Source organism: Streptomyces sp. OR43 (assembly GCF_008042275.1).
Lineage (GTDB): Bacteria > Actinomycetota > Actinomycetes > Streptomycetales > Streptomycetaceae > Streptomyces.
The window spans coordinates 2,934,018-2,990,400 of the sequence record NZ_RDBK01000043.1; the positions used below are offsets into that span (position 1 = coordinate 2,934,018).

Consider the following 56,383-nt stretch of genomic DNA (forward strand, 5'->3'; position numbering starts at 1 on the left):
CCCGCAGCCCGCCGCCCGCCGGGGCACCCGCTTCCACGCCTGGGTCGAGTCCCGCTTCGAGGAGCTGCCGCTGCCCATGCTCGGCCCCGACGAGCTGCCCGGCGGTGACGAGAGCGACGCCGACATCGCCGACGAGCGCGATCTCGCCGAGCTCAAGGAGGCCTTCGAGCGCACCCCGTACGCCCGCCGGACCCCCTACCGCGTCGAGACACCGTTCCAGATCACCCTGGCCGGCCGGGTGATCCGGGGCCGCATCGACGCGGTGTACCGCACGGGGAACACGTACGAGATCGTCGACTGGAAGACCAGCCGCACCAACACCGCCGACCCCCTCCAGCTCGCCGTCTACCGCCTCGCCTGGGCCGAACTGCACGGGCTGCCGCTCACCGACGTCACGGCCACCTTCCTCTTCGTACGCACCGGCGAGAGCGTCCGCCCCACCCGCCTCCCGGGGCGTCCGGAACTGGAGCGGATCCTGCTGGACGAGCCATCTCCTACGGACGGATAAGCTGAAGGTCATGAGCGACACCCCGGACAGCGCCGTCCGTACGTACACCGAGCAGCACCGCGCAGCCTTCCTCGACGACCTCGCCGAGTGGCTGCGCATCCCGTCCGTATCCGCACAGCCGGAGCACGACGGGGATGTACGGCTCAGCGCCGCCTGGCTGTCCGCCAAGCTGAAGGAGACCGGCTTTCCGGTCACCGAGATCTGGGAGACCGACGGCGCACCCGCCGTCTTCGCCGAGTGGCCCTCCGACGACCCGGACGCACCCACGGTCCTCGTCTACGGGCACCACGACGTGCAGCCCGCCGCCCGCGAGGACGGCTGGGACACCGACCCGTTCGAACCGGTGATCCGCGACGGCCGGATGTACGGGCGCGGCGCCGCCGACGACAAGGGGCAGGTGTTCTTCCACACCCTCGGCGTCCGGGCGCACCTCGCCACCACCGGCCGCACGACCCCCGCCGTCCACCTCAAGCTCCTCGTCGAGGGCGAGGAGGAGTCCGGCTCGCCGCACTTCCGCGCCCTCGTGGAACAGCGCGCCGACCGCCTCACCGCGGACGCCGTGATCGTCTCCGACACCGGCATGTGGGACGAGACGACCCCGACCGTCTGCACCGGCATGCGCGGCCTCGCCGAGTGCGAGATCGAGCTGTACGGGCCGGAGCAGGACATCCACTCCGGCTCGTTCGGCGGCGCCGTCCCCAACCCCGCGACGGAGATCGCCCGCCTTGTCGCGGCGCTCCACGACACCGACGGCCGGGTCGCCGTACCCGGCTTCTACGACGGTGTGGCCGAACTCACCGACACCGAACGCGCGCTCTTCGCCGCACTGCCCTTCGACGAGGCCACCTGGCTGCGTACCGCCAAGTCGCAGGCGGCCTCCGGCGAGGCCGGCTACTCCACGCTGGAACGCATCTGGGCCCGCCCCACCGCCGAGGTCAACGGCATCGGCGGCGGCTACCAGGGCGCCGGAAGCAAGACCATCATCCCGTCCGCCGCCCGGGTCAAGATCAGCTTCCGCCTGGTCGCCGGCCAGGACCCCGACCACGTCCGCGAAGCCGTCCACGCCTGGGCCGAGGACCGCATTCCGGCCGGCATCCGCCACCGGATCACCTTCCTCCCGGCCACCCGCCCCTGCCTCACGCCCCTGGACCACCCCGCGCTGCAGGCCGTGGCCCGCGCGATGGGACGGGCCTTCGGCCAGAAGATCCTCTTCACCCGCGAAGGAGGTTCGGGACCCGCCGCCGACCTGCAGGACGTGCTCGGCGCACCCGTCCTCTTCCTGGGCATCTCCGTACCGTCCGACGGCTGGCACGCCCCCAACGAGAAGGTCGAACTCGACCTGCTGTTCAAGGGTGTGGAGACCACTGCCCACCTCTGGGGCGAACTGGCAGCCGCACTCCGCTGAATCCTCTGAACACCCGATCCATCCCGGGGGAGTAGGAAGCACCTGTGAGCACCTTCGACAACGCCACCACGGACCGGCCCATCGGTCTGACCGCGCCGAGCGGCATCGACCGCGCGGCGCACCACCGCCTCGACGAGGCCTGGCTGGCCGCCGCGTGGAGCCACCCGACGACCCGGGTCTTCGTCGTCTCCGGCGGGCAGGTGCTGATCGACGACACCGCCGACGGCACCGAACTCGTGATGACCCCCGCCTTCGAGGCCCCGGTCACCGAGACCCACCGCTACTTCCTCGGCACCGATGACGACGGGGTCAGCTACTTCGCCCTCCAGAAGGACACGCTGCCGGGCCGCATGGACCAGTCGGCGCGCCCGGCGGGCCTGCGCGAGGCAGGCCTGCTCCTCGGCGCCCGCGACGCCGGCCTGATGGTGCACGCGGTCGCGCTGGAGAACTGGCAGCGGCTGCACCGCTTCTGCTCGCGCTGCGGCGAACGCACGGTCATCGCGGCGGCCGGCCACATCCGCCGCTGCCAGGCCTGCGGCGCCGAGCACTACCCGCGTACCGACCCCGCGGTCATCATGCTCGTCACCGACGACCAGGACCGCGCACTGCTGGGCCGCCAGGTCCACTGGCCCGAGGGCCGGTTCTCCACCCTGGCCGGATTCGTCGAGCCGGGCGAGTCCATCGAGCAGTCCGTGGCCCGTGAGGTGTTCGAGGAAGCGGGCATCACGGTCGGCGAGGTCGAGTACATCGCCAGCCAGCCCTGGCCCTTCCCCTCCAGCCTGATGCTCGGCTTCATGGCCCGGGCCACGACGTTCGACATCAACGTCGACGGCGAGGAGATCGAGGAGGCCCGCTGGTTCTCCCGCGAGGAGCTGACGGCCGCCTTCGAGTCGGGCGAGATCCTGCCGCCGTTCGGCATCTCGATCGCCGCCCGCCTGATCGAGATCTGGTATGGCAAGCCGCTCCCGAAGCCGGTCCGCGCGAGCTGACCCGGCGGGGCCGTGGGGTCAGCCGGGCAGCGCTCGCCGTGAACGTCTCGCGGTGGGCGGCACGGCACGGCGGGCCGTGGCGGAAGACGACGTTCTCCGGGCACATCGTTGCGGCACGCCACCGTTCCGCCCTCCGGGGCGGCAGGATCCCGGGGCCACACGACGTCAGGGCCGACCGCGATGCCCGTCGCGGCCTCGTGCAGGCGGCGCAGCGGCCCCGACCGACCCGGTCGAGACCGTCGTCATCGCGGGGCGGGAACGGCGGCGGAGCAGCCACGTCACCGGGGGCGAACGCCGGCCGCTCGCGTCGGCCCGCCCCGTGCGTGCGGGCGGACATGCGAAGACCCCCGAACCGGCGGCAGGCCGGTCGGGGGTCGTGCACATCAGGTGCGTCTGTGCGCGTCAGTGTGCGTGAGTGGCTCAGGCGCCCAGCGCCTGCTTCACCTGGGCGAGGCTCGGGTTCGTCAGGGTCGAGCCGTCGGGGAAGAGCACGGTCGGAACCGTCTGATTTCCGCCATTCGCCTTCTCGACGAAGGCCGCCGACTCCGGGTCCTGCTCGATGTTGATCTCGGTGTACGCGATGCCCTCGCGGTCCATCTGGCCCTTGAGCCGACGGCAGTAGCCGCACCACGTGGTGCTGTACATCGTCACAGTGCCCGGCATGTCTTCGCGCTCCTCTGTCTCATCGGTCGCGGCCATCCCGCCACATCCCGCCCCCTCGCGTGCGCGTCTCGTCCGTCACACGTGAATCGGGGGACATGCGTTGCCGCACGGAAGGGGAACGCACGTGACCTGGCCACCATTCCCGGCCCCGCCCCCGATTAGTACGACGGACGGGGCGGCCCTGTGGACAACTTCCGCGGCCGCCCCTTCCGACCTGGCAGCATGGCGGGGTGACATCAGCAACGCATTCCACCCTCTTCCCCCAGGTCCCCGACACCGCCGACGCCGTCCTCGACGGGCTCGACCCCGAGCAGCGCGAGGTCGCCGAGGCCCTGCAGGGCCCGGTGTGCGTGCTGGCCGGAGCCGGTACGGGCAAGACGCGCGCCATCACGCACCGCATCGCGTACGGGGTGCGCGCGGGGATACTCCAGCCGACGAGTGTGCTTGCCGTCACGTTCACCAACCGTGCCGCCGGTGAGATGCGCGGGCGCCTGCGCCAGCTCGGCGCGGGCGGGGTGCAGGCACGGACCTTCCACTCCGCGGCGCTGCGTCAGCTCCAGTACTTCTGGCCGAAAGCAGTCGGTGGTGATCTGCCCCGGCTGGTGGAGCGCAAGGTCCAGCTGGTCGCCGAGGCGGCGGCCCGCTGCCGCATCCGGCTCGACCGCAACGAACTGCGCGATGTCACGAGCGAGATCGAGTGGGCCAAGGTCACCCAGACCGTGCCCGCCGACTACCCGGCGGTGGTCGCCAAGTCCCAGCGGGACGCCCCGCGCGATCCCGCCGAGATCTCCCAGGTCTACGCGATGTACGAACAGCTGAAGCGCGACCGCACGGTGATCGACTTCGAGGACGTGCTGCTCCTGACCGTCGGCATCCTCCAGGACCGGCACGACATCGCCGACCACGTGCGCCGTCAGTACCAGCACTTCGTCGTCGACGAGTACCAGGACGTGAGCCCGCTCCAGCAACGGCTCCTCGACCTCTGGCTCGGCGACCGGGACAACCTCTGCGTCGTCGGCGACGCCAGCCAGACGATCTACTCCTTCACCGGAGCCACCCCGGACCATCTGCTCAACTTCCGCACGCGCCACCCCCGGGCCACCGTGGTCAAACTCGTCCGGGACTACCGCTCCRCGCCCCAGGTCGTCCATCTGGCCAACGGGCTGCTCTCCCAGGCCCGCGKCCGCGCCGCCGAGCACCGGCTCGAACTGGTCTCGCAGCGCGAGTCCGGCCCCGAACCCGCCTACCTGGAGTATGCGGACGAGCCCGCCGAGGCCGAGGGCACCGCCCGCCGTATCCGGGATCTGATCGCCGCCGGTGTCCCGGCCGGTGAGATCGCCGTGCTCTACCGGGTCAACTCCCAGTCCGAGGTCTACGAGCAGGCCCTCGCGGACGCGGGCGTCCCCTACCAGCTCAGGGGCGCGGAGCGGTTCTTCGACCGCCCGGAGGTCCGGGAGGCGGGCGTCGCCCTGCGCGGAGCGGCCCGGGCGGGGGGCAACGACTCCCTGCTGGACGATGCGGAGGGGCTGCCCTCCGAGGTGCGGGCGGTGCTCTCCACCAAGGGGTGGAGCAGCGAACCGCCCACCGGCTCGGGAGCGGTGCGCGACCGCTGGGAGTCGCTGGCCGCCCTCGTCAGGCTGGCCGAGGACTTCGAACAGGCCAGGCCGGGCGCGACACTGTCCGACCTGGTCGCCGAACTGGACGAGCGGGCGGCCGCCCAGCACGCCCCCACGGTCCAGGGGGTCACGCTGGCCTCCCTGCACTCGGCGAAGGGACTTGAGTGGGACGCCGTGTTCCTGGTCGGGCTGACCGAGGGCATGATGCCGATCACCTACGCGAAGACGGACGAGCAGATCGAGGAGGAGCGCCGGCTGCTCTACGTCGGTGTCACCCGCGCCCGTTTCCATCTCTCGCTGTCGTGGTCGCTGGCCCGTTCGCCCGGTGGCCGGGCCGGCCGCAGGCCGAGCCGGTTCCTGAACGGGCTGCGCCCCGGCTCGGCGGCGCTCGGCGGCAGGGCGACGGCGGGCGGCAGCGGCGGGATCGAGCGCCCGGCCGTGGCCCGGCGCAAGCGCCGCGGGCCCGCATTGTGCAGAGTCTGCGGCAAGACACTGACGGATGCCGGCGAGATGAAGCTGATGCGCTGCGACGACTGCCCGTCCGACATGGACGAGGCGCTCTACGAGCGGTTGCGCGACTGGCGTGCGGCTCGTGCACAGGACATCGGCCAGCCCGCGTACTGCGTGTTCACCGACAAGACGCTGATGGCCATCGCCGAGGCCGTGCCGGGCACCGAGGGCGAACTGGCCGGGATCTCCGGGGTCGGCGCGCGGAAGCTGGGCCGGTTCGGCGCCGCTGTCCTGGACATCTGCGCAGGTGGGGGCGGGGTTGAGGAGCCCGGGGCGGCCGACGAGGAGATGTGAGAAAAACTCGTCGAAAAAATAGTTTGCGCCCGCCCCAGTCATCACCATAGGTTCTTAACCACGGGAACAGCGACTTCTCTGAAGCCCTGACCCTGTGCTGTACTTATCCAAATACGTAGGACCGGTTCGTCCGGTCCCCAGAGACGCCGAGAGGAGGCGATTGAAGTGATCAGCATCATCGAGACCAACAAAATGACCGATCTCTCGGTCGTCTCCGCCTGCTCGCTCGGCCTCGCCTGCTCTTCGGATTCCTCGCTTCGTGGCACCGGTATGTCCGGCATTTCCGCCGTCAGCCCGCTGCCTCTGGCCGGCCTTCCTGTGCGGGAGCGCAATGAGCGACCGGCTCTGGCACCGGCAGCAGCAGTAGCGAAGGGACAGGCCCAGGCCTATGCCTTTGCGGCCGTCGGTGCGGGAGCGGAAGCCGGAGCCAAGAAGACGACGCACCACCACACGATGTGGGCCTTCCGTGGGCCTGAACCCTGGAGTGATCCAGTCTGATCGACGATCGGACCGGCGCCTTCAGGGCCGCGGAACCCCACTCGGGATCCGCGGCCCTTTTGTTTTGTCCGAACGGACGAGACAGCGCGAAGGAGCCTCGGGACAAGCAAGACCTGGTACCAGCCGCCCCCCGGCCAACAGGCCGGAAACGACCAGACGAGGACACCACCACCGTGCAACTCGAAGCGCACGCCCCGTCCGTACCGCCTTCCGACACGATCCCCCCGCCCGGCCTCACGGAGGACTCCACCTTGATCCCCCTTACCGCGCTCACCGCGCTCGACGACGCCATCGAGAACCTCGGCGTGCCCGTCCCCTGCCGTTCCTACGACCCCGAGGTCTTCTTCGCCGAGTCGCCGGCCGACGTCGAGTACGCCAAGTCCCTCTGCCGCACCTGTCCGCTCGTCGAGGCCTGCCTCGCCGGCGCCAAGGAGCGCCGCGAGCCGTGGGGTGTCTGGGGTGGCGAGCTCTTCATCCAGGGCGTCGTCGTCGCTCGCAAGCGGCCGCGTGGCCGTCCCCGCAAGAACCCGGTCGCGGCGTGACCGCCGACCTGGGGGCCATGGCCCCCAAGCCCATGAAACGCATCGGAACCATCGACCGTCCCCTGACCCACGATCCCCGAAACCAGGCACCAATGACCATCCCCACGAGGGAGCCCGTCGGCTCCGCGACCCCGGACGTCACCATCATCGGCGCGAACGACTCGCGTCAGAACAGGACCCGCGAGATGCAACTCATCCCAGAAGCCCTGGCTCGTGCGCATATGCACGACCGCCTGCGGGAATCCGCCGCGGAGCGTCAGGCCGTGCGCCTGATCACCGCGCGGCGGATGCAGCGCCGGGCCGAGCGCGCCTCGATGCGCGCCCGCCGTGCGCTGGCCATGGCGGTCATGCACTGAACCCAGCAGTACCGCACGACGGCAGTATCCGCCGGGGGCAGCCGCTCTCTGCTCCCGGCAAGCAGGACCCATATCCGTACCCCTGTCGTGGGGCCGGTCCACTCGGACCGGCCCCGCGGCCGTGTTCCCGCCCGGCCCGCGTCAGCCGTAACGGTGCCTGATGGCACCGGCGCCGCGCCGGATCCGCGCGGGGGAGTTATCGTCACGAGGTGGACGAGGAGACGCACCGCCCCGGAACCGGCGGCACCGCGCCAGTCGTGTGCGCCCTGTGCGGCGCCCGCGCCGGGAGCGAGAACGCACCGCCGACCTGGCTCTGTTCCGTGGAGAACGGCAGCCGTCGCTACTTCTGCGACGACTGCGCCCGCACTCACATCCGGGCCATCGAGGGCCGCCTCGACTCCGCCTGGTGGTGACGCCGATAGTGGCTCTCCGGCCCCGGCCGACCGGGCGGGACCTTCCCTGCACGCCCTACGTGATGTCCGCGGGAGCCGCGGCGCCGTCCATCGCCTCGTCTTCCGCCGTCACTTCACACTCCGTCGCCCCGTCTCCGGGCGTTGCCTCCCCGGACGGAGACAGCTGCTCCTCTTCCTCCAGCGGGAGGAACCCAGGGAGCCAGGACTCCAGTTCCTCCCGCAGCCGGACCGTGGCGCCGAGCTGGCACAGCACCCCGATCGTGCTCAGCGTCACCCGGTGTATCAGCAGGTAGGAGGGCGGTAGGTTCAGCTGCTTGCCCAGCTGATGAGCGGGAGAACGCGGGTCCGCTATACGGGCGGCCTGGTTGCGCATCCAGGACCGGCTGAAGGTGAACTCGTCCACCTCGGCCGGTTCGATGATCGGAAGGAGGTAGTCGAGGACGGCGTCCGGCGCGAGGTCGATCGAGTCCTTGACGAAACCTTCCTCGCGGAGCAGTTCGTATACGGAGTCCGCATCTCCCTGGAGCGTCAGTCGCAAGGAGTCCCCGATGGTCTGCGGCAGCCCTCCGGGCAGCCGGTCCACCGTGCCGAAGTCCAGTACCCCCAGGCGCCACCGATCCGCGCCGGCCTCCACGGCACCGTCGTCCTGACCGGCCTCGCCGTCCGTCGCGAAGGCGGGGTCCGGGGGGAGCAGCCGGAAATTGCCAGGGTGCGGGTCCGCGTGGAGCAGTCCGGTGCGTGCGGGACCGGAGAACAGGAACCTGGCCAGCAACTGTCCGGCGCGGTCCCGTTGCTCCGGGGTCCCGTCGGAGATCACATCGGCCAGCGGCACACCGCCGATCCATTCGGTGACCAGCACCTGATCGGCCTGGTGGACCACCCCGGGGACCACGACATCGGGGTCGTTGGCGAACTCCTCGGCGTGTTCCCGCTGAGACCGCGCCTCCTGTTCGTAGTCCAGTTCCTCCGACACCCGGTCCCGCAGCTCCGTGATGAGCGGCTTGATGTCCATGCCGGGAACCAGCGGGCCGAGCAGCCGGGCGAACCGGCTGAGTTGGGTGAGGTCCGAGAGCAGCGCCTCACCCGCGCCCGGATACTGCACCTTCACGGCGACGTCCCGGCCGTCGTGCCACACCGCCCGATGCACCTGCCCGATCGAGGCGGCCGCCGACGGCTTGTCCTCGAACTCCAGGAACAGCTCACGCCAGTCCTCGCCGAGCCGCTCCGCCAGCACCGCGTGGACCGTGGCGATCGGCAGGGGAGGGGCGGCCTCCTGGAGTTTCGTCAGTGCCGCACGGTAGGGACCCGCGACCTCTTCCGGGAGAGCGGACTCGAAGACGGACAGGGCCTGCCCGAGCTTCATGGCCCCGCCCTTCAGCTCACCCAGTACTTTGAAGAGCTGATCGGCGGTGCGCTGCTGTACTTCGCGGGCCACCAGTTCCGCGGACTTTCCGCCGATGCGCTTTCCCAGCCCCCATGTGGCACGGCCGGCGAACCCCAAAGGCAGCGCGGCCAGCTTGGCGGTTCGGGTGACCGCCTTCCGGGGAAGATCAGACATATGCCCCTCCAAATCCCAGACTGCCGCGCTGCGTGCGGCGGTTACCCGGCCATTGTGTCGTGCGCCGTGCCGGCCCCGGAGGTGCGCACCCCCTCAGTGTGCCCACCGGCTCCGCAGGAACAGCCGACGTGTGCCCCGATCTGCTCCGTCCGCCAGTCCAACAGCGGCAGTGCCGCCTCCCAGCGGGCCCCGGTACTGGCCGGCAGTTCGCCGTCGAGGAAGGCCAGCGCATGGGACGCCGCAAGTCCCGCCACCGCTGTCGCCAGACCCAGATCGCAGGCCTGCACGGCGGTCCGCCGCCCGGACTGCCACTGAGCGAGCATCCGCGGCCACTGGTGATCCCGGTCGCGCCGGTTCAGATCGAGGCAACCCGCACAGGCCGTGCCTCCCGGCAGCACCAGCGGTCCGACGAAGCCGGTGGCCTCGATGACACCGGCATAGAGATGGGGTGTTCCCGAGGCGATCCATGGCTCGGCGGTGCGCGGATCGGGTACGTAGCCGGTCAGGCCGTCGCGTGGCGCGACGATGATCAGGGACAGACCCGGTCCCCCGCCGGCGCGTCCGGCCGTCGGCCCCACGATCCGGGGCGCAGGACCGGGGGAGGAGCGGCGGACCAACTGTCGCGCCGCCGAGTCCCGGCGCTCGCCGACCGCCGCGGCCGGCAGGCCTCCGGGCGACACATCGCACGGGTCGGCGCATCCGCCGTCCAGTACCTCCACATGCCCCACCCCCGACCCGGAGAGCACCGCCGCGATCGCCGCTCCGACCCGGCCGGCTCCTCGCACCTGGACACGCATGGAACGGCGGGCCGCCAGCCGCCGCAGCCCTCCACCCGGTTCGGGATGGACCACGGAGAGTGATGCCAGGTCCGGCCGGTGACGTTCCAGCACGTCCGTCCGGTTGCGTAGCGCGTCGGCTTCAGGGCCGCCCGCCCGGACGTCGTCGACGAGTCCCGCGTCCATCAACCGCGCCACGAGTGTGTCCACTTGATGGTCGTTCAGGTCCAGCGTCCTGGCCTCCGCCCGTAGCAGGGACATCCCGCGCGTCCCGTCGAGCAGTTCCAGGAAACAGCCGGTCGCGATATCCATCGGGCCGACCTTGACCGCATGTGCGGGCGTCACTCCGAATTGCACGGTGCCGCTGCCGCGCCATGCGCGGCGCAGTGCGGGCTTCAACATCGGATGCACGGCTTCCCCCCGGTCTGTGTGGCTGCGTGAGATCCATTGCCAGAATGAGGCGCGCCGCGGAACCGCGCGAAAAGTTATCCACAGGCGGGGGGTATTAGTCGTTCAAATGGTGCAAGCCATGGGGCGGATCATGTGTGAACCGTCCCGGAGGCGGGACTTCCCCCACTGACAGCGGGTAACGTCGTGGCGTGCCCGCCGACCCGTCACCCGGCTTCGCCGGGGAGACTTCCGCGCGCGGCGCCGGAACCCACCGGCGCAGTGCGGCCGACCATCCGCCCCGTGCCTCGGCGACGAGCGCGGTCGAGGTTCGCAGGAGCAACCGTCGTAGCAGAACGGTCTCCGCGTACCGGGAGGGCGACCGGACCATCGTGCTGATTCCCGCCCGGATGTCCGAGGCCGAGGAGCAGCGCTGGGTGAGCGTGATGCTCGACAAGCTCGCCGCCCAGGAGAACAAACGGATCTTCGGCGACAGCGAGCTCGCGGAGCGGGCGGAGCGGCTGTCCGCACAGTATTTCGAGGGCAGGGCGCGGCCGGTGTCGGTCCGGTGGGTGACGAACCAGAACACCCGTTGGGGATCGTGCACCCCGGCCGAGGGCAGTATCCGGCTCTCGCACCGTCTGCAGGGCATGCCGGAGTACGTCGTCGACTACGTGCTCGTCCACGAGCTGGCCCATCTCCTGGTGCCCGGACACGGACCGCGCTTCTGGCGGCTTCTCGACGCCTACCCCCGTACCGAGCGGGCCCGGGGCTATCTCGAAGGGGTGGTGGCTGCCGACCGGCTGCCCCATCTGCCTGCCGCACGTGGTGAGTGACGCCTGATGTACGTGGTGAGGGACGTGCCTGCCGGATGCGGTGGGTGACGCCCCGCGGCATGCGGTGAGTGACGTTCGCGCTTTGTACCGGGTCTGTACCGGCTTGGTCCAATGCCGGAGTTTGCGGTTAGCCTGACGCGACGCATTCACCTTCCGGATGGGGGACGGTCGTTACGCATGGCCAGGGAATTCCAACGCGGCCACAAGGCCAAGATCAGCGATCTCACGCCGGGGACGGACCTGTACGTAGGTGTGCAGATCGCCGGCCCGGGACTGACCTTTGACATCAGTTGCTTCGGCCTCGATGCCAATGAGCAGCTCTCCGACGACCGTTATTTCATCTTCTTCAATCAGCCGAAATCGCCCGAGGAGTCCATTCAGCTCCTCGGCGCGCAGGCCGGTGACACGGAGTCGTTCCGCGTCACTCTGGACCGCATTCCGGCGAACATCCACAAGCTGTCCTTCACCGCGACGCTGGACGGTGCCGGACAGATGTCGCAGGTCGGTCCTGGGTACATCCGGATCGTCGCGGGTGGCGAGGAAGTCGTCAGGTACGCCTTCACGGGCTCGGAGTTCACCACCGAGCGCGCGGTGATGCTGGGTGACTTCTACCTCAAGGACGTCTGGCGGTTCGCCGCCGTCGGCCAGGGCTTCGACGGCGGGCTCGACGCGCTGCTGAAGAACTTCGGCGGCGAGGTTGCCGAGGAGGCTCCCGCCGCTCCTCAGCCGCAGTCCGCAGCCCCGTCGTTCGCCCCGCCCGCACAGGCGTCGGCCCCCGCGCCGTCCTTCGGCGCCCCGGCCGCCCCGCAGGCCCCGCAGCCCGCGCCGTCTTTCGGCGCCCCGGCGGCTCAGGCGCCTGCTCCCACGCCGCAGCAGCAGATGCACGCCGCGCCGACCATAGCGGCGCCGCTGGCGCCGCAGGGTGGCAGTGTGCCGCCGCCCGCACCCGCTCCTTACGGGCAGCCGGGGCAGCCGCCCCAGCCGCCGCAGTTCGGGCAGGTTCCGGCGCAGGCGCCCGCGCCGTTCGGACAGCAGGCCCCCGCGCCCTACGGACAGCCCGCTCCGGCTCCGTACGGACAGCAGCCACCCGGCATGCCGCCGGGCGTCCCCCAGGGTGTGCCCCAAGGAGTGCCGCAGGCCGGGGCCGGCCTGCTGGCCGCGCTCCAGCCGTACAAGGAGACGGCCACCGGGCAGCGTTGGACCCCGCAGAACCAGCAGCTGATGCGCGTCGACCTCACCATGGGCGGAGCGGGAGTGCTGGCCCGGCAGGGCAGCATGGTGATGTACCAGGGCAAGGTCGACTTCGGCTACAAGGGCGCAGGTTTCGCGGGCCGGATGGTCGGCAACGCCACCGGTCAGGAAATGCAGCTGATGCGCTGTACCGGCCGGGGGCAGGTCTTCCTCGCCGAGGACGGTTCCCATCTGCACGCGATCGAGCTCCAGGGTGATGGCATCTGCGTCTCGGCGGAGAACGTCCTCGCCTTCGACGAGTCGCTGCAGTACGAGGTCCGCAGGATCGAAGGCCATGGCATTCCCGGCGGCGCCCTGTTCACCATGCAGTTCCAGGGCACCGGCACCATCGTCGTCAAGACGCACGGTGTCCCCGTCGTCCTGCCGGTCACCCCGACCACCTTCGCCGACTGCAATGCCGTCGTGGCGTGGTCGGCCGCGTCCCAGGTGATCATCTCCAGTCAGGTCCGGCTGCGCCGCAACGCCTATCCCGGACACAGCGGGGAGACCGTGAACCTCCAGTTCCGGGGCGCTCCCGGCAACTTCATCGTCGTCCAGCCCTACGAGGTCTGAGGGAGCCCGTCATGAACCAGCAACTCGCGGGCTACGCCCCGACCCCCGTCACGGCCCGGATGGAGAACCACGGCCATTCGATGCTGAAGGTCGCCATGGCGACCGGCCAGGACCTGTACGCCCGCACCGGCTCGATGGTGGCGTACGAGGGCTTCATCCAGTACGAGCCCAACCCGCCGGCCGTCCGCCAGATCGCCTCGCAGTGGATCACCGGCGAGGGCGCGCCCCTGATGAAGTGCGCCGGCGACGGGCTCCTCTACCTCGCCGACTACGGCGCCGATGTGGTCGTCATCAATCTCAACAACGACTCCCTCTCGGTCAACGGCACCAACGTCCTCGCCTTCGACGGCCACCTCACCTGGGGCGTCGAAAGGGTCAAGGGGCTGGCCAAGTTCGCCGGCCAGGGCCTGTGGAACGTCTGCATCTCCGGCACCGGCTGGGTCGCGATCACCTCGCGCGGCACGCCGATCGTCGTCGACTGCGGACGCGGCGAGGACGAGACGTACGTCGACCCGGACGCCCTCGTGGCGTGGTCCCCGAACCTCAAGGTGAAGGGCAAGCGCAGCTTCAAGGCCTCCTCGCTCATCGGGCGGGGCAGCGGCGAGGCGTTCCAGATGGCCTTCTCCGGCCAGGGGATCGTCGTCGTCCAGCCGAGCGAGGACAGTACCGACCGCCTGCGGGTCCGGAACTGACGGGGAGGAGAACACACCATGCAGAGTCCGCTTTTCAGCTATACGGAACAGCAGTCCCAGGAGCGGTACACGATCCAGAACCCGCAGCTCCTGCGGGTCTCGCTGACCGGCCACGACGACGTCCTCGCCCGCAAGGGGGCCATGGTCGCGTACCAGGGTCTGATGGAGTTCGACGGCGAGTACCAGTCGCAGGGACAGCGCCGCGCCCGCGCCGGCACGGGTGAGGGCCTCGACCTGATGCGCTGCTCCGGGCAGGGCACGGTCTACCTGGCCAACCTCGCGCAGTACGTCCACGTGGTGGACGTCGACCGCGACGGTCTGACGGTGGACAGTTCCTACGTCCTGGCGCTCGACTCGTCCCTCCACACCGAGGTCATCGCGGTGGACAGCCAGTACGGCATCTCGGGCACCGGTAAGTACCAGCTCAACATCTCCGGCACCGGCAAGGTCGCGCTGATGACCTCCGGTCAGCCACTGATGATGCGGGTCACGCCCGACAAGTACGTCAACGCGGATGCCGACGCGATCGTCGCCTGGTCCAGCTCCCTGCGGGTGCAGATGCAGGCGCAGACGCACTCCTCGGGTGTCTTCCGCCGGCGCGGCAACACCGGTGAGGGCTGGGAGCTCAGCTTCCTCGGCCAGGGCTTCGCCCTGGTGCAGCCCAGCGAGGTGCTGCCGCCGCAGAGCGCGCAGATCGGCCAGGGCCTGGGTGCCCAGTACGGCATGGGTCAGCACGGGTCCCACGCCCAGAACCAGAACAACGCCTGGAACTGAGCCGCTCCGCCGCCCCTGTGCACGAGAGGTGAGACGGGCGCGATGCCATGGACGGGTGAAGGGGCGGCCTCTCAGGAGGCCGCCCCTTCACCCGTACCGGTCCGCTCCCGGTTACCGTCCGGCGTCCAGGGCGGCCCGCGTGCGTTCCATCAGGCGGACGACCGAGGAGTCGGCGACCTCGGCGACCTCGTCGTAGCGGAACCAGCGCAGGTCCAGTGACTCCTCGCTGATCCGTTCCGCCGCGCCCGACGGCGCCAGCGCCGCGTACTGGACGTCCAGGTGCCAGTGACACGGTGCGGGGATCGGATGACGGTCCAGGACCACCGGACCGCCCGCCAGCAGGGCCAGCCCGGCGATGCCGGACTCCTCCGTCGCCTCACGCAGCGCGGCGGCGGCCACGGTGGTGTCGCCGGGCTCGCAGTGGCCACCCATCTGCAACCACATGCGCAGCTTCCGGTGCAGCGTGAGCAGCACCCTGCCGCGCTCCGGATCGACGACCAGGGCGCTGGCCGTCAGATGCCCGCTGCCGCAGGCCTTCCACATGCCGTCGGGATGGAGCGCCAGGTGGTCCAGATATGCCTGGCGCAGCTCCTCCTGGACGGCGTCAGCGCCGGTGCCGTACTCCTTCAGTACGCGGACGGCGTCGTCGTGCAGGCTCACTTCTCGCTGTCGCCCTTGCTGTCGTCGCCCTCGGACCCGGCGCCATCGGATCCGTCGCCCTCGGACCCGGTGGCTTCTGTCCCGCTGCCGCCGTCGGCGACGGCGGTGCCGGGGGCGGGCTTCTGCGGCCCGTTCGCCGCCTCTCCGAGCATCTTGTCCAGCTCGGAGAAGTCCAGCTGCTCGTGGTGGACGAATCCGTCCGGATCGTCCAGGTCGTGGGCGGTGGGCAGCATGTCGGGGTGCTCCCACAGCGCGTCGCGGCCGTCGAGCCCTCGCGCGTCCGTGAGCGAGGCCCAGAGCCGCGAGGCGTCACGCAGCCGGCGCGGGCGCAACTGGAGACCGATGAGTGTGGCGAAGGTCTGCTCGGCGGGACCGCCGGAGGCGCGGCGCCTGCGCATCGTCTCGCGCAGCGCGTCGGCGGAGGTCAGCCGGGACTTCGCGGCCTCGTGGACCACGGCGTCCACCCAGCCCTCGACGAGCGCGAGCGCCGTTTCCAGGCGGGCCAGGGCGGCCTTCTGCTCCGGGGTGTCCTCCGGCTGGAACATGCCCTGCTGAAGGGCGTCCTGCAACTGCTCCGGGTTCGACGGGTCGAACTGGCCGACCACATCCTCCAGCTTGCTGGTGTCGACCTTGATACCGCGCGCATAGCCCTCGACCGCACCGAAGAGATGCGAGCGCAGCCACGGCACATGGGCGAAGAGCCGCTGGTGAGCGGACTCGCGCAGGGCCAGATACAGCCGTACCTCGTCCTGCGGCACGCTCAGGTCCTTGCCGAACCGCTCCACGTTGAGCGGGAGCAGCGCGGCCTTGCCGGCCGGCCCGAGCGGCAGCCCGATGTCGGTGGAACCGACCACCTCGCCGGCGAGCACCCCGACGGCCTGTCCGATCTGCTGGCCGAACATCGCACCGCCCATCGACCGCATCATGCCGATCAGCGGGCCCGCCATCGCCTGCATCTCCTCGGGCAGCACATCACCCATGGCGAGGCCGACACGCTCGGCCACCGGGTCGACCAGCTTCTGCCAGGCGGGGAGGGAGGCCTCCACCCATTCGGCACGGCTCCACGCCACCGTCGAGACGGAACCGGAGGGCAGCGACGTCACGCCGTCCAGCCAGAGATCCGCCAGGCGCAGCGCCTCGTCGACCGCGGCCCGCTCGGACGGGCCGACGCTCGCGTCCTTGGTGCCGTCGGGAGTGCCCTGCGAGACCGTCTGGCGGGCGATCTGCTTGGCCATGTCCCAGTTCACGGGACCGCCCTCGTAGCTCAGCATCTGGCCGAGCTGCTGGAAGGCGGCGCCGAGGTCGTTCGGGTTCATGGAGCCGAACATGGCGGCGAAGGGGTTGTCGCCGCCCGCGCCGGGGCCGAAGCCGAACGGGTTCGCCGGACCGCCCGAGCCCTGCCCACCTCCGATGGGGTCGTTCTTCTTGCCCTTGTCGCCGTCGTCCGGCTCCTCCGGCGGAACGCCGAATCCGAATGGGGTGTCACTCACGGGTTTCCTCGGCTCGTAGGGCCGCCGGCTCGAACCGACGGCGACTGCCCGACATCACCATCCAGCGTAGACACCAAGTCCACTCAGGGCCTCAGTGCTCCGCCTGCTCCCGGCCTGCGGCAGGATGGACGCCACCTGGTACGTACGCGTCATTCGGGTACGTACTGAAGACAACCGCTGGAGACGCCCGGTGAGTTCCCCAGATCCGCAGGTTCGCGCAGCGCGAAACCTGGCCGACCCTTCGCCTGAGAACAAACCTGAGAACAAGTCCGAGAGCGAGCCTGAGAACAAGGCCGAGAGCAAGTTCGAGAGCGATTCCGAGAACGAGCCTCGGAACAGGCCTGCGGACCCGGCCGAGGACAAGACGCGGAGCAAGCCCGTCCGCAGCCGCTCCAGGAGCCGCGGCCCGGTCGTGGCCGTCACCGGGGCCGCGACGGGTGTCGGTGAGCTGCTCACCGCACGCCTGGCGGCCTCCGAGGAGATCAAGCAGGTCATCGCCGTCGACGAGCGCCGCGGTGAGGTGTCCGAGGCGATGTGGCACGTTCTCGACGTGCGCGACCCGGCGATCGCGGAGAAGCTGCGCGGCGCCGACGTGGTGGTGCACCTGGCGCTCGATCTCGACCTGGAGACCGATCCCGCCGCCCGTACCGCCTACAACGTGCGCGGCACCCAGACCGTGCTGACCGCGGCCGCGGCCGTCGGCGTCCACCGGGTCGTGCTGTGCACCTCGGCGATGGTCTACGGCGCGCTGCCCGACAACGACGTCCCGCTCGCCGAGGACGCCGAGCTGCGCGCTACGGCCGAGGCGACCGGCGTCGGTGACCTGCTGGAGATCGAACGGCTCGGCCGCCGCGCGCCCCGCGCCCACCCAGGGCTCCAGGTCACGGTGGTCCGGCCCACCGTGCTCGTCGGCGGTACGGACACGGCCCTGACCCGCTACTTCGAGTCGCCGCGCCTCCTGGTCGTCGCCGGGTCGCGCCCCACCTGGCAGTTCTGCCATGTCGACGACCTGGTCACGGCGCTGGAGTACGCCGCGCTGGAGAAGATCGACGGAGAGTTCGCGGTCGGCTGCGACGGCTGGCTCGAACAGGCGGAAGTCGAGGAGCTCAGCGGAGTCCGCCGGATGGAGCTTCCCTCGGCCGTCGCGCTCGGGGCCGCCGCCCGGCTCCACCGGATCGGTCTGACCCCGTCCCCGGCGGGCGACCTGGCGTACACGATGCACCCCTGGGTGGTGAGTGTGAGCAGGCTCCACGATGCGGGCTGGCGTCCGAGCTGGACGAACGAGGAGGTGCTCGCCGCACTCCTCGAAGAGGTCGAGGGGCGCCACACCGTGGCCGGCCGCCGCCTCGGCCGCAAGGACGCGACCGCGGCCGGAGCCGCCGGTGCGACCGTGGCGCTGCTCGGCACCGCGGCCCTGGTACGCCGTGCCCGCAAGGCCCGCCGCCGCTTCTAGCGCCCCTGACCGGCACCGCTCGCCGGGGAGGCACCGAAAGCGCGCCCAAGAGCAGCGTGAGGGCGCCGAAAGGCAGACTGAAGTTCAGCGGAAGGGCGCCGAGAGGCCGCCTGAAGATCAGCGCAAGGGCGGTGCGGGAAGGGCACCGGGCCGTGTCCCGCGGCACCCGACGGCGGCGGGAGCCCGGCGCCTGTAGAAGGCTCCAAGGCCGCTGGCGCCCCGCCGGGTGAAAGCCGCATTCCGCGATGCCCCCGCGGTACGGCACGATGGCTGTCATGGCACCCACGTACGACCACCCCGGCGAGCACGCGGCACAGGACCCCATCCGGTTGCTGGAGATCCGCGACACACCACTGTCCGTGGACGAGGTCTTCCGCGCCGTCGGTGACGACGCGGCGGGCGGCACCGCGCTCTTCGTCGGCACCGTGCGCAACCACGACAGCGGCCAGGACGTCGGGGCGCTGGGCTATTCGTGTCATCCCTCGGCCCAGGACGAGATGCGCCGGGTCGCGGAGAAGGTCGTCGCCGGGTTCCCGGTCCGGGCGCTGGCCGCCGTCCACCGGGTGGGTGAACTGGCGGTGGGCGATCTCGCGGTGGTGGTGGCCGTCTCCTGCCCGCACCGCGCAGAGGCCTTCGAGGCCTGTCGCAAGCTCATCGACGACCTCAAGCACGAGGTTCCGATCTGGAAGCACCAGCAGTTCTCCGACGGCACGGAGGAGTGGGTCGGCGCCTGCTGAGACGGCTGCGGAGCTCAAACCGTCCGGGCCGGCTTCCACCCCGATTTGCGTAACCCCACCCCTGCCATGAGCGTTGGTCCTGCAGATGGTTAATCTGCTGATCGTTCCGTTGCGGTCGCATGGGGCAGGGAGGTCGTCATGGCAGCACTCGCCTGGTTGTTGATTCCGCTTTTTGCTGCGCTCGGTGCTGCGATATGGGGAAGCTGGGCTGCCCGCAATCGCACGACCGGCGATGTCACCGAACTCGCCGGCTATGCCCGGTTCCGCGAGGCGATGGAGCGCTCGCACTCCGCTTCGGAGCCGGTCGAGCAGATATCGAACGTCTGACGCCACACCGGTCGTACGCAGTCGCCAATCCACTGACCGGCAGCCTCCGGCTCCGCCGCCCGGCGTCCTCGCCACGCCCGGCCGCGGCCCCCGTACGGACCGGCCCCGACGGTGCACTGACAGGCCCTTCCCGTACTGTCGTTCCATGCCACGCCGCACCGCGACGATGCTCGCCTCCACCCTGATCCTGATCGCGCTGCTCTGCGCAGGCGTGCTGATCAAAGTGCCGTACTCGGAGATGTCTCCCGGGCCGACCGTGAACACGCTCGGCAAGGTCGACGGGGAGCCCGTCCTGCAGATCACCGGACACAAGACGTACGAGACGTCCGGCAATCTCAACATGACGACGGTCAGGGTCACCGGCGCCGACTACAACATGAACCTCATCGAGGCCGTCTACGGATGGCTGGGCCACGACAGTGTGGTCGTCCCGCACGACACGCTCTACCCGGACGGAAAGACCGAGGAGCAGTCGACGCAGGAGAACGCCGAGGAGTTCAGCCAGTCCCAGGAGAGCGCCAAGGTCGCGGCCCTCACCGAACTGGGCATCCCGGTGTCCTCGCGGGTCGTCGTCTCCACGGTCCTCAAGGACAGTCCCTCGCAGGGCGAGCTGCACGCGGGCGACGTGATCAAGGCGGTCGACGGCACGGCGGTCGAGCAGCCCGAGGACGTGGCGAAGCTCGTCACCAAGCACAAGCCCGGCCAGGACGTCACCTTCACCGTCATCCCCGCCAAGACCGCGGCGGCGGCCGAGAAGGCCGGCAAGGAACCCCAGGGCACCGAGAAGATCACCATCACCACGGAGAAGGCCCCCAAGGAGAACCGGGCGATCGTCGGCATCCAGGCGGGGACGGACCACACCTTCCCGTTCGAGATCGACATCAAGCTCGCCGACGTGGGCGGTCCGAGCGCCGGTCTGATGTTCTCCCTCGGCATCGTCGACAAGCTGACCCCGGGGCAGCTGACGGGCGGCAAGTTCATCGCCGGCACCGGGACGATCGACGACAAGGGCAAGGTCGGACCGATCGGCGGGATCAACATGAAGCTCGTCGGCGCACGCGACGCGGGCGCACGCTACTTCCTGACCCCCGACGACAACTGCGAGGCGGCCGCCTCCGACACCCCGGACGGGCTCACGCTGGTCAGGGTGAAGACCATCGACGACGCCAAGAAGTCGCTGGAGAAGATCCGCACCGGGGACGCGGCCGGACTGCCGAGCTGCTCGACAGGCTGACCGCCTCCCACCGGTGCGGAACAGCCGGAGTCAGGACTCGAAGGTCGCGGCGAGCGCCTCGGCCAGCCCCGGCACCAGGCCGGCGCCGGTCAGCACGTCGTTCGGCGAGTCCTTCTCCCGCAGGCGTACGGCCGACTCACGGGCGCCGTCCCGCAGGACCGCCACGGTCATCCGCACCTCCTGCCGGTCGGGGTGCTTGGCGACCCACTTGGTCAGCTGGGCATCGTTGAGACCTTCCGGTACGGAGGTCTCGGCGGACGGCGGCAGCATCAGCCGCTCGACCGTCATCGCGCACCCGACGACCGCGTCGGGCCAGGCGATCGTGGCGAGGAACTCGTCCAGTGCGGTACCTGCGGGAAGCTCCTCCTGCTCGATAGGGGTGAGTGCGGCGGCCTTCGAGCCGTCGTCGAGGCCGAGCTGAGCGGCGAGTCCGGGCTCCTGGACCCGCAGCCGTGCGGTGTCGACGAGGGCGAAGAGCCGGGCGGGCTGGTCCCAGCCGAGACCGGAGACGTACTCGTCGATTTCGAGCACGGCGACGGTGAGCGGGCTCGCGGCCATCGGAGGGCCTGAGGGGGAAACGTTGGGCATGGACAACATCCTGCCTCCTTCCGCCCCCGGAACGGGAACTAGGTAAAGCCTCAGTAAGTTGCATAGGTGGGCTCTACGATCGCTGGGCCCGCTCCACACGACCGCGAACTTCGAGGTGCGCACGTTGGCTTTCCAGATGCCGGACCGCGGCGGAGGCCCGACCGGGCCACGGATCAGAGTCGGCCGCCCGTCCCGGCGCGCCCGAACCCTGCTCATGACACTGGGCGTCCTGGCGGTCCTCGCCATGGCGTTCGTCATGTTCGCGGGGTTCTGGACGGACTGGCTCTGGTACAGGTCGGTCGCGTATTCATCCGTCTTCACCACCACCCTGTGGACCAAGATCGGGCTGTTCCTCGTCTTCGGACTGCTGATGGCCGTCGCCATCGGTGTGAACATCTGGCTCGCGCACCGGCTCCGGCCGCCGCTGAGCGCGATGTCGCTGGAACAGCAGAGCCTGGACCGCTACCGGATGGGTCTCGCCCCGTACAAGAAGTGGGTGCTGCTCGCGATCACCGCGCTCGTCGGTCTGATCGCCGGAGCATCAGCCTCCGGCCAGTGGCGTACCTGGCTGATGTATGTGAACGGGGTGTCGTTCGGTCAGAAGGACCCCCAGTTCCACCTGGACGTGTCCTTCTACGCCTTCGACCTGCCGTGGTACCGCTTCCTGCTGGGCTTCGGCTTCGCGGCCACGGTGCTCTCGCTGATCGCCGCCGCGCTGACCCACTACCTGTACGGCGGGCTGCGCATCACCAGCCCCGGCGCACGGGCGACGGGGGCGGCCACCGGCCATCTCTCGGTGCTGCTCGGCATCTTCGTCGCGCTGAAGGCCGTGGCGTACTGGCTCGACCGCTACGGCCTGGCCGTGAAGTCGAGCGACTTCAAGGCCACGGACAACTGGACGGGCCTGCGGTACGTCGACGCGAACGCCTATCTGCCGGCGAAGACCATCCTGTTCTGCATCGCCGCGATCTGTGCCGTGCTCTTCTTCGCGACGCTCTGGCGCCGCACCTGGCAGCTTCCGGTGATCGGGTTCGGCCTGATGGTCCTCTCCGCGATCCTGATCGGCGGGCTCTACCCCGCGATCGTGCAGAAGTTCCAGGTCCAGCCGAACGAGCAGGCCAAGGAAGCCCCGTTCATCCAGAAGAACATCAAGGCCACGCGTGACGCCTACGACATCGATGACGCGCAGGTCACCGACTACGCGGGCAAGTCCACGACGGACGACGACGCGAAGCTCCGCGCGAGCGCGGACGCCGCGGCCAGCTACCGGGTGATGGACCCCAACGTCGTCTCCCCGGCCTTCCAGCAGCTCCAGCAGAAGAGGAACTACTACCAGTTCCCCAAGACGCTGGACGTCGACCGCTACAAGGACGAGGCCGGCAAGGAGCAGGACACGGTCATCGGTCTGCGCGAGCTCAATCTCCAGGGCATTCCCAAGCGCAACTGGATCAACGACCACTTCACCTACACCCACGGCTACGGCGCGATCGCCGCCCGGGGCACCACCACCGGTACCAACCCGAAGGGATCTCCCGACTTCACGGAGTCCGGCCTGCCGACCACCGGCGAGCTGGGCACGTACCAGCAGGAGATCTACTACGGCGAGAAGACCGAGCAGTACTCCATCGTCGGCGGGCCCCAGAAGGAGCTCGACTACGAGGACGACGGAGAGAAGACCACCAGCTACAAGGGCAAGAGCGGCGTCAGTCTCTCCAACGCCTTCAACCGCGCCGCGTACGCGGTGGCCTTCAGCGAGCCGCAGATCCTGTATTCGGGAGCCATCGGCGAGGGTTCGCGGATCCTCTACAACCGCACGCCGAAGGAGCGCGTCGAGGCGGTCGCCCCGTGGCTGACCATCGACGGCGACGCCTACCCGGCCGTGGTCGGCGGAAAGATCCAGTGGGTCGTCGACGCGTACACCACGACCAACGGCTACCCGTACGCCTCGCGCACGACGCTCGGTGACACCACGGCCGACTCGCTGACCACCAACCAGCGCGCGGTCGTCGCCCAGCAGAACCAGGTCAACTACATCCGCAACTCGGTGAAGGCCACCGTCGACGCGTACGACGGCAAGGTCACGCTGTACGAGTGGGACACCGAGGACCCGGTCCTCAAGACCTGGCGCAAGGCGTTTCCCGGAACGGTGAAGTCCAAGGCGGACATTCCGCAGGACCTCATGGACCACCTGCGCTACCCGCAGGACCTGTTCAAGGTGCAGCGCGAACTGCTGACCCGCTACCACGTCACGAGCCCCGCGCAGTTCTACAGCGGCAGTGACGCCTGGCAGGTCCCGGATGATCCGACCAACAAGGAGTCCGGTGCCGTTCCGCCGTACTACCTGAGCATAAAGATGCCGGATCAGGCGGCTCAGAAGTTCTCGCTGACGACGACGTTCACCCCCAAGGGACGCCCCGACCTCGGGGCGTTCATGGCGGTGGACGCGGATGCGGCCAGCAAGGACTACGGCACGATAAGACTGCTGAGAGTCACCACCACGGTGAAGGGCCCGGGCCAGGTACAGAGTGAGCTCAACGGCAACGACGACGTCGCCGAGTTCGTGAGAAACCTCAAGGGCACCGACTCCGACATCGAGTACGGCAATCTGCTGACGGTGCCGCTCGAAGGGGGCTTCCTCTACATCGAGCCGGTGTACACGCGCGGTGGCACGCAGAACTATCCACTGCTGCGGAAGGTAGCCGCTTCGTACGGTTCGAAGATCGTCTTCGAGAACAGTCTCGGTGAGGCGCTCAACGCGGTCTTCGGGGTGGACGGCTCCGATACGACCGAGCCACCGGGCGATACGACCGAGCCACCGCGTGACACCACGGAGCCGCCGGCCACCGGTGACGCCGCGCTGAAGAAGGCGATCGCCGATGCGCAGAAGGCCTACACGGCAGGCGAGACGGCCCTGAAGGAGCAGGACTGGACCGCCTACGGCAAGGCCCAGAAGGATCTGCAGGACGCACTGGAGCGGGCGGCTGCCGCCCAGCCCAAGTCCGGCGGTGCGAGTTCGACGGATGAGCCGAAGAAGCCTGCGGCGTCGGCGAGTGCCGACAGCGGAGGCTGAGTAACTCGGTAAAGCTTCATCCCCGCGTCGTGGTACGGTTTGAACACAACGACGCGGGGTGGAGCAGCTCGGTAGCTCGCTGGGCTCATAACCCAGAGGTCGCAGGTTCAAATCCTGTCCCCGCTACTGAATGACGAAGGCCCGGATCCTCCAGGGGATCCGGGCTTTCGTCATGTCGTGGTGACTTTATTGTGCAGTCTGCGTGAAGTGCGGTTCGTGGGGCGTTAGTTGGGCACGAGCGTGTTTGACTTGTCTCCCTGTGGGCATGTCGACAAAACGCTGTAGTGACCTCACGGGCCGCGATATACCAGGTATACGCGGGTTGCAGGTGGTGCGACGATGGTATTTATGGGGGACAGGGCAACTCTGTTGGAGACAGGGCGGTTTGCGCAACAGCGCGTCCATCCGGCGGAAAAAGTGGCGGATGTGGCATTCGCCGGTGCCGCCGCGCAGTACAACGACCACATCGAGACCGCCGAGACTGCGGAGTGTGCCGCGACCGTCGACAGTGCAGAGACCGCAGAGACCGCCGACGGCGTGGAGAACGCCGAGAGTGCGGAGACCGCGGCGAGCGCGGACAACGCCGAGAGCGAGGCACGCCACCGCCGTGCCGCCGATGCCGGGGACACCGTGTCGATGAGCGTTCTCGGCGCGCTGCTGCTGCGCCGGGGCGACCTGAGCGGAGCCGAGGCGTACCTGCGCGGAGCCACCGCGGACGGCGACCGCGCGGCGGCCAACAACCTGGGTGTCCTCCTGCACCAGCGTGGCTACGCGGACGAGGCGGCCGGCTGGTGGCGCATCGCCGCCGTCGCCGGTTCCGCCGCGGCGGCACACGCCCTCGGGCGCCACTACCGCGAGCGCGGTGACGAGCCCGGGGCCGAGTACTGGCTGCGCCAGTCCGCCGAGCAGGGCCACGCGCTGGGGGCGTACGCCCTGGCCGACCTGCTGGAACACCGCAGCGACGTCGGCGCGGAGCGCTGGCTGCGCGCCGCGGCCGAGCAGGGGCACCGCGAGGCGGCGTACCGGCTTGCACGCATGCTGGAGCGCAACGCGACCGAGGACGCGCACGACGCGTTCGGCCGCCCCGGTCTGGGTCCCCGTACCGGTCCCGAGTCCGAGGCGCGTGCCGGCGTGCGCCGGTCCGTCGTGCGCAAGGACGACAGCCCGGTCGCCGGCCCCGACGCCGGACGCATGGGCGAGGCCGAGCAGTGGTACCGGCAGTCCGCCGCACGCGGACACCGCCGGGCGGCCCTTCACCTCGGCGCCATCCTCGAACAGCGCGGCGAGCTCAAGGAGGCCGGCCGTTGGTACCTCATCTCCGCCAAGGCCGGAGAGGCTCGGGCCGCCTGCGCGCTCGGCTTCCTGCTGCGCGACGCGGGCGACTCGGAGAGCGCCGCCGTGTGGTGGCTGCGGGCCGCCCAGGACGGTGACGGCAACGCCGCCAACGCGCTCGGCGCGGCGCACGCCGCCCGGGGCGAACAGCAGACCGCCGAGCGCTGGTACCGCGCGGCGATGGACGCGGGCGACGTCAATGGCGCGTACAACCTCGGGCTGCTCTGCGCGGCCCAGGACCGTACGCCGCAGGCCGAGCAGTGGTACCGGCGCGCCGCCTACGCGGGCCACCGTGAAGCGGCCAACGCCCTGGCCGTCCTGCTGCTCCAGGCGGGTGACGCCACCGGTGCGGAGCCCTGGTTCTCCAAGGCGGCCGAGGCCGGCAGCGTCGACGCCGCCTTCAACCTCGGCATCCTGCACGCGGGGCGCGACGAGGACCGTACGGCCCTGATCTGGTACGAGCGCGCCGCGGCGGCCGGCCACACCGAGGCCGCCCTCCAGGTCGGCATGGCGCTGCTGCACCACGGCCAGGAACGCGAGGCCGAACGGCACCTGCGCTGTGCGGCGGGCGGTGGCAGCGCGGAGGCGGCCTTCCGGCTGGCCGGGCTGCTGGACGCGCGCCAGCCGCCGCCCGGGCCTCCCGCGCTCGGCGAGCCCATGCCGGACAAGACCGAGTGCGAGGAGTGGTACGAGCGCGCCGCCGAGCAGGGACACCGCCGCGCCCAGGTCCGCGTCGGCATGCTGGCCGCGGCCCGGGGGGACGTGGAGAGCGCCGGCCGCTGGTACCGGGAGGCGGCCGAGGCGGGCAGCCGCAACGGTGCCTTCAACCTCGGACTGCTGCTGGCCCGCGAGGGCAGCGAGCGCGAGGCCGCGCTGTGGTGGAGCCGTGCCGCGGGCGACGGACACGGGCGGGCCGCGCTGCGCCTCGCCCTGCTGGCCGCGCGGCGCGGTGAGCTCACCGAAGGACAGCGGTGGTGCGCCCGCGCCGTCGAGCTGGGGCCCGCGGAGGTCGCGGAACGCGCGGGGCGGCTGCGCGAGGCGCTGCACCAGGAGCTGACCGCGTAGCGGCGCGCCCGGGCCCCCTGGGGCCTCTCGTCTGGATCAGGCCGGATCAGGAAGCGGGGTCCGGCCTGATCCAAACGGAAGACCCTGGATGTCTCCGGGGAGGGCCCGGGAAAGGGATTTGCGCTGGTCCGGAGCGTGACGTAAAGTTGCAATCACAACGACGCGGGGTGGAGCAGCTCGGTAGCTCGCTGGGCTCATAACCCAGAGGTCGCAGGTTCAAATCCTGTCCCCGCTACTGAAGACAGAGGGCCGGATCCTTTCGAGGATCCGGCCCTCTGTGCGTGCGTCGCACACGGTCGGCACATGCATGCACCGCACCGGCCGGCCCGGCTCAGGGCTTGTGGCCCACGGCCTCGCCGTACATGGCCCGGTCCACGGCCTTGTCCTCCGGTACCGGGTCCCCGGTCGAGACGCCGGAGTCGGCGTACGCCTTCTGCAGCCGGTCCGTCGTGCCCTTCCTGATCTCCCAGTCCATCCGCATCGACGGTGTCGACCGCAGGGTGGCTTCGTCGGTCTTCATGAGCCCGGCCAGTTCGGCGACGAAGGCGGGGTCGGACTTGTAGTCGCCGGCGAAGTAGGTGTTCACCGTGCGGATGTAGGCCCGGAGGAAGGCGACGCCCGCGTCCGGGTCCTTGTTCAGCAGGTTCGGACCGAACAGCAGCCCGCCGAGCGGCTCGCCGACGGGCTGGCCGCCGAGGAACGCGTACTTCTTGTCGCCGTCCACCTTCCGCCAGACCGGGTCGAGCAGCCAGGCGGAGTCCACGCCGCCGTTCTGCAGAGCGGTGAGCACGTCCGCGGAGCCGAGCTGCTGGAAGCTGATCCTGTCGAGCCCGCCGCCGTGCTTCTTCAGCGACGTGTCCATCGGATACGCGATCACGGAGCCCTTGCCGATCATCGTGCCGAGCTTCCGCCCCGCCATGTCCACGTGATCGGCGCTCTCGCCGTCCTTGAGACGTACCCACAGGCCGCTCTTGGAGGTCGGGTCCGGGGAGAAGTTGCCCGCCACCCACTTGATGGCGAAGCCGCCGTTGATGCCGTTCATCACCGCGGCCTCGGGCGCGGCCCACTGCGCGTCGACATCGCCCTTGGCGAGCAGGGGCAGGGCGTCCGGGGTGGGCAGCACCTTCAGCGAGACATCGAGACCCTCCTTGGCGAACTCGCCCTTGGCGACGGCGACCTGGAGCGGTGCGACGTACTCGGCGCTCAGGGTTCCGGTGGCGACGGTGATCTTCCGCTTCTCCGCGAGCGGCTGCGGCGCCGGTGCGCCCTTGTCGCAGCGGGCGGGATCGCGGTCGGGCGCGAGGTCCGAGGGGTCGGTCCAGCCGCCGGCGCCGCAGCCGGCGACCGGCTTGACGGTGCGCGGTGCGGTGTCGGCGGCGGCGTCGGACGGGTCGTTCCCGGCGCAGCCCGCCGCGCCGAGCAGGGACGCCGCCACGAGCGCGACGGTGCAGGTGAAAGGGGTACGTGTACGCACAGTGCCTCCTTACGGGGAGCGGGTGGAACCGTTCACGACTGACTGCGGCCGCGGTCGCGCGGGGCCCACGGGGTGAGCAGCCTGCCCGCGATCCGCACCACTTCGGAGAAGACGACGCCAAGGACGGCCACGCAGACGATCCCGACGAACATCACGTCGTTCTGGAACAGGGCGCGGGAGTCGAAGATCAGGTGCCCGAGCCCGTCGGCGGCCGCGATCTGCTCCGAGGCGACGATGACCAGGACGGCCACCCCCGCGGCGATCCGCGCGCCTACCAGGACGGCGGGGAGCGAGGCGGGCAGCAGGATGTGCCGGAACATCTGCCAGGGCGAGGCGCCGAACACCTGCCCCGCGTCACGGTGTCCGGACGGGACGGCGAGCACGGCCGCCATCGTCGAGATCCAGACGAAGAAGAAGACGGTGGCGGCGACCAGGGCGATCTGCGGTCCCTCACCGAGGCCGAACATATTGAGGAACACCGGCAGCAGCGCCAGTTTCGGTACGACGTAGAGGGCGTCGAGCAAGGGTTCCAGCGCGGCCCGGACGAGCGCGAGCGAGCCCATCAGCAGGCCGAGCGCGTATCCCGCGACCGTGCCGATCGCGTATCCGCCGAGGACCCGCTTGAGCGTCGCCCATACGTCCGGCCACAGATCGCCGTCGGCGGCCCGGTCCCAGCCGTCCGCGAGGATGGTCGAGGGCGCGGGGTAGACGCGTTCGTCGATCCAGGATCTGGCGGCGGCCAGTTGCCAGAGCAGGACCAGGAGCAGGGGGACGGCGACGGCGAGCGTGACCTCCAGCGTGCGGCGCCTGCGGTGGGTGCGTACGGGATGGAGCTCCTGCGGCCCCGGCCTGCGGACCAGGACCTGCTCCGCGGAGGCGGTGGTGGACTTCAGGGCTGTGCTCATGCGTGCGCCGCCTCTCCGCGTACTTCGACGCGCAGCAGTTCCCACAACTCGCTCTTCAGCGCGGTGAACTCGGGGGTCGCGCGGATGTCGCCGGTGCGCGGCCGGGCGAAGGGCGGACGGTGTTCGGCGATGATCCGGCCCGGGCGGGCGGACATCACCAGGACCCGGTCGCCGAGCACGATCGCCTCCTCCAGGCTGTGGGTGATGAACAGGGTGGTGGTGCGCGTGGTCTGCGTGAGGTCCAGCAGTTCGTCCTGCATGATCGTGCGCAACTGGGCGTCGAGCGCGGCGAACGGCTCGTCCATCAGCAGGATCTCGGGCTCGACGGCGAGCGCGCGGGCGATGGCCACGCGCTGGCGCATTCCGCCGGACAGCTCGGCGGGATAGGCGCCGGCGAACTCGGCGAGTCCCAGCCGGGCCAGCCAGTCGCGAGCTCGGGCATCGGCCTCGCGGCGGGGCACGCGCTGGATGTCGAGGCCGAAGCGGACGTTGGCCAGGACGGTCTTCCAGTCATGGATCCCGTAGTCCTGGAAGATCATCGCCGCCGGGCGGGGCGATGCCGTGCGGATGGACAGCTCACCGGCGGTCGGGCGCAGGAGTCCGGCCGCGATCCTCAGCAGCGTGGACTTGCCGCAGCCGGACGGTCCGACGATGCAGGTGAACTCGCCCGGCGCGATGTCGAGATCGACGGGGCCGAGTGCGGCCAGGGCCCGGGCGCCGCGCCCGAAGGAACGGGACAGTGCCTGGGCCCGGAGTTTGGGTGCGGTGACGGGGGGCGCGGTTGCCTGGGGTGGGTTCGGGTGCGGGTCTCCCACGGGTGTCTCCTCGTGCACATCGAGGTGCACAGCCGTCGCGGGGGCGGCTGTGATCGCCGATGACGATATGACGGCCCGTCAGATTCGGGAAGGGGGTGCGCGATGACGGAGCGGTGGCCGGTCGGTCCGGGAGTGATGATCCGGGCGCGCCGATAGCGCCCCAAGGGGTGCCGGTCCGGACGCGCGGCAGGCGACCCCGGCGGGCGGCGGCCCGGGGCATGCCGAAGCGCCCCCACCGGAACGTCCGGTCGGCGCGGAAGTGAAGTCGTCCAGGTCAGGTGGTCGCGGCGCAGTTCGGGCAGATGCCCCGGTACGTCATCTCGACCCCGGAGATCATGAAACCGAAGCGCTCGCCGGCCGGCAGGTCCGCGAGCGGGTCGCCCGCCGGGTGCACATCGCGGATGGCGCCGCACTTCGCGCAGACCAGGTGGTGGTGGGGGCGGTGCGCGTTCGGGTCGTAACGCTTCGCCCGGCGGTCGGTGGAGACCTCGATGACCTCGCCGAGGGTCACCATCTCGCCCAGGGTGTTGTAGACGGTGGCCCGGGAGATCTCGGGCAGCCTGGCGACAGCCCGCGCGTGGACCTCGTCGGCCGTCAGGTGTACGTGCTCCCCGTCGAGGACCTCGGCCACGACGCGCCGCTGTGCGGTCATGCGCCAGCCGCGTCCACGGAGTCGTTCCAGCAGGTCACTCATGGCGCAAGCCTAGCAGTGGCGGGCGCCGGTTCCTGAACGGGTGTGAATTTGGATGCTGCATTGACTTGGACTTAGTCCATTGTAGGATCAGATACGACATAGGCCAGGGACAGGCTGTGCTCGCCATGACGGCATGACGACGTGGCGTATACGCAGGAACGACGCAGGAGGCGCACGTGACACAGGGACCGCTCACCACGGAGGCCGGCGCACCGGTCGCCGACAACCAGAACAGCCAGACCGCGGGCGTCGGCGGTCCGGTTCTGGTGCAGGACCAGTCGCTGCTGGAGAAGCTCGCGCACTTCAACCGTGAGCGCATTCCGGAGCGCGTCGTGCACGCCCGCGGCGCCGGCGCGTACGGCACGTTCACGCTGACCCGTGACGTCTCGCAGTGGACGCGGGCGAAGTTCCTCTCCGAGGTCGGCAAGCAGACCGAGACCTTCCTGCGCTTCTCCACCGTCGCGGGCAACCTCGGCTCCGCCGACGCGGTGCGGGACCCGCGCGGCTTCGCGCTGAAGTTCTACACCGAGGACGGCAACTACGACCTCGTCGGCAACAACACCCCGGTGTTCTTCATCAAGGACGCCATCAAGTTCCCGGACTTCATCCACACTCAGAAGCGCGACCCGTACACCGGCTCCCAGGAGGCGGACAACGTCTGGGACTTCTGGGGTCTGTCGCCCGAGTCCACCCACCAGGTGACCTGGCTCTTCGGGGACCGGGGCATACCCGCCACGCTGCGCCACATGAACGGGTACGGCTCGCACACCTACCAGTGGAACAACGAGGCCGGTGAGGTCTTCTGGGTCAAGTACCACTTCAAGACCGACCAGGGCATCAGGAACCTCACCCAGGACGAGGCCAACAAGCTCGCCGGTGAGGACCCGGACAGCCACCAGCGCGACCTGCGTGAGTCCATCGAGCGCGGCGAGTTCCCGTCCTGGACCGTGCAGGTCCAGATCATGCCGGCGGCCGAAGCGGCGGCGTACCGCTTCAACCCGTTCGACCTGACCAAGGTGTGGCCGCACGCGGACTACCCGCCGGTCGAGATCGGCATGCTGGAGCTCAACCGGAACCCCGAGAACGTCTTCGCCGAGACCGAGCAGTCGATCTTCAGCCCCGCACACTTCGTGCCCGGCATCGGCCCGTCCCCGGACAAGATGCTCCAGGGCCGCCTCTTCGCGTACGGCGACGCGCACCGCTACCGCGTCGGCATCAACGCCGACCACCTGCCGGTCAACCGCCCGCACGCCACCGAGGCGCGCACCAACAGCCGTGACGGGTACCTGTACGACGGCCGCCACAAGGGTGCGAAGAACTACGAGCCGAACAGCTTCGGCGGCCCGGCCCAGACCGACCGCCCTCTGTGGGAGCCCACCCAGGTCGCGGGCGGCACCGGTACCCACGAGGCGCCGAGCCACGCCGAGGACGACGACTTCGTGCAGGCCGGGAACCTCTACCGGCTCTACTCCGAGGACGAGAAGAGCCGGCTGATCGACAACCTCGCCGGGTTCATCGCGAAGGTCTCGCGCGATGACATCGCCGAGCGCGCGATCAACAACTTCCGCCAGGCCGACGGGGACTTCGGCAAGCGGCTGGACGCGGCCGTCCAGGCGCTGCGCGCCTAGGGCGTGTTTGAAAGTCCCGCCTGCCCGGCGACGCCTGGCACGCACGCTCGCGGCGTTGCGGAAATGCCCTAGTAGCTCCGCTACGAGACCATTGCCGCGCCTTGCGATCGCACGCACCAGACGCCGCCGGGCCCGCCCTTCGGGCGGACGGCGCTACTTTCAAAACACGCCCTAGTTGTATTGCCCTGTGAGGTTGGGGACGCGGCTGGCGGGTGGTTTGCCGGCGAGCGCGGTGTGGCCGCGGTGGTGATTGTAGGAGTGGAGCCAGTAGGGGAAGGCGTCGCGTCGTTCCTGTTCTGATCGGTAGGGCTTTGCGTAGGCCCATTCGTCGAGCAGGGTGCGGTTGAGGCGTTCGACCTTGCCGTTGGTCTGTGGCCGGTAGGGCCGGGTTCGCTTGTGGGTGATCCCGGCCGCCGTCAGGGTCTCGCGCCAGAGGTAGGACTTGTAGCAGGCGCCGTTGTCGGTCAGGAGTCCGCCATCCCGGCCTCGCCCAGGGCCCGGTAGCGGCCGGCCCACCGCTGGGCGGTGGTCGGGGAGACCTGGAAGCGTTCCGCGGCCCGGCGAAGCGGCCAGCCGTCCTCGACCACACAGCGGGCCAGCCGCAGCCGTCCAGTCTCGGTCAGGGGTGCATTACGGTGGGGCACGAGGGCCTTTCTGGTCGGTGTAGACGTCGCAATCCACACCGAACCCGGAAGGCCCTCACCCGTTCAAGATCCCTCAGTCGAGACCTGCATCACCCGTCCACAACCTCCCGGGACAGAACACCTAGTCCTTCGGTTGCGAGACCGGCCGGTTCCCCTGTGCGGGGTCCGGCCGGTCGTGCGTCCGGACGGCGCCTCAGCCGACCAGTTCCACCGGATGCCGCCTGGCCGGTGTCCAGCAGCGGATGATGTCGCGGACCGAGACGATGCCGACCGGTCCGTCGTCGTCCAGCACGATCAGATGACGGAAGCCCCCGTGCGTCATGGCCTCGGCGGCCTCCTCCAGGGTCCAGGTGGGTGCGGCGAAGACCACATCGGTCGTCGTGTGGGTGGAGGCCGTCTCCGAATCGGGGTCCTGGCCCGATCCCACCGCGTTGAGGATGTCGCGCTCGGTGATGATGCCGAGCCCGCAGGTGTCCGGGTCGTGGACGACGGCTGCTCCGATCCGGCGCGCCGACATCAGCCGGGCGGCCTGGCGGAGGGTGTGGGTCGGGCCGATGGTCAGGACCATCGTGCTCATGGCGTCACGGACGAGCATGAAGGGAGCCACCTCCTTCGTGAAGCGACCCTGTGAGTCGATTCACAAGTTCACAAGTGGGGGGACTCTCAGAATTGCACCGATATGAGGCGGCAACAAGGGGGAGCGAAGATCGTTCGAGGGGCGTGCGGTGGTGCTGCACGCCCCTCGTCTGCTCCATGCGCTGCTCAGGGCCGTGCGGCCCTGTACGGCACGGTCAGTAACGCTGGTTCAGGTAGCCCAGGAGTTCGTGGTGCAGCGTCCCGTTCGAGGCCGCGGCATTCCCGCCGCCCGGTCCGCTGACTCCGTCCAGGCTGGTGAACCGGCCACCCGCCTCCTGGACGATGATCGCGTTCGCGGCCATGTCCCAGAGCGAGAGCTCCGGCTCCGCGCAGATGTCGACCGAACCCTCGGCGACCATCATGTACGGCCAGAAGTCACCGTACCCACGCGTACGCCAGCAGGCCCTGGTCAGGTCCATGAAACCGTCGAGCCGGCCCTGCTCCTCCCAGCCGGTCAGCGAGGAGTACGCGAACGAGGCGTCCGCGATGCGCTCCACCTTCGAGACGTTGAGCCTGGTCGCGGAGGTCAGGCTGCGGCCGGAGAACGCGCCCGCGCCCTTCGCCGCCCACCATCGCCGCTGCAGCGCCGGCGCCGACACCACGCCGACCACCGGCTGGAAGCCGTCCTCGCCGGCCTCCATCAAGGAGATGAGCGTCGCCCAGACCGGCACGCCGCGCACGTAGTTCTTGGTGCCGTCGATCGGGTCGATCACCCAGCGGCGCGGACCCGTCCCCTCGATCCCGTACTCCTCGCCCAGGATCGCGTCGCGCGGCCGTGCCCGATGGAGGTGGCCGCGGATCAGCTCCTCGGCGGCCTTGTCGGCCTCGCTCACCGGCGTCATGTCCGGCTTGGTCTCGACCTTGAGGTCCAGAGCCTTGAACCGGTCCATCGTCGTCGCGTCGGCCGCGTCCGCCAGCACGTGGGCAAGGCGCAGATCATCGTGGTAGTCGGGCATGCCGTCACAGTATCCACCGCGGGTGAACGGAGCCACAGGGCCCCGGAGGCTGCGTGAGGCCTTGACAGTGCGCAGGAGCGCCTCAACTCTGAAACGCAGAGCCCCCGAGCCGTGTCCGGAGTACCGGACACGGCCCCGGCGTGGGAGGCGACGATGCCGACAGCGCGGGAAGAACTGCTGGACGCCGCCCACGCGGCGCTCGCCGCACGGCCCTGGCCGACCGTGCGGATGGTCGACGTCGCCGCGGCCGCCGGGGTGTCCCGGCAGACGCTGTACAACGAGTTCGGCGGCAAGGACGGACTGGCCCGGGCCCTGGTCCGCCGCGCCGCCGACAGCTATCTCGCCGGCGTCGAACGGGCCCTCGGATCCGCCGGCGGCACGGGCGACAGGCTCGCCGCCACCGCCGCCTGGACGGTCCGCGCCACACGGGCGAACGCCCTGGTCAGAGCGCTGCTCACGGGCTGCTGGGGCGAGCGGTTACCCCACCCCGCCGCCGCGCGGCGACCCCCCGCCTCCGCCGTGCCCGCCCAGCGCAGGGCCGACGCCGGACCGCCGACACCCGCCGAACTCCTCGGACAGGTCAGGGACCGGGCGGTGGCCGCGCTGGACGGGGGCCGCCCACCGCACGACAGGGCGGTCCTGGCCATGACCTGCGAGCTCGCGCTGCGGCTCGCCCTGTCCTACGCGCTGGTGCCGTCCCCCGGGGGCATGGCGGAGGACGGGGCTCCGCTGGTACGGGCGGTGGTGGACCGGCTGCCGGACGTGGCGGCCTGAGCGCGGTCGCCGGCCGTCAGTGCGAGGAGCCCGACAGCTGAAGGCCGATCACGCCGAGGATCACCAGCGAGATCGAGACCAGCTTGAGCGTGGACACCACATCGTCCAGGAACACCATGCCGTAGATCGCGGTGCCCGCGGCGCCGATGCCGGTCCACACCGCATAGGCGGGTCCGACGTCGAGCTTCTTCAGCGACATGGTCAGCAGACCGAAACTGCCGAGGGCGAAGATGCAGAAGGCGATGGTCGGCCAGAGCCGGGTGAAGCCGTGCGACAGCTTGAGACAGACCGCGAAACCGGTCTCCAGAAGTCCCGCGACCACGACCAGCAGCCACGCCATCGTCCGTGCCCCTCCCGCGTAGGTGACCGCCTTGTACCGCTGAGCGTGATTATGCACTTACCGGTGGCGAGTGATCGCAAACGTGCCCGGCCCGGTCGTTCTCGCCTCCCCTCCGGCGGACGGCGTCAGTCGCCCTCGCGCCGCTCCCGGGTGGACAGCAGCCGGCGCAGCGAGTCCAGCCGGGCAGGATCGGCGTGCCCCGCCGCCACCCAGGCGTCCAGCGCACATTCCGGTTGCTGGCTGTCGTGGGTGCACCCGCGCGGGCACTCCTCGGTGCCGGGCTGGAGGTCGGGGAAGGCGTTGATGACCCGGGACGGGTCGATGTGGTGCAGCCCGAAGGAGCGGACGCCGGGGGTGTCGATCACCCAGCCCCGGTAGTCCGGCAGCGGCAGCGCCAGCGCCGACGTGGTGGTGTGCCGGCCGCGGCCGGTGACCGCGTTGACGATCCCGGTGGTGCGCCGTCTGTCCTTGGGGACGAGGGCGTTGACCAGGGTGGTCTTGCCGACACCGGAGTGTCCGACGAACGCGGTGACCCGGTCGTGCAGCTGCTCGCGGACCCGGTCGGCCGCGTCGCCGTTCTCCAGTTCCTCGCGGCTGGTGACGATGAACGGGACCCCCAGCGGGGTGTACGCCTCCAGCAGCTTGTCCGGAGAGGCCAGATCGGACTTGGTCAGCACCAGGAGGGGGGAGAGCCCGCCGTCGTACGCGGCGACCAGACAGCGGTCGATCATGCGCGGCCGGGGTTCCGGATCCGCCAGGGCGGTGACAATCGCCAACTGGTCCGCGTTGGCCACCACGACCCGCTCGAACGGGTCGTCGTCGTCCGCTGTCCGGCGCAGCACGGTGCGGCGCTCACCGATCCGGACGATCCGGGCGAGGGTGTCCTTCTCGCCGGACAGATCGCCGACGATGGAGACGGTGTCGCCCACCACGGCGGCCTTGCGGCCCAGCTCGCGGGCCTTCATCGCGACGACCGTACGGCCCTCGACGAGACAGGTGAGGCGGCCGCGGTCCACGGTGAGGACCATGCCCTCCTCGGCGTCCTCGTGCTTGGGGCGGATGTGCGTACGAGGCCGGTTGCCCTTGCGGTTGGGGCGGACCCGGATGTCGTCCTCGTCGGGGTTCTTGCCGTAGCGGCGCATGTCTCAGGCCCCGAGCATTCCGGTCCACATCTGCGGGAAGTCGGGCAGGGTCTTGGCGGTCGTCGCCACGTTCTCGATCTCCACTCCGGGGACGGCAAGGCCGATGATCGACCCCGCGGTGGCCATCCGGTGGTCGTCGTACGTATGGAAGGTACCGCCGTGCAGCGGCCTCGGCCGGATCTGGAGGCCGTCGGCGGTCTCGGTGACGTCACCGCCCAGCTCGTTGATCTCCTTGGTGAGCGCGGCCAGCCGGTCCGTCTCGTGCAGCCGCAGGTGGGCGACGCCGCTCAGGGTGGAGGGGGAGTCGGCCAGGGCCGCGACGGCCGCGATGCCCGGGGTCAGCTCGCCGACCTCGCCGAGGTCGACGTCGATGCCGTGGATCCGGCCCGAGCCGGTGAAGGTCAGCCCGTGCTCGGTCAGCTCGCAGCTGCCGCCCATCGCGGTGAAGATCTCGCGCAGCGCGTCACCGGGCTGCGTGGTGCGCAGCGGCCAGTCCGGAATGGTGACCCGGCCACCGGTGACCAGGGCCGCGGCCAGGAACGGCTGGGCGTTGGACAGGTCGGGCTCCACGGTCAGGTCGCGGCCCAGCAGCGCCGAGGGGGAGACCCGCCAGACGTTCGGCTCGCCGCCCGTCTCCGGCTCGTCCACCTGGGCGCCGACGGCCCGCAGCATGTCCACGGTCATCCGGATGTGCGGCATGGAGGGCAGCAGGGCGCCGGTGTGGCGTACCTCCACGCCCTGGTTGAAACGCGGCGCCGACAACAGCAGCGCCGAGACGAACTGGGAGGACGAGGAGGCGTCGATCGCCACCGGGCCGCCGTCCAGCGCACCGCCGCCGTGCACGGTCATCGGCAGCGAGCCGCGGCCGTCGTCGTCGATCCGGGCGCCGAGCACGCGCAGGGCGTCGATCACGCCCGTCAGCGGGCGCTCGTAGGAACGGGGGTCGCCGTCGAACCGGACCGGCCCGTCGGCCAGGGTCGCCACGGGGGGCAGGAAGCGCATGACCGTACCGGCGTTGCCGACATCGACGGTGACCGGACCGTGCAGGCCGGCCGGGATGATCCGCCAGGCCTCGCCGGAGCCCTCGGGGCGGCCGGCGACGGACGAGCTGGAGGACACCGTCTCCTCGATGCCGACGCCCATCGCGCGCAGTGCCTCGGCCATCAGCAGGGTGTCGCGGGAGCGCAGCGGGCGGCGCAGCCAGCCGGGCTCCGAGGAGAGCGCGGCGAGCACCAGCGCGCGGTTGGTGACCGACTTCGATCCGGGCACCGTGACGGTGGCGTCGACGGCTCCGCTCKCGTGAGGGGCGGGCCAGAGGGCGGGGTGCACGGAACTTTCGGTCATGAGGTCACTTTAGAGCGTCGGGCAAACGGGGCGTGGCGGCGCGGGGCCGGGCTCACAGCCCCAGCAGCCAGCGGCCGCCCCCGATGAGCGAACAGAGCGACACCGCGTGGAACAGGAACAGCCACAGCGCGGCCGGCACATCCGTCAGGCGGGACAACTGGTCCGCGTCCGAGTCCGGTGCCCCGCCGTGCCGCCGCTTGGACTGCAGCTCGAACGCCGGACGTACGCCGCCCAGCAACAGGAACCACACCGCGCTGTACGCGAACAGGGACTGCCAGGCGGGTGACGCCAGCCAGGACATCAGCAGGAAGAGCGATCCGGTGAGGATGACCGTCAGCGCCCCGTACACGTTGCGGATCATCACCAGCATCACCGCGAGCAGCGCCGTGGCCAGCCACAGCAGCAGCGTGATCCGGCCGTTCACCAGCAGCCAGGCGCCGCCCAGACCCAGCAGCGGCGGTGCGGTGTACCCCGCCGCGGCGGTCAGGACCATGCCGATCCCGGTCGGCTTGCCCCGGCTCACCGTCAGCCCGCTGGTGTCCGAGTGCAGCCGGATGCCCGAGAGCTGGCGTCCGGTGCACAGCGCGATCAGCCCGTGCCCGCCCTCGTGGGCGATGGTGATCGCGTTGCGTGACAACCGCCATATGAAGTTCGGTACGACGGCGATGAGCGCGGCCGTGGCGGTCACCACCACCAGCCACTGCTCGGGGGCGGGCTGGGTGCCGAAGACGCGGTCCCACAGATTGCCGAGATCGGTGCTGTCCATGGTGAGGGCGGCTCCTTGCGGTATTGGCGTCATTGACGTCATCGGGCTCCGGCCCGGATGACGGTCGTGGCAGTCTGGCACCTATGTGCGGACGGTATGCAGCGAGTCGGCGGCCCGAGGACCTGACCGGACTCTTCCAGGTGGAGAAGTGGGAACCGGCCGAGGCGCTGGAACCCGATTACAACGTGGCGCCGACCAAGGAGGTCTACGCCGTACTGGAACGTCCTGTGAAGGACGCCGACGATCAGCGTCCGGTTCGCCAGCTGCGCGCCCTGAAGTGGGGGCTCGTGCCCTCCTGGGCCAAATCCCCCGAGGGCGGCGCCCGGATGATCAACGCCCGCGCCGAGACGGTCCACGAGAAACCGTCCTTCCGCCGCCCCTTCGTCTCCCGGCGCTGCATCCTGCCGGCCGACGGCTATTACGAGTGGGTGACCGGCAGCGAGGAGCGGCAGCTGGAGGAGAAGGGCCGGAAGAAGCGGCCCCGCAAGCAGCCGTACTTCGTGACGCCCGCCGACGGATCGGTCTTCGCCATGGCCGGTCTCTACGAGTTCTGGCGCGACCGCACCCTGCCGGACGACCACCCGCAGGCCTGGTGGGTGACCTGCTCGGTGATCACGACCGAGGCGGAGACCTCCCCGCTGGCCGTCGCGCCCGCCGAAGGACCGTCCGCCCTCGCCGACATCCACCCTCGGATGCCCCTGATGCTGACCCCGGACCGCTGGGACGACTGGCTGGACCCCTCCCGTACCGACGTCGAGGAGCTGCGCGGACTGCTCGCGCCCCCGCCCGGCGGGCTCATGCGGGCCTACCCGGTCGCCACCGCTGTGAGCAACGTGCGCAACAACGGGCCCGAGCTGCTGGACGAGCTGGCCGCGCCCGAGGTGAGCACCCTCTTCTGAAGGACGCGCCGCACCTCGGGCAGCCCGCCGCGGGTTGGTTGGATGAGGGCGTGAAAGCCACCGAGAAGGAACCCCGCACCGAGACGGCCGAGACCGAGGCCGGTACGGCCCGGATCACCTGGCTGCCCGCGAAGAAGCCCCGCCTCGTGCTCGCGCTCGGTCACGGCGCGGGCGGCGGCATCGAGGCCCGGGACCTCAAGGCCCTCGCCGCCGCGCTGCCCGCCCACGGGGTGAGCGTGGCTCTGGTGGAGCAGCCCTGGCGGGTCGCCGGGAAGAAGCTCGCCCCCGCCCCGAAGACCCTGGACACCGGCTGGCGCGGCCTGTGGCCGGCGCTGGCGGCCCCGGGGCTTCCGGTCGTCGCCGGAGGACGCAGCGCCGGGGCCAGGGTCGCCTGCCGGACCGCGGCGGAGCTCGGTGCCCGGGCGGTCCTCGCGCTCAGCTTCCCGCTGCACCCTCCGGGCCGCCCGGAGAAGTCCCGTGCCGACGAGCTCCTGGGCTCCGGCCTCCCCACGCTCGTCGTCCAGGGCGGCAACGACCCGTTCGGCAAGCCCGCCGAATTCCCGCCGGGGGAGTACCGGATGGCCGAGGTGCCGCACGGGGACCACGGTTTCGCCGTCCCCAAGCGCTCCGGGCTGACCGAGGATCAGGCGATGGAGATCCTCACCACATCCGTGACCGGCTGGCTGGCCGGAATCGTGTGATCCGGAACCGGTCCCCGACCCGGGAATGTTGAACGGGGGGCCGCTGTTGTTCGGGACGTCGGTACACCAACGTCGTATGTGAAGAGGGAGTCCGTCGCATGGGTTCGACCATCTGCCCGCGTCGCACAGACGCCGCTGACCTGGAGTGGACAGTGCTCCATGCGGCGAAGACCACTCCCGAGCGGGCACTGAGCGGATCGGATCGACAGCCCGTCTCGGACCAAGGTCGACTATTCTCCGATTCGAGCGGGTCCGGTTTCGGCTCCGCCACAGCGTTGGAGGAGGTGGGTCCGGTCACTGGGACCGACACAGGGACCGACGACGGCCGCCCGCAGGAGACGACCGCCGAGCGCAACGCGCGTTTCGAGCGCGATGCCCTCGGTTTCCTCGACCAGATGTACTCGGCCGCRCTGCGCATGACGCGCAACCCCGCGGACGCCGAGGACCTGGTCCAGGAGACGTATGCCAAGGCGTACGGCTCCTTCCATCAGTTCCGTGAGGGCACCAACCTCAAGGCGTGGATGTACCGCATCCTCACCAACACCTTCATCAACTCGTACCGCAAGAAGCAGCGCGAACCCCAGCGCAGTGCGGCCGAGGAGATCGAGGACTGGCAGCTGGCCCGTGCCGAGTCGCACATGTCGACCGGTCTGCGCTCCGCCGAGTCCCAGGCTCTTGACCACCTGCCCGACTCCGATGTGAAGTCTGCGCTGCAGGCCATCCCCGAAGAGTTCCGCATCGCCGTCTATCTCGCCGATGTAGAGGGCTTTGCCTACAAGGAGATCGCGGACATCATGGGGACTCCCATCGGTACGGTGATGTCCCGGCTGCACCGGGGCCGCCGTCAACTGCGCGGCATGCTGGAGGACTACGCCCGTGACCGCGGGCTCGTCCCGGCGGGCGCCGGTGAGTCGGACGATCGGAAAGGCTCGGGCTCATGAGCTGCGGAGAGCCGCACGAGACGGAGTGCGCTGAGGTCCTCGACCACCTCTACGAGTTCCTCGACCGGGAGATGCCCGAGGGGGACTGCGACAAGTTCGAGGTGCACTTCGGCGAGTGCTCCCCGTGTCTGGAGAAGTACGGCCTCGAGCAGGCCGTGAAGAAGCTGGTGAAGCGCTGCTGCGGCCAGGACGACGTCCCGGCCGACCTGCGCTCGAAGGTGATGGGCCGGATCGACCTGATCCGGTCCGGGCAGGCGGTTCCGGAACAGGACGTCACGGTCTCCGACACCGGGCTGCCGGCCGCCGCCAACGAATGACGCATCACCCGAACGTGCTAATCGCAGTCGTCGGCACTCTGCCGGGACGCCCAACTCGCTAGCCTGACGCCTCCATTGGCGATGCCAGCGATGCTGGGGGGCGGGCGGATCGGGTGAGAGCCACACGCGGCGCGGCGCGGGCGGATCGGACGAGAGCGTTACGTGGCGCGGCGGGGGCGTACATCCTGGCCGTCGCGCTCGGCGCCGTCCTGTGCGTCCTGCCCGCGCTGCGTCCCGGTGCGGGCACCCCATGGACCACCCTAGGCCTGCTCACCGGGCTTTGTCTCGTCTGTGAACTGCCCGGCCGCTGCCGGTTCTTCGGCAGCTCCGTGCCCCTCGGTGCCGGATCGTTCTTCCCCCTGCTGCTCGCCGCGGCCTTCCTGCTGCCGCCCCCGGCCGCCGCACTGGTCGCGATCCCGGGCTCGCTCGTGGGACGGGTGGAGAAACCGCCCGCCGCGGCCCGCCGGATCTGGCGGGCCGGCCAGCTGGCCGTCACCGTCTGGGCGGCCTCGTCGGTGCACACCCTGCTGGGTGGCCCCGCCGCGCTCGGCGGCCCGGGGCCGGACCGGCTCCCCGACCTCCCGTACGCCCTGCTGCCCGCCTGCACCGCCGCGCTGGTCTTCAGCCTCGTCCTGACCGCCCTGGACGGCTCCATCCTCGCCGTGGCGGAACAGCTGCCCCTGCGGCGCGCCTGGAGCGGGCTGCTGCCGCGCTCGCTGGGCCCGCACCTGGTGCACGGGCTCGCCGGGCTGATGATGGCGATCCTGTGGCACAGCTCGTACGGGCCACTGGCCGCGCTCTTCGTCCTGCTGCCGATGTACATCTCCTGCTGGGTCTTCGCCCAGTACCACCGTGAGCACGCCGCGCACCGCGCCACGATCAGGGCCCTTGTGCAGGCTGTCGACATCAAGGACACGTACACCCGGGGGCACAGCGAACGGGTGGGGCGCGCCTCCGTGCTCATCGCGCAGGAACTGGGCATGGCGCAGGAGCGCATCGAGGTGCTCCGGTTCGCCGGGATCCTGCACGACGTGGGGAAGCTCGGGGTGCCGACGAGGGTGCTGCGCAAGGACGGACCCCTGACGCCGGAGGAACGCCGGGTGATCGAACTGCACCCGGAGTACGGCCACGAGATCGTCCGCGGCATCGGCTTCCTGGGCGAGGCCCGGGCCGCGATCCTGCACCACCACGAACGGCTCGACGGCAGCGGGTACCCGTACGGGCTGACCGGCCGCCGGATCCCCGAGTTCGCCCGCGTCGTCGCCGTCGCCGACGCCTTCGACGCGATGACGTCGACCCGCTCCTACCGGCCGGGGCGCCCCGTCCCGGCCGCCGTGGAGGAGCTCAAGCGGTGCGCGGGCACCCAGTTCGACCCGCAGATGGTCCGGGCGCTGGCGCGGGGCCTGGAACGGCACGGGTGGTCGGCGGCCGCGACGGCGGACGAGGCGCGGGTTCCGGTGCCGCGGGGGCAGGACGCGGCCACGGAAGCGGGCGCCGGGTCGGCCCGGGAGCGGGTGCGTCATCCGGCGCCGGACGGGCTCGACCGCGGCGCCTCGGGCCGTCCGCGGTGAGCCCTCGGTGGGTACGGCTGCCGCCCGTTGTCCTGGCCGTGCGCGGCGCCGCCCTCGCGCTCGCGGCCGCCGGGCTGGTGCACACCCTGTGGCACGGCGTCCACGAACCCGGCCACGCCCTCGCCTTCGGGCTGCTCATCACCATCGGTGAGCTGGCCCGCTGGGGCGCCCAGCCGGGGGAACGGGAGCCCGCGCCGCTCGGCGCGGCCGGGGCGCTCGCGTACGCCCTGCTCGGGAGCAGCGGCGGGGAGCCGACCAGCCACGGGGTGCTCCAGGTGATCGCCGTGCTCGTCGCGGCGCAGCTCGTCGCCTCCGTGCCCCATGTCGCGCGGGGCAGCGGGCCCGGGCCCGACCAGGTGGCCCGCCGCGTCCTGACCGTCACCTTCGCGGCCGTCTGCTTCCAGCCGCTGTACAACTCCGGCCGGGCCGCGACGTGGTTCGGCGACGGCCCGTACTACGCGGCCTACCTCCTCGTCCTGCTCGGTCTCACCGCCCTGTGCGACGCCGTGCTCGGCGCCCTGCTGCTGCGCGCCCGCACACTGCCCCGCAGCCTCCGGGCGGCCGGACTGACCCCCGTCCCGTACGGGCCGCTGCTCCGCGACGAGCTGCGGGCGCTGGGCGGCATCGGGTCGGCGGTCTGTGCGACCGGTGCCGTGATGGCGCTCGGGGTCGCCGTCGCCGGGCTCTGGGCGCTGCCCGTCCTGTGCGTACCGCTGCTCCTCACCCAGGTGTCGTTCCGCCGGTTCGCCGCGGTGCGCACCACCTACCGGCAGACCATCGCCTCGCTCGCCCGGTCCACCGAGATCGCCGGATACACCCCGCACGGTCACGCCCGCAGGGTGGCGGTGCTCTGCACGGCCGTCGGGCGTGAGATGGGTCTCTCCGGGCCCGACCTCACCGTCCTGGAGTACGCGGCGCTGATGCACGACATCGGCCAGCTCTCGCTCGTCGACCCGGTACCGGACGGGGCGACCGCGTCCCTGCCGGCCGCCGAGCAGCGGCGGATCGCCCTGCTGGGCGGGGCCGTGGTCCGTCAGACCGGGGTGGACACCGAGGTCGCCGTCGTCGTGGAACAGCAGGCGGACCCCTACCGCGAGCAGCCGCTGTCCGCCAGGATCGTCCGGGCGGTCAACGCATACGACGACCTGTGCGGGGAAGGGATCGGCGGGCCGCTCGGCGCCCTGGAACAGCTCAGGCTCGGGACCGGCCGTGACTATCAGCCCCAGGTGGTGGAATCGCTTGCCAGGGTTCTGGCCAGGGGCGGTCTGACCCCCGTCCCGCCTGGGTAACCCATGGGTAATGAGCGGGCGTCCGGCCGGGCATGGTTGGATGCGAAGAGAGCGGAAAACGAGGGTGTCCAGTCGGGACAGGCGGGAATCGTGAGGATCTTCGGGAAGGTACGGCATCGGCCCTCCGCCTCTTGGCGGCAGGCCACGGACCGCGCGTTCACGCTGATCGGCGACGGCCGGTACGAGGACGCGGGCGCGCTGCTGACGCGAGCGGCGGACCTGGAACCCTGGCTCTCCGAGTCATGGTTCAACCTGGCGCTGCTGCACAAGTTCCGGCACGACTGGGAACAGGCGAGAGCCGCGGGCCTGCGGGCCGTCGCGCTGCTCGACAAGGAGTCCGGCGCTCCCGACTGGTGGAACGTCGGGATCGCCGCCACCGCACTCCAGGACTGGCCGCTGGCCCGCCGGGCCTGGCAGGCGTATGGGCTGAAGGTGCCCGGTGGCGGGCAGCAGACTCCGGCGTCGGGCAGCGAGCCGGTCGGCATGGAGCTGGGCAGCGCGGCCGTGCGGCTGTCGCCGGAGGGCGAGGCCGAGGTCGTCTGGGGCCGCAGGCTGGATCCGGCACGGATCGAGGTGCTGTCGATCCCGCTGCCCTCGTCCGGGCGGCGCTGGGGCGAGGTCGTCCTGCACGACGGGGTCCCGCACGGCGAGCGGATCACCGCCGCCGGGCCCTCGTACCCCGTGTTCGACGAGATCGAGCTGTGGGCGCCGTCCCCCGTCCCCACCTGGGTGGTGCTGCTGGAAGCGGCCACCGAGGCGGACCGGGACGCGCTGGAGCAGCTGGCGTCCGACGCCGGGTTCGCGGCCGAGGACTGGTCCTCGTCCGTCCGGCTGCTGTGCCGGGCCTGTTCGGAGAGCCGGATGGAGAGCGACGAGGGCGACGGCGAGCATCTCGACCCGCACGACCACAGCGAGCCGGGCCATCCCGGCCCGCTGGGCCACCGCACCGCCGGCGAGCTCTGGGTGCCCGAGCGCGAGTGCGGTCTCGCGGCGCCCGCGGGGCTGGTGCGCGGGCTGCTCGACGGCTGGGTGGCGGACAGCCCGGACAGCCGTGAGTGGCGGGATCTCGAAGAAGTCTGCTGACGTCTCGAAGAAGTCGGCGGGCGGGTGCCCGTAGGCTGTACGCGCACCGATTCCGGTGCTCGGGCGCCCGGGTTCTCGCGAGCCGCGGATCCCGGGTTTCAGGTTGTGAGGAAGGCGTACGGCGGACATGGCGCAGCAGGAGACGGACGAGCAGATCAGCGTCGACGAGGAAGGGTTCCTCATCGACACCGAGGACTGCGAGGCGCGTGAGGCGGCACACCGCGAGCGCGGCACCTCGCGCCCGATCACGGTCGTGGGCAACCCGGTCCTGCACAAGGAGTGCAAGGACGTCACCGCGTTCGACGACGAGCTGGCCCAGCTGATCGACGACATGTTCGCCAGCCAGCGGACGGCGGAGGGCGTGGGCCTGGCCGCCAACCAGATCGGGGTCGACCTCAAGGTCTTCGTCTACGACTGCCCGGACGACGACGGGGTCCGGCACACGGGCGCCATCTGCAACCCGGTGCTCCAGGAGCTGGCGCCCGAGGAGCGCGTCCTGGACGACTCCAACGAGGGCTGCCTCTCCGTCCCGACGGCGTACGCCTCGCTGGCCCGCCCGGACTACGCGGTGGTGCGCGGCCAGGACGCCAAGGGAAACCCCGTCAAGGTGCGGGGCGACGGCTACTTCGCCCGCTGCCTCCAGCACGAGACGGACCACCTGTACGGCTACCTGTACATCGACCGCCTCTCCAAGCGCGACCGCAAGGACGCGCTGCGCCAGATGGCGGAGAACTCCCCGCGCTACGAGGTCGTCCCGAACGACTGACCAGGCAAAGCGCGCAGAGCGCGAGGGGCCCCGTACCGGCACGTCCGGGACGGGGCCCCGCCGCGTTCCCGTACCGTCAACTTGCGTTCTTCCACGCATAGTTGACGCGCGTCGACTCGTCCGCCAGGCTCACACTCCACACCTTCTCGTGGTAGGGAGCCCCCCATGCTCAGACGTTCCGCACGACTCCTGCTCGGCCTTGTCATGACCATGGCATTCGCGCTGGGCGGGGCGGTGGTGACCGCCGGTACCGCACAGGCCGACGACTGCTACACCTGGACCCGCACCCTCTCCTCGGGCGCCACGGGCAACGATGTCGTCCAGCTACAGATCCGGGTGGCCGGATACCCCGGCTACAACTCCGTACTCGCCATCGACGGCTCCTACGGGCCCGCCACCACGGCCGCCGTCAAACGCTTCCAGGCCGCCTACGGACTGGCCGCCGACGGTGTCGCAGGCCCCGCCACCCAGTCCAAGCTCTACGCCCTCCAGGACGGCGACTGCACACCGGCCCACTTCACGTACGCGGAGCTCAACCACTGCAACAGCACCTGGGCGGGTGGTGCCGTCGCGGCGGGCACGGCCAAGGCCAACGCGCTGAGCACCATGTGGAAGCTGGAGGCGCTGCGCCACGCGCTCGGTGACCGTCCCATCACCGTCAACAGCGGCTTCCGCTCCACCTCCTGCAACAGCGCGGTCGGCGGGGCGTCCAACAGCCGCCACCTGTACGGCGATGCGGCGGACCTGGGCGGGATCGCCTTCTGCACCCTGGCCCAGCAGGCCCGTAACCACGGGTTCAACGGGATCCTCGGCCCGGGCTACCCGGACCACAACGACCACGTCCACGTGAATCAGGGCCCCAGCCACTTCTGGTCGGCGCCCAACTGCGGCATCTGACACGTCTGTGGGGCCCGCGGCACCGGCGGGCCCCACGGACGCGGTCAGGCGGACTTCGCCGTCAGGCGCGTCCCGCCCGTCGTCTGCACCGCGGCACCGTCCGTGGCCCGCTCCGTCAGCCGGAGCTGCGAGACCGCGTTGCGCAGGACCAGGGACCCGGCTCCGGCGTCCAGCTGCCAGCGCTGTGTGCGCGCGCCCGCCGCACAGGTCCCGAGCGACAGCTCGGCCCCCACCTCCAGCGGGGCGCCCAGGTACTTCCTCCCGCGAGCCGCCTCCAGGCACAGCCCGCTGTCTGCGGACCGCACGGTGTAGTACCCGTCGGAGGTCGCCGTCAGCGTCCAGGCCGCCTTCGCGCCCCGGGCCAGCGACACCCCGGCCTCCGCGCCGGGGGCCAGCGCCTTCGCGCCCGCGGTCAGCCGGTACGTACCGTCGGCCAGCGGGGTGCGGTCGGTGTTGTCCCAGCCCGGGGCGTGCCCGATCCGGCGGGCCAGCGCCTCGAAACCGGCGTACGTGGCACTCGGCTTCGGGCCGCCCCAGGTGGCCTGCGCGAGGAAGCGCAGCGGCATGAAGACCTTCGCCTCGACCTCGTTCTCGGTCTCGGCCGCCGCACTGTCCGGCCACAGGCTGATCTTCGCGCCGGTCAGGTTCGCCGCCGTGGCCGGCAGTGTCTGGCCCTCGAAGCGCAGGGGCGTCCAGTCGCTCTCGTACAGCTTCTGGGTCTGCGTCGTGTAGCCACCGCGCACCAGGTAGAGCGCGTACGCGGAGTTCATCACCGGGCGGCCTTCGGCCAGCAGCGCGGACGGCTGCTGGATCGCGCCGCCGCCCAGCCAGTGCTCGACGGTGATGTCACGGTCGAGGGGGACGACGCCGTTGCGGCCCATCAGGCCGTCGTTCCAGATCCGCAGTGACCGGCCGTCGGCCTTCACATGGGCGTTGACCTGGTTGATGAAGTCGACGAAGAGGTCGTCGGGGGTGGCCGTGGGGCCGAACTTCGCGGCGGCGGCCGTCTGCAGCTGCGGATAGTCCGGGTACGAGGAGCCGATCATGTACTCGTCGGCGCCCATGTGCCAGGTGCGGGTGTCCCACACCTCCAGGGCCTCGTCGACCATCGAGGTGTAATACGTCAGGGCCTCGGGCCGTGAGATGTCCAGCCGGGGCGGCGAGGCGACGCCGTCCTTGTCCTTGAGCTGGAGCTCCGGGTGCTTCTCCAGGTAGGTGTCCATGTGGCCGGGGGAGTTGATCTCCGGCACCAGGTCGATGTGGTACTTCTTCGCCATCGCGACCAGGGCGCGCACCTGCGGCTTCGTGTAGTAGCCCCAGAACGCCGACTCGGGGTCGACGTCGCTCCTGACCTTCGCCTCGATCCAGAGCTGGTTCAGCTTCTGCGAGGCCATGTCCTTCATCAGCCGCTCGAACCAGGGCAGCGAGACGTTGATGTAACAGGCGCACACGCCGACTCCGCGCTCGCGGTACGCCGGCACGTCGGTCGCCGAGCCACGCGCGGCCCGCCCGTCGTCGTTCAGAAGCTGGAGCACCGTGCGCGAACCGTAGAACACGCCCGCCGATGTCGCGGCGGTGACCGTGAGCCGATCGCCGACATCGAGGCGGTAGCCCTCCGCGCCCAGCGAGTCCTTCAGGGAGGCGTCCTGGCGCAGCACGATGTCACCGGCGCGGGCCGTGCCCCGCGAGACCGGCGCCTTCCCCGCGAGCTCGCCCGCGAACCGCGCCGCATCGGCGGCCGTGCGCTGCTCCCGCACCCCGTCCAGCACGATCCTCGCCCGGTCCGTAAGGGTGAACTCACCTTCGCCGGGCTGCCACTGGCGCAGCGACGGCAGCACCTCGGGCGGCGGCGCGGTGGCGGCCGCTCCGTCCTCGGCCGAGGCGCCCTGCAAGGGCAGCAGAGTGGCGGCGAGCGCGGCCACCACGGCCCCGATGGTCCTTCGTCCAGTCATCCGGATGTCCATGCGCCCGACCCTGACGCTTCTGTGACGGCCCGGTCCATGGACAGGTGAGGGAAAGAGTTGGACGAATGATCCGACGTCAGATCTGTGAGTCAGGCTACTTCGGTCAAATCAGCCGGGCCGCGGAAGGTCCGGCGATACGCGTTCGGCGTGGTTCCCAGGGAGCGTACGAATTGGTGGCGGAGTGCGGCGGCATTGCCGAAGCCGGTCTGACCAGCGATCGTATCCATCGTTTCATCGGATGTCTCCAGGAGGTGCTGCGCCAGGAGAACCCGCTGGCGCAGCAGCCAGCGGTACGGCGTGGTGCCGGTCTCCTGCTGGAAGCGGCGGGCGAACGTGCGCGGTGACATGTGCGCCTGGGCGGCGAGCTGTTCGACGGTCATCTCCTGGTCGAGGTGGCGTTCCATCCAGGCGAGCGTGTCGCCGACCGTGTCGCAGCGGTCCCGGGGCAGCGGGCGCTGGATGTACTGCGCCTGCCCGCCGTCCCGGTGCGGCGGAACCACCATGCGCCGGGCGATGGTGTTGGCGGCGGCGGGGCCGTACGCCTGGCGGACCAGGTGCAGACAGGCGTCGATCCCGGCGGCCGTGCCCGCCGAGGTGATGACGGAGCCCTCGTCCACGTACAGCACGTCCGGCTCGACGATCGCCCGCGGGAAGCGGCGGGCCAGCTCGTCGGCGTGCCGCCAGTGGGTGGTGCAGCGCCGGCCGTCCAGCAGACCGGCCGCGCCGAGCATGTACGCCCCCGAGCAGACGCTCAGCACCCTGGCCCCGCGGCCCACGGCCCGGCGCAGCGCCTCCAGGGCCTCCTCGGGGAACCCCCGGTCGCCGAAACGGCTGCCGGCCGGGATGGCGATGAGGTCGGCCTCCTCCAGGCGGTCGAGGCCGTAGGGGGTGCTGATGGTGAAGCCGGCGTGGGTCTGGAGGACCGGGCCCTCGGCGGAGACCACGGCGAAATCGTGGACCGGCAGACCCTCGTCGCTGCGGTCGAGTCCGAAGACCTCGCACAGGACGCCGAGTTCGAAGGGATGGACCTCGTCGAGGAGCAGGGCGGCGACATTGTTCAGCATGACCCCAGTGTGGCAGTAATTCGATGCTCTATGACAGTCCTGCCACTGCCGGGATCGGTCCGGACAGACGACAGTAGAGGCATGAACACATTCCAGAACGTCATGGGCATATCGGCTGTTTTCGCTCTCGTCCTGCTGCCGGCGCTGATCGGCGTCGTCCGCGAACGCCGCATCGACCGCGAGCTCCGGGAAGCGGAACGGGCCCGGAGCGCCGAACCCCCGCGAACGGCGGACGCCGCACGGCCGGTGAGGGCCGCACGGCGTCCGTACGTCAGAAGCTGGGCGAGGATCTGAAGGATCTAGAAGTCGTCGTCGAAGCCGACCGTTCCCTCGACCGCCACCTGGTAGGCGGACGGGCGGCGCTCGAAGAAGTTCGTCAGCTCCTGGACGCCCTGGAGTTCCATGAACGAGAACGGGTTCTCCGAGCCGTACACGGCCGGGAAGCCCAGCCGGGTGAGCCGCTGGTCGGCGACGCACTCCAGGTACTGGCGCATCGACTCGGTGTTCATCCCGGGCAGGCCCTCGCCGCACAGGTCGCGGCCGAACTGCAGCTCCGCCTCGACGGCCTCCTTCAGCATGTCGGTGACCTGCTGCTGGAGCGCGTCGTCGAAGAGATCGGGCTCCTCCTTGCGGACGGTGTCCACGACCTCGAACGCGAAGTTCATATGCATCGTCTCGTCACGGAACACCCAGTTGGTGCCCGTGGCGAGACCGTGCAGCAGCCCGCGGGAGCGGAACCAGTACACGTAGGCGAAGGCGCCGTAGAAGAACAGCCCCTCGATGCACGCGGCGAAGCAGATCAGGTTCAGCAGGAAACGGCGGCGGTCGGCCTTCGTCTCCAGCCGGTCGATCTTCTCGACCGAATCCATCCACCGGAAGCAGAACTGCGCCTTCTCGCGGATCGACGGGATCTCCTCGACCGCGTCGAACGCCGCCGCCCGGTCGTCCGGGTCGGGCAGGTACGTGTCGAGCAGCGTCAGATAGAACTGGACGTGCACGGCCTCCTCGAAGAGCTGCCGCGACAGGTACAGCCGCGCCTCGGGGGAGTTGATGTGCTTGTACAGCGTCAGCACGAGGTTGTTCGAGACGATCGAGTCACCGGTCGCGAAGAACGCCACCAGCCGGCCGATCAGATGCTGCTCGGCGGGCGACATCTTGGCGAGGTCCGCCACGTCGGAGTGGAGGTCGACCTCCTCCACGTGCCAGGTGTTCTTGATCGCGTCCCGGTAGCGTTCGTAGAAGTCCGGGTAGCGCATCGGCCGCAGGGTCAGTTCGAAGCCCGGGTCCAGCAGGTTCTTGTTGTCGGTGGAGCTCATTACTGGCAGGCCTCGCAGGACTCGGGGTTTTCCAGGGAACAGGCGATCGCGTCCGCGTCGGGCGCGGGTGCCTGCTCGGGGACGGTGGCGGCGGACGCCGCGCGGGCGATCCGGGTCGCCGGGCGGGAGCGCAGGTAGTACGTCGTCTTCAGCCCCTGCTTCCAGGCGTAGGCGTACATCGAGGAGAGCTTGCCGATCGTCGGCGTCTCCAGGAACAGGTTCAGCGACTGGCTCTGGTCGAGGAACGGCGTACGGGCCGCCGCCATGTCGATCAGTCCGCGCTGCGGGATCTCCCACGCGGTGCGGTACAGCGCCCGCACGTCCTCGGGGATCCACGCGAAGCCCTGCACCGAGCCGCTCGCCTCGCGCAGCGCCTCACGGGTCCGCGCGTCCCACACGCCGAGCTTCTTCAGCTCGTCCACCAGATAGGCGTTGACCTGGAGGAACTCACCGCTGAGCGTCTCGCGCTTGAAGAGGTTGGAGACCTGCGGCTCGATGCACTCGTACACGCCCGCGATCGAGGCGATCGTCGCCGTCGGCGCGATGGCCAGGAGCAGGGAGTTGCGCATCCCGGTCTTCGCGACCCGGGCGCGCAGCGCGTCCCAGCGCTCCGGCCAGTTCAGCTCGGTGTCGTAGTGGTCCGGGTGCAGCACACCGCGGGCGGCACGCGTCTCGGACCAGGCGGGCAGCGGACCCGAGCGCTCCGCGAGGTCGCAGGACGCCTCGTACGCCGCGAGCATGATGCGCTCGGAGATCTTCGTCGACAGCGCGCGGGCCTCGGGGGAGTCGAAGGGCAGCCGCAGCTGGAAGAAGACGTCCTGGAGACCCATCGCACCCAGGCCCACCGGCCGCCAGCGGGCGTTGGACCGGCCGGCCTGCTCGGTCGGGTAGAAGTTGATGTCCACGACCCGGTCGAGGAACGTCACGGCCGTACGCACGGTGGCGTCCAGGCGCTCCCAGTCGAGGGTGCCGCCGGTGACGAAGGCGCCGAGGTTGACCGACCCCAGGTTGCAGACGGCCGTCTCGCCGTCGTCGGTGACTTCGAGGATCTCGGTGCACAGGTTCGACGAGTGCACGACCCGGCCCGGCTCGGCGGTCTGGTTCGCGGTCCGGTTGGAGGCGTCCTTGAACGTCATCCAGCCCTGGCCGGTCTGGGCGAGGGTCCGCATCATGCGGCCGTAGAGCTCACGGGCCGGCATGGTCTTGCGGGCCAGGCCCTTGGCCTCGGCGGCCCGGTACGCGGCGTCGAACGCGTCGCCCCACAGGTCGACCAGTTCCGGCACGTCGGCCGGCGAGAACAGCGACCAGGCGCCGTCCGCGTCGACCCGGCGCATGAACTCGTCGGGGATCCAGTGCGCCAGGTTGAGGTTGTGCGTACGCCGCTGGTCCTCGCCCGTGTTGTCGCGCAGCTCCAGGAACTCCTCGATGTCCGCGTGCCACGTCTCCAGGTAGACGGCGGCGGCGCCCTTGCGCCGGCCGCCCTGGTTGACGGCGGCGACGGAGGCGTCGAGCGTCTTCAGGAACGGCACGATGCCGTTGGAGTGCCCGTTGGTGCCGCGGATCAGCGAACCGCGGGCACGGATACGGGAGTACGAGAGGCCGATGCCGCCCGCGTGCTTCGACAGGCGCGCCACCTGGTGGTAGCGGTCGTAGATCGAGTCCAGCTCGTCCAGCGGCGAGTCCAGCAGGTAGCAGGAGGACATCTGCGGGTGCCGGGTACCGGAGTTGAACAGTGTGGGGGAGGAGGGCAGGTAGTCCAGCCGGCTCATCAGCCCGTACAGCGCGGCCACCTCGTCCAGGGCGCGCGCGGAGGTGTCCTCGGCGAGGCCGGCGGCGACGCGCAGCATGAAGTGCTGCGGGGTCTCGATGACCTCACGGGTGAGCGGGTGGCGCAGCAGATAGCGGCTGTGCAGGGTACGCAGGCCGAAGTAGCCGAAGCGGTCGTCCGCGCCGTCGGCGAGCGACTGCCCGACCAGCGCGTCGAGGGCGGCGGCGTGGAGGGTCACGAACTCGGCGGTGCGGTCGGCGATCAGGCCCTCGCGGTGCCCGACGGCGACCGACGCGGAGAACGACGTCGCGCCCTGTCCGGCCGCCTCGTCCGCGATGGTGCGGGTGAGGAGGCGGGCGGCGAGCCGGGAGTAGGCGGGGTCCTCGGAGATCAGGCCCGCGGCGGCCTCGGTGGCCAGCGAGCGCAGCTCGGCCTCGTCCGACCGGGCGTTGCGGCCGCGCAGCGCGGCGGCGGCGACGCGTCCGGGGTCGGTGTCGGGCAGATCGGCGGTGAGGTCGGTCAGGGTCCGCAGCAGTGCGGTTCCCGGTCCGTCGCTCGTGGTTCCCGTTGATTCGGCCGCTGAAACCGGACCGGCTGGCGCGATGGTCACGCGGTGCTCTCCCTCGCTCGGCTCGGGGCCTTCGGGGAGCGGAGGGCGGCCGGGCGGAGCGCGGCGGGGCAGCGCTCCGTACGGCGTCCACCGGCCCATCCACGAGGCCCGGACGTCTGGGCATCCGGATCGGTCGAGCCGGATGCGCTGTCGGCAGGACCTCGGACTAGGGGGTGCGCAAAAGCACACCGGTCACACCGTTGCGGGACAGTTCCGGATTCGCACCGGATTTCCCTGCGGCGACAGCGAGCATGAGCATACATGTGGGGGCTGCCGGATGCGGCAGCCCCCACATGTTGTGTCGTGCTCCCTCTTATGCCGAAGTGTGCAGCTCCAGACGGAACGTCAGCAGGGTCAGGTCGGCGACGGGGCTCCAGTCCCTGTCGGGGGTGCGGACGAAGCCGAGGCGCCGGTAGATCCGGTGGGCCCCGTGCATCGCCGGCTGCGTCGACAGGACGATCCCCGAGACCCCCGTGGTGGCCCGTGCGCGGTCGATACAGGCCCGTACGAGCGCTTCCCCGGCTCCTGCGCCCCGAGCCTCGCGGGAGACGGCCAGCGTCCGGAACTCCGCCTCGTCCGCCGTCGCGATGTCGGCCCACGGGTTCCCCGGGGGCGCGTATGTGACGCCGCCCAGAACGCGCCCTTGCGCGTCGGCGGCCACCAGCACCTCGGCCTCGGCCGCCCGGCGGGGGACGTCGCGCAGCTGCGCCAGGTACGGATCGCCGTCGCCGAACTCCAGGAGTCCGTCGCCCAGATAGGCCTCGGCGGTGATCTCGGCGAGACGTGCGTGCTCGGCTGGCTCGATCGGCCGGATCGTCATGTCCATGGGAGGAGTCTGCCGCACGGGCGGGCCGTGACCGCAAGCGATTTCCGCACGACGTGCGAACGGGCCGCCGCGCCTCTCCGGGGAGGGTGCGGCGGCCCGTTCGCGCAGCGGGCGGTCAGTGACCGCCCGGAGCGCCGGCGGTGGCCGGCGGGAGCTCCGTCTTCACGCCCGGGTCGCCCGCGTCCGCGGTGTAGTCGCCCGGGGAGGTCTCGTCGACCCCGGCGGGCGCCTTCACGGCGTTCAGGACGAAGGTGAGGACGACGACGACCACGACGTTCAGCACGAAGGCCGTCAGACCGATGTAGCCGATCTCGCCGATTCCGGGGATCTCCTTGGAGGACCCGCCGAAGTGCTTCTGGGTCGGACTGGCGACCCCGTACGCGGCGATCGTGCCGTACAGCATGCCGACCGCCCAGCCCGCGAGCAGCGCCCAGCGGTGGAACCAGCGGGTGAACAGTCCACCGACCAGGGCCGGCATCGTCTGGAGGATCCAGATCCCGCCGAGCAGCTGGAAGTTGATCGCGACCGTCTTGTCCATGGTGAGGACGAAGGCGAGCGCGCCGACCTTCACCAGCAGCGACACCAGCTTGGAGACCTTGGTCTCCTGCGCGGGTGTGGCGTCGGGCTTCAGGAAGTCCTTGTAGATGTTGCGGGTGAACAGGTTCGCCGCGGCGATCGACATGATCGCGGCGGGGACCAGGGCGCCGATGCCGATGGCGGCGAAGGCCACGCCCGCGAACCAGTCGGGGAACATGTTCTCGAACAGCTGCGGGATCGCCAGCTGGCCGTTGTCCACCTTGACGCCGGCGGCGATCGCCATGAAACCGAGCAGCGCGAGCAGCCCCAGCATCAGCGAGTACAGCGGCAGGATCGTCGTGTTGCGGCGGATCACGTCCCGGCTGCGGCTGGAGAGCGTCGCCGTGATCGAGTGCGGATACATGAAGAGAGCCAGCGCCGAGCCGAGCGCCAGGGTGGCGTAACCCCACTGGCCCGCCTCGCCGGGGGCGAGTCCGGCCACGGGTTTCCCGGCCGCCTCGTTCTTCGCCGAGAACGCCTCGCCCGCCTTGGCGAAGATGTCGTCGAAGCCGCCGAGCTTGATCGGGATGTAGATGATCGCCACGGCGATGACCAGGTAGATCAGCCCGTCCTTGACGAACGCGATCAGCGCGGGGGCGCGCAGCCCGGAGGAGTACGTGTACGCGGCGAGCACCGCGAACGCGATCAGCAGCGGCAGGTCCTTGATGAACCAGTGCGTGTTCTCGCCGCCGCCGACACCCATCACGTCCAGCACCGCCTGGATGCCGACGAGTTGGAGGGCGATGTAGGGCATCGTGGCGAGGATGCCGGTGACGGCGACCGCCAGCGACAGCCCCTTGGAGCCGAAGCGGCCGCGGACGAAGTCCGAGGTGGTGACGTAGCCGTGCTTGTGCGACACCGACCACAGACGCGGCAGGAAGGTGAAGATCAGCGGGTACACCAGGATGGTGTACGGAACCGCGAAGAAGCCGGCCGCGCCCGCCGCGTAGATCGCCGCGGGAACGGCGACGAAGGTGTACGCGGTGTAGAGGTCGCCGCCGAGCAGGAACCAGGTGACCCAGGTGCCGAACGACCTGCCGCCCAGCCCCCATTCGTCGAGGCTGGCCTCGTTCTCGGCCTTGCGCCACCGGGCGGCCATGA

53 protein-coding genes, 2 tRNA genes, 1 pseudogene and 1 riboswitch (1 of these 57 running past the window's edge) are annotated in these 56,383 nt (G+C 70.5%); of the genes and pseudogenes, 32 read left to right on the forward strand and 24 right to left on the reverse strand.

The window, feature by feature from the left end:
* The 3 genes from EAO72_RS43465 to nudC form a co-directional block, all read left to right on the forward strand.
* On the forward strand, window positions 1-508 hold a 508-nt coding region (locus EAO72_RS43465; RefSeq protein WP_261991697.1), incomplete at its 5' end, for a PD-(D/E)XK nuclease family protein.
* A gap of 10 nt (window positions 509-518) precedes the next feature.
* Window positions 519-1,913, forward strand: coding sequence for a dipeptidase (locus EAO72_RS32250; RefSeq protein ID WP_148020606.1), 1,395 nt, complete (start codon window positions 519-521; stop codon window positions 1,911-1,913).
* Between the two features lie 44 nt (window positions 1,914-1,957).
* The gene (gene nudC / locus EAO72_RS32255) at window positions 1,958-2,902 is read left to right on the forward strand and encodes an NAD(+) diphosphatase (protein WP_148020607.1); all 945 of its coding nucleotides are present in this window, start codon (window positions 1,958-1,960) and stop codon (window positions 2,900-2,902) included.
* 420 nt (window positions 2,903-3,322) lie between these two features.
* Here nudC and EAO72_RS32260 read toward each other — a convergent pair whose 3' ends face one another.
* Window positions 3,323-3,565: a mycoredoxin gene (locus tag EAO72_RS32260; RefSeq protein ID WP_148020608.1), complete on the reverse strand. Its 243-nt coding sequence runs from the start codon at window positions 3,563-3,565 to the stop codon at window positions 3,323-3,325.
* Window positions 3,566-3,795: 230 nt separating this feature from the next.
* Here EAO72_RS32260 and EAO72_RS32265 point away from each other — a divergent pair, with 230 nt between their 5' ends.
* From EAO72_RS32265 to EAO72_RS32285, 5 genes are all read left to right on the forward strand, one after another.
* Window positions 3,796-5,985: an ATP-dependent DNA helicase UvrD2 gene (locus EAO72_RS32265; RefSeq protein ID WP_148020609.1), complete on the forward strand. Its 2,190-nt coding sequence runs from the start codon at window positions 3,796-3,798 to the stop codon at window positions 5,983-5,985.
* Window positions 5,986-6,150: 165 nt separating this feature from the next.
* A complete protein-coding gene (locus EAO72_RS32270) occupies window positions 6,151-6,483 on the forward strand; it encodes a hypothetical protein (protein ID WP_148020610.1) in 333 nt (110 codons plus the stop codon).
* A 173-nt stretch (window positions 6,484-6,656) separates the two neighbouring features.
* Window positions 6,657-7,025 carry a WhiB family transcriptional regulator gene (locus EAO72_RS32275; protein WP_093549938.1) on the forward strand — a complete coding sequence of 123 codons (369 nt, stop codon included), beginning with the start codon at window positions 6,657-6,659 and terminating at the stop codon, window positions 7,023-7,025.
* Window positions 7,026-7,057: 32 nt separating this feature from the next.
* A complete protein-coding gene (locus EAO72_RS32280) occupies window positions 7,058-7,381 on the forward strand; it encodes a hypothetical protein (protein WP_148022160.1) in 324 nt (107 codons plus the stop codon).
* 209 nt (window positions 7,382-7,590) lie between these two features.
* Window positions 7,591-7,794 (forward strand): hypothetical protein, encoded by a 204-nt coding sequence (locus EAO72_RS32285; RefSeq protein ID WP_148020611.1) that lies wholly within the window; start codon window positions 7,591-7,593, stop codon window positions 7,792-7,794.
* A gap of 55 nt (window positions 7,795-7,849) precedes the next feature.
* Here the strand turns inward: EAO72_RS32285 and EAO72_RS32290 are convergent, their stop codons facing one another.
* Window positions 7,850-9,352 carry an ABC1 kinase family protein gene (locus EAO72_RS32290; RefSeq protein ID WP_261991699.1) on the reverse strand — a complete coding sequence of 501 codons (1,503 nt, stop codon included), beginning with the start codon at window positions 9,350-9,352 and terminating at the stop codon, window positions 7,850-7,852.
* Between the two features lie 41 nt (window positions 9,353-9,393).
* Window positions 9,394-10,539 carry a ThiF family adenylyltransferase gene (locus EAO72_RS32295; protein WP_187285294.1) on the reverse strand — a complete coding sequence of 382 codons (1,146 nt, stop codon included), beginning with the start codon at window positions 10,537-10,539 and terminating at the stop codon, window positions 9,394-9,396.
* A 188-nt stretch (window positions 10,540-10,727) separates the two neighbouring features.
* Here EAO72_RS32295 and EAO72_RS32300 point away from each other — a divergent pair, with 188 nt between their 5' ends.
* The 4 genes from EAO72_RS32300 to EAO72_RS32315 all read left to right on the forward strand — a co-directional run bounded on the left by EAO72_RS32300 (window position 10,728) and on the right by EAO72_RS32315 (window position 14,620).
* The gene (locus EAO72_RS32300; RefSeq protein ID WP_148020613.1) at window positions 10,728-11,351 is read left to right on the forward strand and encodes a M48 metallopeptidase family protein; all 624 of its coding nucleotides are present in this window, start codon (window positions 10,728-10,730) and stop codon (window positions 11,349-11,351) included.
* A 177-nt stretch (window positions 11,352-11,528) separates the two neighbouring features.
* Complete coding sequence (locus EAO72_RS32305) at window positions 11,529-13,154, forward strand: TerD family protein (protein ID WP_148020614.1); 1,626 nt, start codon at window positions 11,529-11,531, stop codon at window positions 13,152-13,154.
* Window positions 13,155-13,165: 11 nt separating this feature from the next.
* Window positions 13,166-13,846, forward strand: a complete 681-nt coding sequence (locus EAO72_RS32310; RefSeq protein WP_148020615.1) for an AIM24 family protein — start codon at window positions 13,166-13,168, stop codon at window positions 13,844-13,846.
* Between the two features lie 18 nt (window positions 13,847-13,864).
* Window positions 13,865-14,620 carry an AIM24 family protein gene (locus EAO72_RS32315; protein WP_148020616.1) on the forward strand — a complete coding sequence of 252 codons (756 nt, stop codon included), beginning with the start codon at window positions 13,865-13,867 and terminating at the stop codon, window positions 14,618-14,620.
* Between the two features lie 111 nt (window positions 14,621-14,731).
* Here EAO72_RS32315 and EAO72_RS32320 read toward each other — a convergent pair whose 3' ends face one another.
* Together EAO72_RS32320 and EAO72_RS32325 are read right to left on the reverse strand one after the other, a co-directional pair.
* A complete protein-coding gene (locus tag EAO72_RS32320) occupies window positions 14,732-15,280 on the reverse strand; it encodes an NUDIX hydrolase (RefSeq protein WP_148020617.1) in 549 nt (182 codons plus the stop codon).
* The gene (locus EAO72_RS32325; RefSeq protein ID WP_148020618.1) at window positions 15,277-16,770 is read right to left on the reverse strand and encodes a zinc-dependent metalloprotease; all 1,494 of its coding nucleotides are present in this window, start codon (window positions 16,768-16,770) and stop codon (window positions 15,277-15,279) included. The genes EAO72_RS32320 and EAO72_RS32325 overlap by 4 nt, the downstream gene beginning before the upstream one ends.
* 190 nt (window positions 16,771-16,960) lie before the next feature.
* Here EAO72_RS32325 and EAO72_RS32330 point away from each other — a divergent pair, with 190 nt between their 5' ends.
* The 4 genes from EAO72_RS32330 to EAO72_RS32345 all read left to right on the forward strand — a co-directional run bounded on the left by EAO72_RS32330 (window position 16,961) and on the right by EAO72_RS32345 (window position 20,521).
* Window positions 16,961-18,223 carry an SDR family oxidoreductase gene (locus EAO72_RS32330; protein ID WP_148022161.1) on the forward strand — a complete coding sequence of 421 codons (1,263 nt, stop codon included), beginning with the start codon at window positions 16,961-16,963 and terminating at the stop codon, window positions 18,221-18,223.
* Window positions 18,224-18,498: 275 nt separating this feature from the next.
* Entirely contained in the window at window positions 18,499-18,960 is a 462-nt protein-coding gene (locus EAO72_RS32335; protein ID WP_148020619.1) for a molybdenum cofactor biosynthesis protein MoaE, read from the forward strand.
* A gap of 138 nt (window positions 18,961-19,098) precedes the next feature.
* Complete coding sequence (locus tag EAO72_RS32340) at window positions 19,099-19,287, forward strand: hypothetical protein (RefSeq protein WP_148020620.1); 189 nt, start codon at window positions 19,099-19,101, stop codon at window positions 19,285-19,287.
* 145 nt (window positions 19,288-19,432) lie between these two features.
* Window positions 19,433-20,521 (forward strand): YlbL family protein, encoded by a 1,089-nt coding sequence (locus EAO72_RS32345; RefSeq protein ID WP_148020621.1) that lies wholly within the window; start codon window positions 19,433-19,435, stop codon window positions 20,519-20,521.
* Between the two features lie 30 nt (window positions 20,522-20,551).
* Here the strand turns inward: EAO72_RS32345 and EAO72_RS32350 are convergent, their stop codons facing one another.
* Window positions 20,552-21,118, reverse strand: a complete 567-nt coding sequence (locus EAO72_RS32350; RefSeq protein ID WP_261991700.1) for a PPA1309 family protein — start codon at window positions 21,116-21,118, stop codon at window positions 20,552-20,554.
* 127 nt (window positions 21,119-21,245) lie between these two features.
* Between EAO72_RS32350 and EAO72_RS32355 the strand changes: the two genes are divergently transcribed.
* The 4 genes from EAO72_RS32355 (at window position 21,246) to EAO72_RS32370 (ending at window position 26,811) form a co-directional block, all read left to right on the forward strand.
* Window positions 21,246-24,179 carry a UPF0182 family membrane protein gene (locus EAO72_RS32355; protein ID WP_187285407.1) on the forward strand — a complete coding sequence of 978 codons (2,934 nt, stop codon included), beginning with the start codon at window positions 21,246-21,248 and terminating at the stop codon, window positions 24,177-24,179.
* 52 nt (window positions 24,180-24,231) lie between these two features.
* A tRNA-Met gene (locus tag EAO72_RS32360) sits at window positions 24,232-24,305 on the forward strand.
* A 213-nt stretch (window positions 24,306-24,518) separates the two neighbouring features.
* A complete protein-coding gene (locus EAO72_RS32365; RefSeq protein WP_187285295.1) occupies window positions 24,519-26,576 on the forward strand; it encodes a tetratricopeptide repeat protein in 2,058 nt (685 codons plus the stop codon).
* 161 nt (window positions 26,577-26,737) lie between these two features.
* Window positions 26,738-26,811: transfer RNA gene (locus tag EAO72_RS32370), tRNA-Met, on the forward strand.
* A 96-nt stretch (window positions 26,812-26,907) separates the two neighbouring features.
* Here the strand turns inward: EAO72_RS32370 and EAO72_RS32375 are convergent.
* The 4 genes from EAO72_RS32375 to EAO72_RS32390 all read right to left on the reverse strand — a co-directional run bounded on the left by EAO72_RS32375 (window position 26,908) and on the right by EAO72_RS32390 (window position 30,464).
* Window positions 26,908-28,050 (reverse strand): ABC transporter substrate-binding protein, encoded by a 1,143-nt coding sequence (locus tag EAO72_RS32375; RefSeq protein ID WP_148020624.1) that lies wholly within the window; start codon window positions 28,048-28,050, stop codon window positions 26,908-26,910.
* Between the two features lie 32 nt (window positions 28,051-28,082).
* Complete coding sequence (locus EAO72_RS32380; protein ID WP_148020625.1) at window positions 28,083-28,955, reverse strand: ABC transporter permease; 873 nt, start codon at window positions 28,953-28,955, stop codon at window positions 28,083-28,085.
* Entirely contained in the window at window positions 28,952-29,770 is an 819-nt protein-coding gene (locus EAO72_RS32385) for an ABC transporter ATP-binding protein (RefSeq protein WP_148020626.1), read from the reverse strand. Before EAO72_RS32385 ends, EAO72_RS32380 begins: the two co-directional genes overlap by 4 nt.
* Before the next feature lie 274 nt (window positions 29,771-30,044).
* The gene (locus EAO72_RS32390) at window positions 30,045-30,464 is read right to left on the reverse strand and encodes a Fur family transcriptional regulator (RefSeq protein ID WP_148020627.1); all 420 of its coding nucleotides are present in this window, start codon (window positions 30,462-30,464) and stop codon (window positions 30,045-30,047) included.
* Window positions 30,465-30,640: 176 nt separating this feature from the next.
* Between EAO72_RS32390 and EAO72_RS32395 the strand changes: the two genes are divergently transcribed.
* Window positions 30,641-32,092: a catalase gene (locus EAO72_RS32395; RefSeq protein WP_148020628.1), complete on the forward strand. Its 1,452-nt coding sequence runs from the start codon at window positions 30,641-30,643 to the stop codon at window positions 32,090-32,092.
* 171 nt (window positions 32,093-32,263) lie between these two features.
* Here EAO72_RS32395 and EAO72_RS44335 read toward each other — a convergent pair.
* From EAO72_RS44335 to hisN, 4 genes and pseudogenes are all read right to left on the reverse strand, one after another.
* A pseudogene (locus EAO72_RS44335) lies at window positions 32,264-32,563 on the reverse strand (integrase core domain-containing protein); the annotation flags it as partial.
* Window positions 32,557-32,775, reverse strand: coding sequence for a helix-turn-helix domain-containing protein (locus tag EAO72_RS44340; protein WP_459112830.1), 219 nt, complete (start codon window positions 32,773-32,775; stop codon window positions 32,557-32,559). The gene EAO72_RS44340 and the pseudogene EAO72_RS44335, both read right to left, overlap by 7 nt.
* Window positions 32,776-32,929: 154 nt before the next feature.
* On the reverse strand, window positions 32,930-33,331 hold the full coding sequence (locus EAO72_RS32405) for a CBS domain-containing protein (RefSeq protein ID WP_148020629.1): 402 nt from the start codon (window positions 33,329-33,331) through the stop codon (window positions 32,930-32,932).
* A gap of 196 nt (window positions 33,332-33,527) precedes the next feature.
* On the reverse strand, window positions 33,528-34,328 hold the full coding sequence (gene hisN, locus EAO72_RS32410; RefSeq protein ID WP_148020630.1) for a histidinol-phosphatase: 801 nt from the start codon (window positions 34,326-34,328) through the stop codon (window positions 33,528-33,530).
* A 153-nt stretch (window positions 34,329-34,481) separates the two neighbouring features.
* Here hisN and EAO72_RS32415 point away from each other — a divergent pair, with 153 nt between their 5' ends.
* A complete protein-coding gene (locus EAO72_RS32415) occupies window positions 34,482-35,102 on the forward strand; it encodes a TetR/AcrR family transcriptional regulator (protein WP_148020631.1) in 621 nt (206 codons plus the stop codon).
* Between the two features lie 16 nt (window positions 35,103-35,118).
* Here EAO72_RS32415 and EAO72_RS32420 read toward each other — a convergent pair whose 3' ends face one another.
* The 4 genes from EAO72_RS32420 to EAO72_RS32435 all read right to left on the reverse strand — a co-directional run bounded on the left by EAO72_RS32420 (window position 35,119) and on the right by EAO72_RS32435 (window position 38,694).
* Window positions 35,119-35,442 (reverse strand): DMT family transporter, encoded by a 324-nt coding sequence (locus EAO72_RS32420; protein ID WP_124716491.1) that lies wholly within the window; start codon window positions 35,440-35,442, stop codon window positions 35,119-35,121.
* Window positions 35,443-35,567: 125 nt separating this feature from the next.
* On the reverse strand, window positions 35,568-36,584 hold the full coding sequence (rsgA, locus tag EAO72_RS32425) for a ribosome small subunit-dependent GTPase A (RefSeq protein ID WP_148020632.1): 1,017 nt from the start codon (window positions 36,582-36,584) through the stop codon (window positions 35,568-35,570).
* 3 nt (window positions 36,585-36,587) lie between these two features.
* Window positions 36,588-37,928, reverse strand: a complete 1,341-nt coding sequence (gene aroA, locus EAO72_RS32430) for a 3-phosphoshikimate 1-carboxyvinyltransferase (protein ID WP_148020633.1) — start codon at window positions 37,926-37,928, stop codon at window positions 36,588-36,590.
* Between the two features lie 52 nt (window positions 37,929-37,980).
* A complete protein-coding gene (locus tag EAO72_RS32435) occupies window positions 37,981-38,694 on the reverse strand; it encodes a M50 family metallopeptidase (protein ID WP_148020634.1) in 714 nt (237 codons plus the stop codon).
* An 83-nt stretch (window positions 38,695-38,777) separates the two neighbouring features.
* Here EAO72_RS32435 and EAO72_RS32440 point away from each other — a divergent pair, with 83 nt between their 5' ends.
* The 9 genes from EAO72_RS32440 (at window position 38,778) to EAO72_RS32480 (ending at window position 47,158) form a co-directional block, all read left to right on the forward strand.
* Window positions 38,778-39,593 (forward strand): SOS response-associated peptidase, encoded by an 816-nt coding sequence (locus EAO72_RS32440; protein WP_148020635.1) that lies wholly within the window; start codon window positions 38,778-38,780, stop codon window positions 39,591-39,593.
* Window positions 39,594-39,643: 50 nt separating this feature from the next.
* Entirely contained in the window at window positions 39,644-40,294 is a 651-nt protein-coding gene (locus EAO72_RS32445; protein WP_148020636.1) for an alpha/beta hydrolase family protein, read from the forward strand.
* A gap of 284 nt (window positions 40,295-40,578) precedes the next feature.
* Window positions 40,579-41,235, forward strand: coding sequence for a sigma-70 family RNA polymerase sigma factor (locus EAO72_RS32450; protein WP_018105559.1), 657 nt, complete (start codon window positions 40,579-40,581; stop codon window positions 41,233-41,235).
* Window positions 41,232-41,552 (forward strand): mycothiol system anti-sigma-R factor, encoded by a 321-nt coding sequence (rsrA, locus tag EAO72_RS32455; RefSeq protein WP_148020638.1) that lies wholly within the window; start codon window positions 41,232-41,234, stop codon window positions 41,550-41,552. The genes EAO72_RS32450 and rsrA overlap by 4 nt, the downstream gene beginning before the upstream one ends.
* A 113-nt stretch (window positions 41,553-41,665) precedes the next feature.
* A complete protein-coding gene (locus EAO72_RS32460; protein WP_148020639.1) occupies window positions 41,666-43,123 on the forward strand; it encodes an HD-GYP domain-containing protein in 1,458 nt (485 codons plus the stop codon).
* Window positions 43,120-44,412, forward strand: a complete 1,293-nt coding sequence (locus EAO72_RS32465) for an HD domain-containing protein (protein ID WP_187285296.1) — start codon at window positions 43,120-43,122, stop codon at window positions 44,410-44,412. The genes EAO72_RS32460 and EAO72_RS32465 overlap by 4 nt, the downstream gene beginning before the upstream one ends.
* Window positions 44,413-44,502: 90 nt before the next feature.
* Window positions 44,503-45,495, forward strand: coding sequence for a tetratricopeptide repeat protein (locus EAO72_RS32470; protein WP_148020640.1), 993 nt, complete (start codon window positions 44,503-44,505; stop codon window positions 45,493-45,495).
* A 127-nt stretch (window positions 45,496-45,622) separates the two neighbouring features.
* On the forward strand, window positions 45,623-46,261 hold the full coding sequence (gene def, locus EAO72_RS32475; RefSeq protein ID WP_148020641.1) for a peptide deformylase: 639 nt from the start codon (window positions 45,623-45,625) through the stop codon (window positions 46,259-46,261).
* Between the two features lie 165 nt (window positions 46,262-46,426).
* Window positions 46,427-47,158, forward strand: a complete 732-nt coding sequence (locus EAO72_RS32480; RefSeq protein ID WP_148020642.1) for a D-Ala-D-Ala carboxypeptidase family metallohydrolase — start codon at window positions 46,427-46,429, stop codon at window positions 47,156-47,158.
* Window positions 47,159-47,202: 44 nt separating this feature from the next.
* Here the strand turns inward: EAO72_RS32480 and EAO72_RS32485 are convergent, their stop codons facing one another.
* Complete coding sequence (locus EAO72_RS32485) at window positions 47,203-49,110, reverse strand: family 20 glycosylhydrolase (protein ID WP_261991701.1); 1,908 nt, start codon at window positions 49,108-49,110, stop codon at window positions 47,203-47,205.
* Between the two features lie 101 nt (window positions 49,111-49,211).
* Window positions 49,212-50,186 (reverse strand): helix-turn-helix domain-containing protein, encoded by a 975-nt coding sequence (locus EAO72_RS32490; RefSeq protein WP_148020643.1) that lies wholly within the window; start codon window positions 50,184-50,186, stop codon window positions 49,212-49,214.
* 81 nt (window positions 50,187-50,267) lie between these two features.
* On the opposite strand from EAO72_RS32490, the gene EAO72_RS32495 reads away from it, so the two are divergent.
* Window positions 50,268-50,480 carry a hypothetical protein gene (locus tag EAO72_RS32495; protein ID WP_148020644.1) on the forward strand — a complete coding sequence of 71 codons (213 nt, stop codon included), beginning with the start codon at window positions 50,268-50,270 and terminating at the stop codon, window positions 50,478-50,480.
* Between the two features lie 5 nt (window positions 50,481-50,485).
* On the opposite strand, the gene EAO72_RS32500 is transcribed toward EAO72_RS32495, so the two are convergent.
* From EAO72_RS32500 to mctP, 4 genes are all read right to left on the reverse strand, one after another.
* Window positions 50,486-51,502 (reverse strand): ribonucleotide-diphosphate reductase subunit beta, encoded by a 1,017-nt coding sequence (locus EAO72_RS32500; RefSeq protein ID WP_148020645.1) that lies wholly within the window; start codon window positions 51,500-51,502, stop codon window positions 50,486-50,488.
* A complete protein-coding gene (locus tag EAO72_RS32505; protein WP_148020646.1) occupies window positions 51,502-53,880 on the reverse strand; it encodes a ribonucleoside-diphosphate reductase subunit alpha in 2,379 nt (792 codons plus the stop codon). The genes EAO72_RS32500 and EAO72_RS32505 overlap by 1 nt, the downstream gene beginning before the upstream one ends.
* A 147-nt stretch (window positions 53,881-54,027) precedes the next feature.
* Window positions 54,028-54,126, reverse strand: a riboswitch (adenosylcobalamin-variant (AdoCbl-variant) riboswitch).
* 67 nt (window positions 54,127-54,193) lie between these two features.
* Window positions 54,194-54,706: a GNAT family N-acetyltransferase gene (locus EAO72_RS32510; RefSeq protein ID WP_148020647.1), complete on the reverse strand. Its 513-nt coding sequence runs from the start codon at window positions 54,704-54,706 to the stop codon at window positions 54,194-54,196.
* Between the two features lie 115 nt (window positions 54,707-54,821).
* Window positions 54,822-56,383, reverse strand: partial view of a monocarboxylate uptake permease MctP gene (gene mctP / locus EAO72_RS32515; protein WP_148020648.1) — the 3' portion only. The gene runs 73 nt beyond the window's last position; the window shows 1,562 of its 1,635 coding nt (coding positions 74-1,635); the start codon falls outside the window, past its right edge — the gene reads right to left on this strand; it ends in the stop codon at window positions 54,822-54,824.

Bases quoted from the DNA above. Each gene is read 5' to 3' on its own strand.
- EAO72_RS32345 (WP_148020621.1), top strand. From the start codon at position 19,433: ATGCCACGCCGCACCGCGACGATGCTCGCCTCCACCCTGATCCTGATC.
- EAO72_RS32315 (WP_148020616.1), top strand. From the start codon at position 13,865: ATGCAGAGTCCGCTTTTCAGCTATACGGAACAGCAGTCCCAGGAGCGG.
- def (WP_148020641.1), top strand. From the start codon at position 45,623: ATGGCGCAGCAGGAGACGGACGAGCAGATCAGCGTCGACGAGGAAGGG.
- EAO72_RS32380 (WP_148020625.1), bottom strand. From the start codon at position 28,955: ATGAGCACAGCCCTGAAGTCCACCACCGCCTCCGCGGAGCAGGTCCTG.
- EAO72_RS32290 (WP_261991699.1), bottom strand. From the start codon at position 9,352: ATGTCTGATCTTCCCCGGAAGGCGGTCACCCGAACCGCCAAGCTGGCC.
- EAO72_RS32305 (WP_148020614.1), top strand. From the start codon at position 11,529: ATGGCCAGGGAATTCCAACGCGGCCACAAGGCCAAGATCAGCGATCTC.
- EAO72_RS32510 (WP_148020647.1), bottom strand. From the start codon at position 54,706: ATGGACATGACGATCCGGCCGATCGAGCCAGCCGAGCACGCACGTCTC.
- EAO72_RS32440 (WP_148020635.1), top strand. From the start codon at position 38,778: ATGTGCGGACGGTATGCAGCGAGTCGGCGGCCCGAGGACCTGACCGGA.
- EAO72_RS32500 (WP_148020645.1), bottom strand. From the start codon at position 51,502: ATGAGCTCCACCGACAACAAGAACCTGCTGGACCCGGGCTTCGAACTG.
- EAO72_RS32310 (WP_148020615.1), top strand. From the start codon at position 13,166: ATGAACCAGCAACTCGCGGGCTACGCCCCGACCCCCGTCACGGCCCGG.
- EAO72_RS32365 (WP_187285295.1), top strand. From the start codon at position 24,519: ATGGTATTTATGGGGGACAGGGCAACTCTGTTGGAGACAGGGCGGTTT.
- EAO72_RS32435 (WP_148020634.1), bottom strand. From the start codon at position 38,694: ATGGACAGCACCGATCTCGGCAATCTGTGGGACCGCGTCTTCGGCACC.
- EAO72_RS32250 (WP_148020606.1), top strand. From the start codon at position 519: ATGAGCGACACCCCGGACAGCGCCGTCCGTACGTACACCGAGCAGCAC.
- EAO72_RS32490 (WP_148020643.1), bottom strand. From the start codon at position 50,186: ATGCTGAACAATGTCGCCGCCCTGCTCCTCGACGAGGTCCATCCCTTC.
- hisN (WP_148020630.1), bottom strand. From the start codon at position 34,328: ATGCCCGACTACCACGATGATCTGCGCCTTGCCCACGTGCTGGCGGAC.
- EAO72_RS32390 (WP_148020627.1), bottom strand. From the start codon at position 30,464: ATGAGTGACCTGCTGGAACGACTCCGTGGACGCGGCTGGCGCATGACC.
- EAO72_RS32260 (WP_148020608.1), bottom strand. From the start codon at position 3,565: ATGCCGGGCACTGTGACGATGTACAGCACCACGTGGTGCGGCTACTGC.
- EAO72_RS32350 (WP_261991700.1), bottom strand. From the start codon at position 21,118: ATGTTGTCCATGCCCAACGTTTCCCCCTCAGGCCCTCCGATGGCCGCG.
- rsgA (WP_148020632.1), bottom strand. From the start codon at position 36,584: ATGCGCCGCTACGGCAAGAACCCCGACGAGGACGACATCCGGGTCCGC.
- EAO72_RS32420 (WP_124716491.1), bottom strand. From the start codon at position 35,442: ATGGCGTGGCTGCTGGTCGTGGTCGCGGGACTTCTGGAGACCGGTTTC.
- EAO72_RS32485 (WP_261991701.1), bottom strand. From the start codon at position 49,110: ATGACTGGACGAAGGACCATCGGGGCCGTGGTGGCCGCGCTCGCCGCC.
- rsrA (WP_148020638.1), top strand. From the start codon at position 41,232: ATGAGCTGCGGAGAGCCGCACGAGACGGAGTGCGCTGAGGTCCTCGAC.
- EAO72_RS32340 (WP_148020620.1), top strand. From the start codon at position 19,099: ATGGCAGCACTCGCCTGGTTGTTGATTCCGCTTTTTGCTGCGCTCGGT.
- EAO72_RS32405 (WP_148020629.1), bottom strand. From the start codon at position 33,331: ATGCTCGTCCGTGACGCCATGAGCACGATGGTCCTGACCATCGGCCCG.
- EAO72_RS32355 (WP_187285407.1), top strand. From the start codon at position 21,246: ATGCCGGACCGCGGCGGAGGCCCGACCGGGCCACGGATCAGAGTCGGC.
- EAO72_RS32480 (WP_148020642.1), top strand. From the start codon at position 46,427: ATGCTCAGACGTTCCGCACGACTCCTGCTCGGCCTTGTCATGACCATG.
- EAO72_RS32280 (WP_148022160.1), top strand. From the start codon at position 7,058: ATGAAACGCATCGGAACCATCGACCGTCCCCTGACCCACGATCCCCGA.
- EAO72_RS32495 (WP_148020644.1), top strand. From the start codon at position 50,268: ATGAACACATTCCAGAACGTCATGGGCATATCGGCTGTTTTCGCTCTC.
- EAO72_RS32415 (WP_148020631.1), top strand. From the start codon at position 34,482: ATGCCGACAGCGCGGGAAGAACTGCTGGACGCCGCCCACGCGGCGCTC.
- EAO72_RS32335 (WP_148020619.1), top strand. From the start codon at position 18,499: ATGGCACCCACGTACGACCACCCCGGCGAGCACGCGGCACAGGACCCC.